General features: G+C 70.0%; 45 protein-coding genes, 2 tRNA genes and 3 pseudogenes (1 of these 50 only partly in view). 25 read left to right on the top strand and 25 right to left on the bottom strand.

From position 1 onward, the window contains the following. Positions 1 to 109: 109 nt before the first annotated feature. Both ABZS97_RS02880 and ABZS97_RS02875 read right to left on the bottom strand, forming a co-directional pair. Positions 110 to 1,798, bottom strand: coding sequence for a carbohydrate binding domain-containing protein (locus tag ABZS97_RS02880; protein WP_356132763.1), 1,689 nt, complete (start codon positions 1,796 to 1,798; stop codon positions 110 to 112). A gap of 134 nt (positions 1,799 to 1,932) precedes the next feature. After that, positions 1,933 to 3,114 carry an ATP-grasp domain-containing protein gene (locus tag ABZS97_RS02875; RefSeq protein WP_356132761.1) on the bottom strand — a complete coding sequence of 394 codons (1,182 nt, stop codon included), beginning with the start codon at positions 3,112 to 3,114 and terminating at the stop codon, positions 1,933 to 1,935. Positions 3,115 to 3,402: 288 nt separating this feature from the next. Here ABZS97_RS02875 and ABZS97_RS02870 point away from each other — a divergent pair, with 288 nt between their 5' ends. Then, positions 3,403 to 4,311, top strand: coding sequence for a metallophosphoesterase (locus tag ABZS97_RS02870; protein ID WP_356132758.1), 909 nt, complete (start codon positions 3,403 to 3,405; stop codon positions 4,309 to 4,311). Beyond that, entirely contained in the window at positions 4,259 to 5,020 is a 762-nt protein-coding gene (locus ABZS97_RS02865; protein ID WP_356132756.1) for a 4'-phosphopantetheinyl transferase superfamily protein, read from the top strand. Before ABZS97_RS02870 ends, ABZS97_RS02865 begins: the two co-directional genes overlap by 53 nt. A 15-nt stretch (positions 5,021 to 5,035) precedes the next feature. Here ABZS97_RS02865 and ABZS97_RS02860 read toward each other — a convergent pair whose 3' ends face one another. Next, on the bottom strand, positions 5,036 to 5,263 hold the full coding sequence (locus ABZS97_RS02860; protein ID WP_356132754.1) for a hypothetical protein: 228 nt from the start codon (positions 5,261 to 5,263) through the stop codon (positions 5,036 to 5,038). A gap of 265 nt (positions 5,264 to 5,528) precedes the next feature. On the opposite strand from ABZS97_RS02860, the gene ABZS97_RS02855 reads away from it, so the two are divergent. Beyond that, the gene (locus ABZS97_RS02855; RefSeq protein ID WP_356132752.1) at positions 5,529 to 6,572 is read left to right on the top strand and encodes an alpha/beta hydrolase; all 1,044 of its coding nucleotides are present in this window, start codon (positions 5,529 to 5,531) and stop codon (positions 6,570 to 6,572) included. A gap of 28 nt (positions 6,573 to 6,600) precedes the next feature. Here ABZS97_RS02855 and ABZS97_RS02850 read toward each other — a convergent pair whose 3' ends face one another. From ABZS97_RS02850 to ABZS97_RS02835, 4 genes are read right to left on the bottom strand one after another with little or no spacing between them, the layout of a single operon-like run. Continuing rightward, positions 6,601 to 8,055, bottom strand: a complete 1,455-nt coding sequence (locus ABZS97_RS02850; RefSeq protein WP_356132750.1) for an FAD-dependent monooxygenase — start codon at positions 8,053 to 8,055, stop codon at positions 6,601 to 6,603. Then, complete coding sequence (locus tag ABZS97_RS02845) at positions 8,039 to 9,247, bottom strand: MAB_1171c family putative transporter (protein ID WP_356132747.1); 1,209 nt, start codon at positions 9,245 to 9,247, stop codon at positions 8,039 to 8,041. The genes ABZS97_RS02850 and ABZS97_RS02845 overlap by 17 nt, the downstream gene beginning before the upstream one ends. A gap of 13 nt (positions 9,248 to 9,260) precedes the next feature. Next, on the bottom strand, positions 9,261 to 9,791 hold the full coding sequence (locus ABZS97_RS02840; RefSeq protein WP_356132773.1) for a toxin-antitoxin system, toxin component: 531 nt from the start codon (positions 9,789 to 9,791) through the stop codon (positions 9,261 to 9,263). Positions 9,792 to 9,823: 32 nt separating this feature from the next. Beyond that, positions 9,824 to 10,480: a helix-turn-helix transcriptional regulator gene (locus ABZS97_RS02835; protein WP_356132745.1), complete on the bottom strand. Its 657-nt coding sequence runs from the start codon at positions 10,478 to 10,480 to the stop codon at positions 9,824 to 9,826. Positions 10,481 to 10,746: 266 nt separating this feature from the next. On the opposite strand from ABZS97_RS02835, the gene ABZS97_RS02830 reads away from it, so the two are divergent. The 14 genes from ABZS97_RS02830 to ABZS97_RS02765 all read left to right on the top strand — a co-directional run bounded on the left by ABZS97_RS02830 (position 10,747) and on the right by ABZS97_RS02765 (position 25,863). Beyond that, a complete protein-coding gene (locus ABZS97_RS02830) occupies positions 10,747 to 11,403 on the top strand; it encodes a hypothetical protein (protein ID WP_356132743.1) in 657 nt (218 codons plus the stop codon). Positions 11,404 to 11,427: 24 nt separating this feature from the next. Then, positions 11,428 to 11,958: an NADPH-dependent FMN reductase gene (locus tag ABZS97_RS02825; protein WP_356132741.1), complete on the top strand. Its 531-nt coding sequence runs from the start codon at positions 11,428 to 11,430 to the stop codon at positions 11,956 to 11,958. Positions 11,959 to 12,073: 115 nt separating this feature from the next. After that, positions 12,074 to 13,240, top strand: coding sequence for an FAD-binding oxidoreductase (locus ABZS97_RS02820; protein ID WP_356132739.1), 1,167 nt, complete (start codon positions 12,074 to 12,076; stop codon positions 13,238 to 13,240). Further along, a complete protein-coding gene (locus tag ABZS97_RS02815; protein ID WP_356132737.1) occupies positions 13,237 to 13,536 on the top strand; it encodes a (2Fe-2S)-binding protein in 300 nt (99 codons plus the stop codon). Before ABZS97_RS02820 ends, ABZS97_RS02815 begins: the two co-directional genes overlap by 4 nt. After that, positions 13,529 to 14,947: an NAD(P)/FAD-dependent oxidoreductase gene (locus ABZS97_RS02810; RefSeq protein ID WP_356132735.1), complete on the top strand. Its 1,419-nt coding sequence runs from the start codon at positions 13,529 to 13,531 to the stop codon at positions 14,945 to 14,947. The genes ABZS97_RS02815 and ABZS97_RS02810 overlap by 8 nt, the downstream gene beginning before the upstream one ends. Then, the gene (locus ABZS97_RS02805) at positions 14,944 to 15,834 is read left to right on the top strand and encodes a dihydrodipicolinate synthase family protein (protein WP_356132733.1); all 891 of its coding nucleotides are present in this window, start codon (positions 14,944 to 14,946) and stop codon (positions 15,832 to 15,834) included. Before ABZS97_RS02810 ends, ABZS97_RS02805 begins: the two co-directional genes overlap by 4 nt. 27 nt (positions 15,835 to 15,861) lie before the next feature. Beyond that, positions 15,862 to 16,863: a proline racemase family protein gene (locus ABZS97_RS02800; RefSeq protein ID WP_356132731.1), complete on the top strand. Its 1,002-nt coding sequence runs from the start codon at positions 15,862 to 15,864 to the stop codon at positions 16,861 to 16,863. Positions 16,864 to 16,883: 20 nt separating this feature from the next. Then, on the top strand, positions 16,884 to 17,561 hold the full coding sequence (locus tag ABZS97_RS02795; protein ID WP_356132729.1) for a GntR family transcriptional regulator: 678 nt from the start codon (positions 16,884 to 16,886) through the stop codon (positions 17,559 to 17,561). A gap of 74 nt (positions 17,562 to 17,635) precedes the next feature. After that, on the top strand, positions 17,636 to 18,634 hold the full coding sequence (locus tag ABZS97_RS02790) for a LacI family DNA-binding transcriptional regulator (protein WP_356132727.1): 999 nt from the start codon (positions 17,636 to 17,638) through the stop codon (positions 18,632 to 18,634). Positions 18,635 to 18,822: 188 nt separating this feature from the next. After that, positions 18,823 to 20,163: a sugar ABC transporter substrate-binding protein gene (locus ABZS97_RS02785; protein ID WP_356132725.1), complete on the top strand. Its 1,341-nt coding sequence runs from the start codon at positions 18,823 to 18,825 to the stop codon at positions 20,161 to 20,163. Positions 20,164 to 20,171: 8 nt separating this feature from the next. Continuing rightward, positions 20,172 to 21,134, top strand: coding sequence for a sugar ABC transporter permease (locus ABZS97_RS02780; protein WP_356132723.1), 963 nt, complete (start codon positions 20,172 to 20,174; stop codon positions 21,132 to 21,134). Then, entirely contained in the window at positions 21,131 to 22,006 is an 876-nt protein-coding gene (locus ABZS97_RS02775) for a carbohydrate ABC transporter permease (protein ID WP_356132721.1), read from the top strand. The genes ABZS97_RS02780 and ABZS97_RS02775 overlap by 4 nt, the downstream gene beginning before the upstream one ends. A gap of 31 nt (positions 22,007 to 22,037) precedes the next feature. Next, a complete protein-coding gene (locus tag ABZS97_RS02770) occupies positions 22,038 to 23,627 on the top strand; it encodes an alpha-amylase family glycosyl hydrolase (protein WP_356132719.1) in 1,590 nt (529 codons plus the stop codon). Positions 23,628 to 23,682: 55 nt separating this feature from the next. Further along, the gene (locus ABZS97_RS02765) at positions 23,683 to 25,863 is read left to right on the top strand and encodes a discoidin domain-containing protein (RefSeq protein ID WP_356132717.1); all 2,181 of its coding nucleotides are present in this window, start codon (positions 23,683 to 23,685) and stop codon (positions 25,861 to 25,863) included. Here ABZS97_RS02765 and ABZS97_RS02760 read toward each other — a convergent pair. The 7 genes from ABZS97_RS02760 to ABZS97_RS02730 all read right to left on the bottom strand — a co-directional run bounded on the left by ABZS97_RS02760 (position 25,835) and on the right by ABZS97_RS02730 (position 31,552). Continuing rightward, positions 25,835 to 26,650 carry an ABC transporter ATP-binding protein gene (locus ABZS97_RS02760; RefSeq protein ID WP_356132715.1) on the bottom strand — a complete coding sequence of 272 codons (816 nt, stop codon included), beginning with the start codon at positions 26,648 to 26,650 and terminating at the stop codon, positions 25,835 to 25,837. The genes ABZS97_RS02765 and ABZS97_RS02760 overlap by 29 nt on opposite strands. A gap of 20 nt (positions 26,651 to 26,670) precedes the next feature. Next, entirely contained in the window at positions 26,671 to 27,450 is a 780-nt protein-coding gene (locus tag ABZS97_RS02755) for an ABC transporter permease (protein ID WP_356132713.1), read from the bottom strand. Continuing rightward, the gene (locus ABZS97_RS02750) at positions 27,447 to 28,220 is read right to left on the bottom strand and encodes an ABC transporter permease (protein ID WP_356132711.1); all 774 of its coding nucleotides are present in this window, start codon (positions 28,218 to 28,220) and stop codon (positions 27,447 to 27,449) included. Before ABZS97_RS02750 ends, ABZS97_RS02755 begins: the two co-directional genes overlap by 4 nt. After that, a complete protein-coding gene (locus ABZS97_RS02745) occupies positions 28,217 to 29,188 on the bottom strand; it encodes an ABC transporter substrate-binding protein (RefSeq protein ID WP_356132709.1) in 972 nt (323 codons plus the stop codon). The genes ABZS97_RS02750 and ABZS97_RS02745 overlap by 4 nt, the downstream gene beginning before the upstream one ends. A gap of 188 nt (positions 29,189 to 29,376) precedes the next feature. After that, complete coding sequence (locus tag ABZS97_RS02740) at positions 29,377 to 30,312, bottom strand: PDR/VanB family oxidoreductase (RefSeq protein WP_356132707.1); 936 nt, start codon at positions 30,310 to 30,312, stop codon at positions 29,377 to 29,379. Continuing rightward, positions 30,309 to 30,491 (bottom strand): hypothetical protein, encoded by a 183-nt coding sequence (locus tag ABZS97_RS02735; protein ID WP_356132705.1) that lies wholly within the window; start codon positions 30,489 to 30,491, stop codon positions 30,309 to 30,311. The genes ABZS97_RS02740 and ABZS97_RS02735 overlap by 4 nt, the downstream gene beginning before the upstream one ends. Beyond that, the gene (locus ABZS97_RS02730; RefSeq protein WP_356132703.1) at positions 30,488 to 31,552 is read right to left on the bottom strand and encodes an aromatic ring-hydroxylating dioxygenase subunit alpha; all 1,065 of its coding nucleotides are present in this window, start codon (positions 31,550 to 31,552) and stop codon (positions 30,488 to 30,490) included. Before ABZS97_RS02730 ends, ABZS97_RS02735 begins: the two co-directional genes overlap by 4 nt. Positions 31,553 to 32,093: 541 nt before the next feature. Between ABZS97_RS02730 and ABZS97_RS02725 the strand changes: the two genes are divergently transcribed. Further along, positions 32,094 to 32,172 (top strand) — tRNA-Ile (locus ABZS97_RS02725). A 660-nt stretch (positions 32,173 to 32,832) separates the two neighbouring features. Further along, entirely contained in the window at positions 32,833 to 33,324 is a 492-nt protein-coding gene (locus ABZS97_RS02720) for a TetR/AcrR family transcriptional regulator C-terminal ligand-binding domain-containing protein (protein WP_356132701.1), read from the top strand. Positions 33,325 to 33,396: 72 nt separating this feature from the next. On the opposite strand, the gene ABZS97_RS02715 is transcribed toward ABZS97_RS02720, so the two are convergent. Further along, positions 33,397 to 34,005, bottom strand: a complete 609-nt coding sequence (locus tag ABZS97_RS02715) for a TetR/AcrR family transcriptional regulator (protein ID WP_356132699.1) — start codon at positions 34,003 to 34,005, stop codon at positions 33,397 to 33,399. Positions 34,006 to 35,055: 1,050 nt separating this feature from the next. On the opposite strand from ABZS97_RS02715, the gene ABZS97_RS02710 reads away from it, so the two are divergent. After that, complete coding sequence (locus ABZS97_RS02710) at positions 35,056 to 35,922, top strand: alpha/beta hydrolase (protein ID WP_356132697.1); 867 nt, start codon at positions 35,056 to 35,058, stop codon at positions 35,920 to 35,922. Positions 35,923 to 36,292: 370 nt separating this feature from the next. Here the strand turns inward: ABZS97_RS02710 and ABZS97_RS02705 are convergent, their stop codons facing one another. The 3 genes from ABZS97_RS02705 to ABZS97_RS02695 all read right to left on the bottom strand — a co-directional run bounded on the left by ABZS97_RS02705 (position 36,293) and on the right by ABZS97_RS02695 (position 38,774). Beyond that, entirely contained in the window at positions 36,293 to 36,886 is a 594-nt protein-coding gene (locus ABZS97_RS02705; RefSeq protein ID WP_356132695.1) for a TetR/AcrR family transcriptional regulator, read from the bottom strand. A 50-nt stretch (positions 36,887 to 36,936) separates the two neighbouring features. Continuing rightward, a complete protein-coding gene (locus ABZS97_RS02700) occupies positions 36,937 to 37,578 on the bottom strand; it encodes a hypothetical protein (RefSeq protein WP_356132693.1) in 642 nt (213 codons plus the stop codon). Between the two features lie 185 nt (positions 37,579 to 37,763). Beyond that, on the bottom strand, positions 37,764 to 38,774 hold the full coding sequence (locus ABZS97_RS02695) for a helix-turn-helix domain-containing protein (RefSeq protein WP_356132691.1): 1,011 nt from the start codon (positions 38,772 to 38,774) through the stop codon (positions 37,764 to 37,766). An 87-nt stretch (positions 38,775 to 38,861) separates the two neighbouring features. Between ABZS97_RS02695 and ABZS97_RS02690 the strand changes: the two are divergent. Then, a pseudogene (locus ABZS97_RS02690) lies at positions 38,862 to 39,797 on the top strand (NADP-dependent oxidoreductase); the annotation flags it as partial. Next, entirely contained in the window at positions 39,789 to 40,589 is an 801-nt protein-coding gene (locus ABZS97_RS02685; protein ID WP_356132771.1) for a nuclear transport factor 2 family protein, read from the top strand. The pseudogene ABZS97_RS02690 and the gene ABZS97_RS02685, both read left to right, overlap by 9 nt. 54 nt (positions 40,590 to 40,643) lie before the next feature. Here ABZS97_RS02685 and ABZS97_RS02680 read toward each other — a convergent pair. Next, positions 40,644 to 40,755, bottom strand: a pseudogene (locus tag ABZS97_RS02680) (TetR/AcrR family transcriptional regulator); the annotation flags it as partial. A gap of 163 nt (positions 40,756 to 40,918) precedes the next feature. On the opposite strand from ABZS97_RS02680, the gene ABZS97_RS02675 reads away from it, so the two are divergent. After that, the gene (locus tag ABZS97_RS02675; protein ID WP_356132689.1) at positions 40,919 to 41,830 is read left to right on the top strand and encodes an alpha/beta hydrolase; all 912 of its coding nucleotides are present in this window, start codon (positions 40,919 to 40,921) and stop codon (positions 41,828 to 41,830) included. Between the two features lie 683 nt (positions 41,831 to 42,513). Here the strand turns inward: ABZS97_RS02675 and ABZS97_RS02670 are convergent. From ABZS97_RS02670 to ABZS97_RS02655, 4 genes are all read right to left on the bottom strand, one after another. Then, positions 42,514 to 42,675, bottom strand: coding sequence for a hypothetical protein (locus tag ABZS97_RS02670; protein ID WP_319204835.1), 162 nt, complete (start codon positions 42,673 to 42,675; stop codon positions 42,514 to 42,516). A gap of 223 nt (positions 42,676 to 42,898) precedes the next feature. Then, positions 42,899 to 43,966 carry an alkene reductase gene (locus tag ABZS97_RS02665; RefSeq protein ID WP_356132687.1) on the bottom strand — a complete coding sequence of 356 codons (1,068 nt, stop codon included), beginning with the start codon at positions 43,964 to 43,966 and terminating at the stop codon, positions 42,899 to 42,901. A 288-nt stretch (positions 43,967 to 44,254) separates the two neighbouring features. Then, positions 44,255 to 44,983: an SDR family oxidoreductase gene (locus ABZS97_RS02660; RefSeq protein ID WP_356132685.1), complete on the bottom strand. Its 729-nt coding sequence runs from the start codon at positions 44,981 to 44,983 to the stop codon at positions 44,255 to 44,257. A gap of 80 nt (positions 44,984 to 45,063) precedes the next feature. Further along, a complete protein-coding gene (locus tag ABZS97_RS02655; protein ID WP_356132683.1) occupies positions 45,064 to 45,903 on the bottom strand; it encodes an alpha/beta hydrolase in 840 nt (279 codons plus the stop codon). Between the two features lie 131 nt (positions 45,904 to 46,034). On the opposite strand from ABZS97_RS02655, the gene ABZS97_RS02650 reads away from it, so the two are divergent. After that, positions 46,035 to 46,643, top strand: coding sequence for a TetR family transcriptional regulator (locus ABZS97_RS02650; protein WP_356132681.1), 609 nt, complete (start codon positions 46,035 to 46,037; stop codon positions 46,641 to 46,643). 355 nt (positions 46,644 to 46,998) lie between these two features. After that, positions 46,999 to 47,088, top strand: a tRNA-Met gene (locus ABZS97_RS02645). Between the two features lie 82 nt (positions 47,089 to 47,170). Here ABZS97_RS02645 and ABZS97_RS02640 read toward each other — a convergent pair. Both ABZS97_RS02640 and ABZS97_RS02635 read right to left on the bottom strand, forming a co-directional pair. Beyond that, positions 47,171 to 47,419: pseudogene (locus ABZS97_RS02640) on the bottom strand (DUF3105 domain-containing protein); the annotation flags it as partial. 476 nt (positions 47,420 to 47,895) lie between these two features. After that, positions 47,896 to 47,931, bottom strand: partial view of a heavy metal translocating P-type ATPase gene (locus ABZS97_RS02635; RefSeq protein WP_356132679.1) — the 3' portion only. 2,256 nt of this gene lie beyond the right edge of the window; 36 of the gene's 2,292 nt are visible here — the last part of the coding sequence; the start codon falls outside the window, past its right edge; it ends in the stop codon at positions 47,896 to 47,898.

The following is a 47,931-nucleotide window of genomic DNA, read 5'->3' as shown; positions in this document are numbered from 1 at the left end:
GGGCGTGGTTGGGGGGGGGGGGGGGGGGGGGGGGGGGGGGGCGGGGGGGGGGGGCGGGGGGGGGGCCCGCGCCCCCCCCCCCCCCCCCCCCCCCGGCCGGCCTCCGATCTCAGCCCGTGAACCCGGCCGTGGTGGAGGTGAACTGCCAGTTGCTCTGGCTGATGCCGGAGCAGTTGCTCACCACGCCGCCGCCCGGGCAGGGCCGGTCGCGGTTGACGGACCAGAAGGCCAGCCGGGCGATGTGGTGGGAGTTGGACCAGTCGCGGATCTGCGTCCAGATCGCCGGAGTGGTGTTCTCCTGCTGGTCGGACAGTCCGTTCATGCCGGAGATGCCGATGTGGGAGTACGCGGTGGCGTCGTCCCAGCCGAACGTCGACTTCAGCTTGGTCTTCAGGCCCTCGGCGGCGTTCACCGTGTTGCCGTACATGTCGGAGCCGCCGCCGAAGTCGAACGGCATGATGGTGAAGACGTCGATGTTGGCGTTGAGCGAGTTCGCCTGCTCGATGAGCCGGTTGCCGTAGTACGTCGGGCCGGTGGTCGACGTACCGAAGGTGACGATCGTCTTCAGGCCGGGGTTGTTGGCCTTGACCGTCTTCAGCGCGGTGAGGATCTTCGCCTGGACGGCCTCGTTCTCGAACTCGTCGCTGTTCTCGATGTCCATGTCGATCGCCTTGAGACCGTAGGCGTCGATCACCTTCTGCAGCGCACCGGACAGCGCGCTCGCCGAGGAGCAGTTGGCGCCGAGCTTGCTGCCCTGCCAGCCGCCGAACGACGGGACGATGTCACCGCCCGCGGAACGGATCTGGTTGATGGCAGTCTGGTCGACGCCGCCGGTCAGCGGCCGGCTGCCGTCCCAGGACGGGGTGCAGCCGCCGGAGTCCAGTACGAACGCCATCGTGAACCATTTGATCCCGGTCGCGTTCATCACCGTGGTCGGGTTCGGGGGGTCGCCCCAGCCCTCGTACAGATACGGCGCGGCCTGCTTGAAGCCGGTGCCGCCGCCACCGCCCGCGTTGGTCGTGACGGTCACGGAGTTGGAGGCGGGCGAGGTGTTCCCGGCCGCGTCCCGCGCCTTCACGGTGAACGTGTAGCTCGTGCTCGCCGACAGCCCGCTGACCGTGGCGCTCGTGCCCGAGACGCTGAGCAGCTGGTTGGAGCCGCTGTAGATGTCGTACGCCGTGACGCCGACGTTGTCGCTCGACGCGCCCCAAGACAGGGACACGCTGGACGAGGTCTTGCCCGTGGAGGTCAGGTTCGTCGGCGCGGTAGGCGCCTGGGTGTCCGAGCCGCCGCCACCGCCCGGACCGTCCAGGCTGATGTCGTCGGCGTAGTAGGTGCCCTGCGCGTACCAGCCGTGCACATAGATCTTGGCGCTGGTCTGCGAGGCACCGGTGGTGAAGGACACCTTGAGCTGGCTGTACGCCGACGGGGACGTGGTCCATGTCGAGGCGCCGCCGTCCACGCCCAGGTAGACGTAGCTGCCGCGCACCCACCCGGAGAGGCTGTAGGTGGTGTTCGGCTGGACCGAGACGGTCTGGCTGCACTGGGCGTTGTCACTCGAACTCACGGCGCCCGCAAGGGCTTTGGAGCCGGAGTGCACCGGGCTTGAGGTGACCGAGCCCAGGTTGCCCGTGCAGGTCCAGGGGGACAGACCGCCCGACTCGAGGCCGGGGTTGGACAGGATGTTGGCCGCCTGGGCCGTACCGGGGAGGGCGACCGCCCCGGCGAGGGCCAGCGCGGCGGTGCCGAGCAGAGCGAGGAAGCGATGTCTGGAACGTCTGAGATGTGTGATGCGCACGCGATCTCCCTGGGAAATGGGGGTGTTCGGGAGTGCCGAAGGGTGCGCAACCAAGTTGGTATGGACCAATCGCGCTGTCAAGATGCTGTGCGTCGATTGGTCCAGACCGGTGTGAAGTTGTGGGGTGGGCCGGGTCAGGCCGTAGCGCCCGCCTCCGCGGTGGACGCGCTGACAGAGTCCGCGGTCGGGAGGCCGACCGGCGCGCTGGCCTGCGCCGGCAGCGCGGGCAGTGGCACGGCGGACGCTTCCTGCACGGTGTCGGCGGTCTCCTCCGCGCGCTGGCGGGGAAGCGACACGGCGCGCAGCGGACGCAGGCCCGACACCACCGTGTAGTCCGTACCGAGGAACCGTGGGACCACCTCGCCCGGGTCCTCGCCGAGCGCCGACTGCACGGCCGCCCAGGGGGCGTTGACGCCGCACAGGGACAACTGGTGCAGCCCGCCCGCCGGGCGGGTGTTGACATCCATGAGCACCGGTTCGTCGCCCAGCATCCGGAACTGGATGTTGGACAGGTAGTGCAGCCGGAACGACTCCGCGAGCTGCCGTGCCGGCTCGATCCACTGCTCGTGGAGCGTGAAGCCGCGACGGCGGCCGTTCTTGGTGCGGCCGATCGCCATCCGGATCCGGTCGTCGGGCCCGGTCAGACAGTCGACCGACACCTCCGGCTGCTCCAGGCGCGGCATCACCAGCCAGTCGACGGGCTCCTCGGCGTCCCGCACGGCCTGCGCGACGAGGTCCAACGGCACGTACGGGCTGGGGAATCCGTTGAGGTGCGACAGCGAGAAGGGGTCGCGCGTGATGATGCGGAAGCCCACCCCGCCCGCGCCCGCCGCCGGCTTGAAGCACGCCTTGTACCCGGCCGACTCCAACTCCTCGACCGCGGCGAGCAGTTCGGCCTCGGTCGTCACCCGCCACCACGGCGGCACCGGAATGCCGAGTCCCTGCACGGCCTCGTACGCCGTCACCTTGTCCTCGAACACGTCGATCGCCTCGGCGGGCGGCGCCAGCAGCGCCGTACCGACCGCCTCGAAGTCGGCGCGGTGCGCGGCGATCGCCGCCTGCTGCAGCCGGGGCACGAACACGTCGATGCCGCGGCGGGCGCACTGGTCGAGCGCGAACTCGACGTAGGCGGCCGGGGACAGCCCCTCGGGCTCCAGGTCGGCGGTGTCCGCGGCGGCCAGGACGGGGGAGTCGGCGTCACCGTGCGTGGCATGGATCTCGACCGCGCGGTCGTGCGGATTTCTGCGCAGTTGATCCATGAAGAACACGTTCTCCGCGTACGTGCGGTTGAGCCAGACGCGTACGCGAGAGCCCATGCAAGCCACCTTTCACGGTTCGCGGGCACGGCGAAGCAGGCCGTGCCCGGCCAGGGGAGAGGGAGGTACACATGACCGCCGTACGCGGCAAGCGTCCGTGGCGGTTGTGTTGGGGCCGATCATAGGCCCTCCGCGACCCCCGGACGGCTACGCGCGTGTTACGGATTCCCCGGCCGTTTGTTCCAAGGGTGCGCGGACCTTGTGTTCATCTGCCCGAGATCGCTCTTGTCGCTCAGCGGGACTGTGTGTTCTTGTTGATTTCAATTCGGGTTCGCGGAGGTGGCGAGAGTGCAGTCGACGGCCGGCGGCCACGGAAACCTGCTGTCGATCAGCGATCTGCACATCGGATACAAGGAAAACCGCGCTGTCGTCGAGAAGATGCGCCCAGGGTCGGACGAGGACTGGCTCCTGGTGGCCGGTGACGTCGCGGAGACCGTCGCCGACATCCGCTGGGCCCTCCAGACGCTCGCCGAACGCTTCCGCAAGGTGGTCTGGACGCCCGGCAACCACGAGCTGTGGACCCACCCGCGCGACGAGGTGCAGCTGCGCGGCGTCGAGCGCTACGAGCATCTCGTCGGCGTCTGCCGGGAGTTGGGCGTGACCACTCCCGAGGACCCCTATCCGCTCTGGGAAGGTCCGGGCGGCCCCGCCGTCGTCGCCCCGCTCTTCCTGCTCTACGACTACTCCTTCCTGCCGCAGGGCTGCACGACCAAGGAGGAGGGGTTGGCGTACGCCCGCTCGACCGGAGTCGTCTGCACCGACGAGCTGATGCTGCACCCCGACCCCTACCCGAGCAGGGACGCCTGGTGCCGGGCCCGGGTCGCCGAGACCGAACGCAGACTCGCCGAACTGCCGGACGACCTGCCCACGGTCCTGATCAGCCACTATCCACTGCACCGGCACCCGACGGACATCCTGCGCTACCCCGAGTTCGCGATGTGGTGCGGGACCCGGCTGACCACGGACTGGCACCGCCGCTTCCGTGCCGAGGTCATGGTCTACGGTCATCTGCATATCCCGCGGACCACCCACCACGAGGGCGTCCGCTTCGAAGAGGTCTCGGTGGGCTACCCCCGTGAATGGCGGGTCCGCCCGGAACCGCCGGGGGTGCTGCGCCGCATACTGCCGATGGAGGTCGGAACCGTTGATGGAGGAGCTGCTCCCGGATTCGGTCGTGACCGTGGAGGCTTTCGGTGACTCCCGGCCCGAGGGCGCGACGCTGTATCCCGAGGAGGAGGCGCTCGTGGCGCGGGCCGTGGAGAAGCGGCGCCGCGAGTTCACCACGGTGCGTGCTTGTGCCCGCGTCGCCATGGAGAAGCTCGGGGTGGCCCCGCAGCCGGTCCTGCGCGGCGCTTTCGGGGCGCCGCGCTGGCCCGACGGGCTGATCGGCAGCATGACGCACTGTCTCGGATACGGCGCCGCCGCGCTGGCCCGCGTCGGCGACCTCGCGTCGATCGGCATCGACGCCGAACCGCACGAGAAGCTCCCGGACGACGACCTCGGTGCCGTCATCCTCGCCACGGAGGCCGACCGGCTGGCCGGCCTGGCCGCCGAGCACCCCTCCGTGTACTGGGAGAGGGTGCTGTTCAGCGCCAAGGAGTCCGTCTACAAGGCGTGGTTCCCCCTCACCGGGCAGTGGCTGGACTTCTCCGAGGCGGACATCGAGCTTTTCGTCGACACGGACACGGACACGGACACGGACACTGACGCGGATACGGACCGTGACGCGGAGGCCGATGCCGATGCCGATCCCGCGGCCAAGGGCGAGGTCCGGTCCGGGCGCTTCCGCGCCGAACTCCTCGTCCCCGGGCCGCTGGTGGGCGGAGCGCGCGTCGGCTTCTTCGACGGCCGCTGGACCGTACAGGGCAGCCTGCTCGCCACGGTCGTCACCGTGCCCCACGCCTGACGGCGCCGAGGTGCCTCAGGGCGCCGGGCACCAGGTGTGCAGCAGGCGGAAGAACGCCTCCTCGTTGCCCGTGAGACCGGCTGCCGCGAGGGCCTGCTCCGCCTCGGCCAGGGCGCCGGGCGGCACCACCGGTGGTCGGCGGCCGTCCGGCGGGCCGTCGAAGGCGGCGCGGACAGTCCCCAGGAGGCGCAGATAGGCCTGCACGGCGGCGCGCTCGTGGTCGGTCAGTACGGCGGTCTGCATCGGACGGCTCTCCCCTGGTCGGCTTCGTACTGCGCTTCATGCGATACGCAAGGCGTCTGCGGTACCCATGACGGATGCGCCCCCGCGCAGCGGTGACACACACCCAGCTTGCCTGCCGGCACTGACAATCCCGTTCCGTGCAGCGGAGGTTCGCTCGCTTAGCGGAGGCGAAACCTCACGGAAATCCCGTGTGGAACAGGGGCCCTAGGCTGGACAAGGGAGTTGGCGGCCGCCCCCGGCGGCCCCGGAAACGGGAGGTGGGGCCATGGACGACGCATCGCACCGGCGTTCGGGACGCATCCTGCGGCTGCGCCCGGTGGGCGACGGAGAACTGAGCCTGCGCTACCGCGTCGTGCACGGATATCGCAGGGCCTACCGGATGGCGGGGGAGGGGCCGGCCCTGGTTCTCATCCATGGCATCGGGGACTCCTCGGCGACCTGGGCGGAGCTGATCCCCGACCTCGCGCGCACCCACACCGTGATCGCCCCCGACCTCCTCGGCCACGGGGCCTCCGACAAACCGCGGGCCGACTACTCCGTGGCCGCGTACGCGAACGGGGTGCGCGATCTGCTCACCACGCTCGGCATCGAGTCCGCGACGCTGGTGGGGCACTCGCTCGGCGGCGGCGTCGCGATGCAGTTCGCCTACCAGTTCCCCGAGCGCACCGAGCGGCTGATCCTGGTCAGCGCGGGGGGCGTGGGGGGAGAGGTGAACCCCGTTCTGCGGGCGGTGTCGCTGCCCGGCGCCCATCTGATGCTCTCCACCCTGCGGTTGCCGGGCATGCGGACCCAAGTGGGCCTGTTCCTGCGGCTGATGAGGATCCTCGACACCGATCTCGGCCAGGACGCGCCGGAACTCCTGAACCTGGTGGACGCCCTGCCCGACGCCACCTCGCGCAGCGCCTTCATCCGTACGCTGCGCGCCGTGGTCGACTGGCGCGGCCAGGCGGTGACCATGCTCGACCGCTGCTACCTCACCGAGGGCATGCCCACGATGCTCCTGTGGGGCGACCGGGACAGCGTGGTGCCGGTGCGGCACGCCTACGGGGCGCACGAGGCGATGCCGGGCAGCCGCCTGGAGATCTTCGAGGGCGCCGGCCACTTCCCCTTCCACAGCGACCCCGCTCGCTTCCTCGCCCTCGTCGAGGAGTTCACCCGCACCACCGCCCCCGCCGACTGGAGCCGCGAGCACTGGCGAGACCTCCTGCGCGAGGGCCGCCCCGGTACCTCCGTCGGCCAACCCGACACCGCCAGGAACCGCGCCGTGGAACGGGACCTGCGGGAGGCCAGCGAACGCAGCGCGACCTGACCCCACCCGCCCGTACACCGGACCGCCCCTACGGAGAAGGGCACCCCCGTGCTTCCGTGCCCGAGATCTCCGGGGCGTCCAGGACCGATGCGCGCTCCTGCCCTGTCAGCGGAGGCTCGGTCAGCAGCGGGCGGCGGGGGCCGCGCAGGACCGCGATCACGATGGCGGGTTTCGCGAGGGTGGCCACCGGTTTCGACAGCGTGACCACGTCGAAGAACGCCTTGGCGACGAGCGGGCGGCCGGTGGCGGCGAGCATCAGGCGGTTGACGTAGTGGCCCAGGAGCTTGCTCGCGAGGCCCGGGGGCTTGCCGATGGCGCCGGGGTAGAGGATGTCCGTGCTGGTGGCGAACTGCCAGGCCGTCGCCACGGGCCGGGCCACCGCCCGCTGGATCCGCCGCGCGAGCCCGGGCGCCGCCGCCCCGTACTCCGCGACGTGCTCGCGCAGCGCCACCGCCCCCTGCGCGGCCACCGTGAGCCCGTGTCCGTAGACCGGGTTGTAGGTGGCGACCGAGTCGCCGATCGCGACGAAGCCCTCGGGCCAGGCGTCGACCTTCTCGAAGAAGCGCCGCCGGTTGACGGTGCTGCGGGTGACGACCGGGTCCGAGAGGGGCTCCGCGTGGGCGATCAGCTCGCCGACGACCGGGTGGCGGACACTGCCGCGGGCGAACGCCTCGAAGTCGTCGACGGAGCCGGTCGGTTCACCGCCGCGTGTGCCGGACAGCGTCACCAGCCAGCGCCCGCCCTCGATGGGCTCGATCGTCGTCGTGCACCCCGGCACCGGCACCGAGGCGTCCGACTGCACGTTGACCAGCGGGAAGTCCTCCGTGCCCGCGGGCGCGCGGAAGATCCGGCTGGAGTACGTCAGCCCCGAGTCCACCTCGTCCAGCGGCGCCCGCGGTACGCCGAGCGCCTCCAGCCAGGCCGAGGCGCGAGAGCCGCGCCCCGAGGCGTCCACCACCAGGTCGGCCTCCAGCAGGCGCTCCTCGCCTTCGGGGGTCCGCACCCGGACCCCCGTCACGCGCGCGTGATCGCCCTCCAGGGCGAGCAGTTCGGTCCGCTGCAGGACGGTGACCCGAGGGTCCTTGACGACCCGCTCGCGCACGACCCAGTCGAGCAGGTCGCGGCTGCAGGCGATCATGAACTGCATCTCGGGCCAGCGGCGGAACCAGCCCCGCGGCTGCATGGAGACCAGCCCCGTGGGCAGTGGGATGCGGCGGGCCCCGGCGGCCAGCCAGCCGTCGATCAGTCCGGGCAGCAGGTCCTCCATCGCGAGGGCGCCCCCGGACCACACGACATGGACGTGCCGGGCCTGCGGGAGGCCCTTGCGCGGTTCGGGACCGGCGGGCAGCACATCGCGCTCGACGACGGTGACGTCGGCGTACGCGCTCAGTGCCGCGGTGGCCAGCATGCCGGCCATCCCGCCGCCGACGACGACCGCCCGACGGGGTGCCGCACCCGAGGGGGTGCTAGCGGGTCTGCTCATGAAAGTCGCTCTCTGACCTGGTCCCGGCCCGCCCCCGGGCGGCCGCGACGACGGATGACTGACGCAGGGCGATGGACATCCGTACGAGGTCGCGGGGCCCCTCGGTGGACGAGGGCGGGGCGGCGTTCGCCTCCGCCGAGCTGATGACCCGGCCCTCCGGGTCGGCGGCCCGGGCCCGTACTGCCGCCGTCACCATCACCGCGTCGGCCTCGGCCTGCGCCTGGACGGGATCGGAGCCGGCCGCGACGGCCGCGTCGTAGGCGCCCGAGCGCACCGCGGAGTCGAAGTAGGGGTACAGGTTGAGCATGCCGTCGTGGATGTCGGACTCCCGCTGGGTCACCTGCAGTTCGGCCGGTGACCACCAGGAGATGCGCACGGCGCGGTCCGCGTGCATCGACACGGGCCGCAGCTCGCGCCAGAGCGGCCCGAGCCGGCGATAGGTCGACCAGGTGTTCCAACTGTCCCCGACGCGCTGCCCGGCCAGCGGGAGGCAGAAGCCGACGGCGCTGATCTGCACGCCGATGGAGGCGAGCACCGGCGCGGCGTCGCTGCTCAGGTAGTCGAGGTTCACACCGTTCCAGCGGGCGATGACGGCGGTGAACTTGGTCATGAGATAGGCCAGGTTGAAGAGATAGCCGATCACGATGATCAGCAGCCCGGCGCGCAGCCAGCCGCGTACCTGCAGGGCCCACCGTCCGCACATGAAGTTCATCGCGCCGCCCGCGACGGTGAGCCCCGTCAGGTACAGCACGATCAGTTCGCGGATGTACGGCGTGTTGGCGTAGTACGTGTCGAAGTCCACCAGCCGTTCCACCGGTGTGTCCCCGAGCACGAACAGGATCGCGATGGTGGCGATCACCAGGGTGTAGCCGGCGATGATGCGCCGCTTGATGCGCCGGGTCAGTGCGGGCGGGCCGCCGCGCCAGTTGACGACGAGCACCAGACAGGACGAGCTGAAGGCGCTGAGCAGGCAGTAGACCAGGGGCGCCGAGACGTTGGTGACCCCGATGACGTCGTTGACCTCTTCGATCGACGGCGGCGCCGCGAAGAAGAACACCAGCCCGACGAGTGTGAGCAGTGCGCACACGGACCGCAGCAGCGGATCGCGCCAGGAGCGGATCAGCGACGGCGCCTTGACCGAGAGGGCGACCCCCATCGCGACCGCGGGGATGTAGTAGCTGGAACCGTCCATGATGTGAGTGTGGTCAGCCCTGCGGCCCGCGGTAGCCCAGCGACGCCTCGATGCGGCCGGCGAGGTCGTCGCGCTGCACGGGACCGCGCAGCGATGAACCGGCAAGCCATGTACGGCACTTGCTGGCGAGCAGCAGGCCGAAGCTCTCGGCGTCCTTCTCGTCGGTGAGGTCGAAGCGGGTGCGGGCGGCCACCTTCAGGACGGTCGCCTGCAGGTCCGCGTGGTCGCTGAGCAACCGGGCCGCCACGGCCGCGCCCTCGACGTGGTGGCTGCAGTGCCCGGCCTTCATGTGCCACAGCTCGTGGCCGAGGATCACCAACTGGTGGTCGGGGGCGGTGCGTTCCTCGATGACGACGAGGTCCTGGTCGGCCATGTCGAGCCACAGTCCGCTGGCCGTGCCGGGCGGGAAGGCCGCCGTACGGTACTGGACGGGACGGCCGCGGCGTCTGCTCATGGCGTCGCACAGTGCGGCGTACAGATCGCCCGGCTCCGCCGGCACGGGGAGCGACAGCTCCGCGACCAACTCGCCGCACAGGCGGCGCATTTCCCTTCCGATGCCCACAGTTCTCCCCCGGATCACGACTCGGGCCGCTTGACGCTTTCCAAGAGCATGTCCAGCCACTCGGCGACCTTGTCGCGGTGCTGGTCGGTGGGCAGCTGGGCGGCCCGCCACGCGATGCCGCGCACGCCGTGGTCCTGCAGTAGCCGCTCCAGCGGGTCGTCCGCGGCCACGGCCGCCGCGCGCTCACGGTCGGCGAGCTGCTGGAGGAGTTCCTGCTCGCTGCGCTGGAGGGCGTCCACCAGCGCCTCGGAGTCCTCGGCCGTGAGGAAGCCCGCGTGCACTCTGAAGAAGCGCTGGATGGCGTCGCAGTGCTCCATGGTGGGGCGCCGGTCGCCGTTGATGAGGGCGCCCGCCTGCTGGCGCGACATCGCGGCGCCGTCGGCGATCTCCTGCTGGGTGTACTTGCGTCCGTTCGGCTTGAGGCGGGTGCGGCGCAGCAGATCCAGGCGTTGCAGGAAGCGGGCCTGCAGATCGGGTTCTCCGGCGGGGCGGCCGCCGAGCAGCGCCTTCACCACCGGTTCGGGCACGCCGGAGGCGGCGGAGAGCCGCTGGACGTCGAAGACCACCGCGTGCTCCACACCCAGCCGGTCGGCGAGTGCGGTGACACGGGCCACGACGGTCGGCAGCAGACCCGTCGCCGTGGCGCCCGGAACCTCGAAGCCATCCGTCACCGACAGATCTCCTACATCTCTTCTCAGGTCGTTCTCATGATGACCCGGAACCATGGGAAGGAACACCCCGGGGCAGCGCGGAGTGCACCGTGAACTGACCGGAGACTAACCGCTTGTTCGAACTCACATCCAGGTCTCGCCACAACTGTGGCCAGATTCAGCCGTCAACAAGCGCCAAATGCCACGATAGTTGACACACCTCGACCCGGGGCCCCAGGATCAAGGCGCCGCGTGAAGGCCGCAGAGGCAAGAGGGGTGACCTCCCGATGGCGTATCAGGCAGGTGGGCAGCGGTCCGAGCCGCGACCCGCCCCCGCAAGTCTCGAGGCCCAGGCGTATCTGCAGGACTACGCGGCACTCCTTGAGTCCGTCCCCTTTCCCTCCGTCGTCTTCGACCACCGCTGGGACGTGGTGCTCTCCAACACCGCGTTCGAGACACTTTTCCGCGGGGTCGGCCCCCATCCCACGGCCATGCCGAGCGACAACTTCCTCCGGTTCGTCCTGTTCCACCCCGACGCCGGCACGGTCCTCGGCGAGCACGAGTCGAGCTGGTGCCTGCCGATGCTGGCCCACTTCGCGGCCGCGGTGGAGCGGCACGGCCAGGATCACGGTCTGCAGTCGGTCCTCCGGGACATCGCCCAGGACCCGATCATGGACGCCGCCTACCGGCACGGGCTGCCGCACTGGATCCGCGCGGTCGGCCCGGAGGCCGTCGAGCACGACGGCGCCGTACGCCCGCTGCTGCACCCCGATCCGCGGTGGGGCCGTACGGACTGCCGGATCGTGGACGAGACCCCCAAATCCCTTCGGGACATGGGCTATTCGCGGATGACGTTGGTGCTGCGCGAGGCGCGCCGGGCCGCCGCCACCCCGCGCCGGGCGCGCGCGGCGCGGTCCGGAGGCGCCCACCTCAGGGTCGTCTGAGCCCGCCCTGGGTAGGTTGGGCGCATGTCCGATCTCCCCGTGATCCTGCTGCTGTCCGGAAGCCTGCGGGCCGGCTCCTCCAACGAGTCCGTGCTGCGTACGGCGCAGGAGGTGGCGCCCGCGTCGGTGCGCACCGTCCGTTACGACGGCCTGGCGGCGCTGCCGCACTTCAACCCCGACGACGACACCGAGCCGCTGCCGGCCGCGGTGGCCGAGCTGCGGGCGGCGATCGCCGGGGCGAGCGCGCTCCTCGTCTGCACTCCGGAGTACGCGGGCACCCTGCCCGGCTCCTTCAAGAACCTGCTGGACTGGACGGTCGGCGGCACCGAGATCTGCGACAAGCCGACCGCCTGGGTGAACGCGGCGGCTCCCGGCCGTGGTGAGGGCGCGGAGGCCACCTTGCGCACCGTGCTCGGCTACACCGGCGCCGCGATCGTGGACAAGGCGTGCCGGCGGATCCCGGTGGACCGGCGGATGATCGGCGCGGACGGCGTCATCACCGACACCGAGGCACGTGAACAGCTGCGCGAACTGCTCGGCGTGCTGGTGGGGTGAGCCCTACGGCGTCCAGGGCCGGCCGACGGCCCGACTGACGAGTTCAGGTAGCCGCCGCGGGAACAGAGGTTGCGGCCCTCTTGGCCGCGCCTGTGGTGTGTGACATAGTACTGACGTGACTTCGCCTCTGACCTGCGATGTTGTCGTTGTCGGGGCCGGTATGGTGGGCGCGGCCTGCGCCTTCTACGCCGCCCGGGCAGGCCTTGCCGTCGCCGTGGTGGACCGCGGCCCGGTGTCCGGCGGGACCACCGGCGCCGGCGAGGGAAACCTGCTCGTCTCGGACAAGGCGCCGGGCCCGGAACTCGAACTCGCCCTGCTGTCGCAGCGGTTGTGGGCAGACCTCGCCGAACAGACCCTGCTGGGCCAGGCGATCGAATACGAGCCCAAGGGCGGCGTGGTCGTGGCCTCGACACCGGAGGGGCTGACCGCCCTGGAGGCCTTCGCGGCCGGTCAGCGCGCCGCAGGGGTGGTGGCCCTGCCCGTCGCGGGGGGCCAACTCCACGACGTGGAACCGTACTTGGCGCCCGGGCTCGCCGGCGCCGTGCACTACCCGCAGGACGCCCAGGTGATGCCCGCCCTGGCCGCGGCCCATCTCGTACGCGCGTCGGGGGCGCGGCTGCTCACCGGCCGCACCGTCACCGAGGTGCTGCTGCGCACGGCGGACGGCGCGGTCCGCGGGGTGCGCACCGACCGGGGTGAGATCCACGCCCCGGCGGTCGTGAACGCGGCGGGCACCTGGGGCGGTGAGGTGGCCGCGCTCGCGGGCGTCCGGCTGCCCGTCCTGCCCCGGCGCGGCTTCGTCCTCGTCACCGAGCCGCTGCCCCGCCGTATCCGGCACAAGGTGTACGCGGCCGACTACGTCGCCGACGTGGCCAGCGACTCGGCCGCCCTGCAGACCTCGCCGGTCGTCGAGGGCACGGCTGCGGGGCCGGTCCTGATCGGCGCGAGTCGTGAACGGGTCGGCTTCGACCGCTCGCTCTCGCTGCCCGCCCTGCGGGCCCTGGCGGCGGGCGCGACCCGGCTGTTCCCGTTCCTGACGGACGTGCGCGCGATGCGCTCGTACCTCGGCTTCCGCCCGTACCTGCCCGACCATCTGCCCGCCGTCGGGCCGGACCCGCGCGTGCCGGGCCTCTTCCATGCCTGCGGGCACGAGGGCGCGGGCATCGGGCTGTCCACCGGCACCGGGCACCTGATCGCCCAGGTTCTCGCCGGAAAGACCCCGGAGCTGGACCTCGCACCGTTCCGGCCTGACCGATTCACCGCCGAGGAGGACGCGTCGTGAACCCGCTGGACCTCGCCGGGGCCCGGCCGGGCCCCGAGTTCACCGTCACCCTGGACGGGCGGCAGATCCAGGCGCTGCCCGGACAGACGGTCGCCGCCGCGCTGTGGGCGGCCGGGATCACGTCCTGGCGCACCACGCGCGGCGAGGGCCGAGCGCGCGGGATCTTCTGCGGTATCGGCGTCTGCTTCGACTGCCTGGTGACCGTCAACGACCGCCCGGGTCAACGGGCTTGTCTCGTCGCGCTGCGCCCGGGAGACGCGATCCGTACCCAGGAAGGGACGGGCCACGATGACTGAACGACCGCACCTCGCGGTGATCGGCGCGGGTCCGGCCGGCCTCGCCGGGGCCCTCGCGGCGGCCGCCCGGGGTATCCGCGTCACGCTGATCGACGCGGCCCCGGACGCGGGCGGCCAGTTCTACCGGCAACCGGCGGCCGCACTCGGGGCGCGCCGCCCGCAGGCACTGCACCACCAGTGGCGAACCTGGCAGCGGCTGCGCGACGGACTCGCCGCACAGACCGAAGTCCTGCATCTGACGAACCATCATGTCTGGTGTGTGGAAAGGGAGTCCGGGGCGCCGAGTGTCTTTGGTGGCTTCGCCGTGCACGCCCTCCGCGGACGCCTCCAGGAGGACCCGGTCACCGTCCACGCCGACGCCGTCCTCCTGGCCACCGGCGGCTACGAGAAGGTGCTGCCGTTTCCCGGCTGGACCCTGCCCGGCGTGGTGAGCGCCGGGGGAGCGCAGGCCATGCTCAAGGGCGGCCTCGTGGTGGCCGGCCGCAGTGCTGTCGTGGCCGGGACAGGGCCCCTGCTGCTGCCGGTGGCGACCGGGCTCGCGGCGGCGGGCGTCCGGGTCGAGGCGCTCGTCGAGTCGGCCGACCCGAAGGCCTTCGTGCCGCACACCCGCGCGCTGGCCGCCAAGCTTCCCGAGGCGGCCGGGTACGCGGCCCGGCTCCTGCGCCACCGGGTGCGGTTCCTGCCACGCCACACCGTCGTCGAGGCGCACGGCGACGAACGAGGTGAGCGGGTCGAGTCCGTGACCGTCGCCGCCCTCGACGCCGACGGCCGGGTGCGGCCCGGCACCGCCCGGCGCATTGCTTGCGACACCCTCGCCGTCGGCCATGGCCTGCTGCCGCACACCGACCTCGCCGAGGCACTCGGCTGCCGCCTCGACGGGGTGCGGGTGTCCGCCGACGAGGAGCAGCGCACCGACGTCCCGGGCGTGTGGGCCGCCGGCGAGGCCACCGGCATCGGCGGCGCGGCCCTCTCGCTCGCCGAGGGACACATCGCGGGACGATCGGCCGCGGCCCGGCTCGCGGGACGCACCCCCGACCCGCGCGGCTGGGCCGCGGCAGCCGAGTCCCGTACGAAAATGCGGGAGTTCGCGGCAGCCCTCGACGCCGTCTATGCGCCGCCCGCGCACTGGACCGAGCAGATCACCGACGACACCGTCGTGTGCCGCTGCGAGGAGGTCGCCGGCAGCGCGATCCGTGAGGCCGTCGACGGGCTGGGTGCAGGAGACGTACGCACCGTGAAACTGCTGACCCGCGCCGGGATGGGCTGGTGCCAGGGCCGGGTGTGCGGGCCCGCTGTCGCCGGACTCACCGGATGTGAACTCACCCCCTCGCGGCGGCCGTTCGCCCGTCCCGTACCGCTCGGCGTGCTCGCCCAGGACCACACCCACCCCATCGAGAAGGAGCCCTCGTGACCGACCACCGCCCCTGGCGCGGCGTCCTCGTCGCCACCGCACTGCCCCTGACCGCCGAACTCCACGTCGACTACGACAGGTTCGCCGAGCACTGCACGTGGCTCGTCGAGCAGGGCTGCGACGGCGTCGTCCCCAACGGCTCGCTCGGCGAGTACCAGGTGCTCACCCCCGAGGAGCGAGCCAAGGTCGTCGAGACGGCCGTCGCCGCGATCGGCGGCTCCCGCGTGATGCCCGGCGTCGCCGCCTACGGCTCCGCGGAGGCCCGCCGCTGGGCCGAGCAGGCGCGCGACGCCGGCTGCCACGCGGTGATGCTGCTGCCGTCCAACGCCTACCGCGCCGACGAGCGCTCCGTCCTCGCCCACTACGCGGAGGTCGCCGAGGCGGGCGTGCCGATCGTCGCGTACAACAACCCCATCGACACCAAAGTCGACCTGGTGCCCGAACTGCTCGCCAAACTGCACGGCGAGGGGTACATCCACGCCGTCAAGGAGTTCTCCGGGGACGTCCGCCGCGCCTACCGGATCGCCGAACTCGCCCCGGAACTCGACCTGTTGATCGGCGCCGACGACGTCCTGCTGGAACTCGCCGTCGCGGGCGCCAAGGGCTGGGTGGCGGGCTACCCCAACGCCCTGCCCGCCGCGAGCGTCGAGCTGTACCACGCGGCCGTCGACGGTGACCTCGCCACGGCGGGCGCCCTCTACCGGCAGCTGCACCCACTGCTGCGCTGGGACTCCCAGGTCGAGTTCGTGCAGGCCATCAAGCTGTCCATGGATGTCGTGGGCCGCTACGGCGGTCCGGTGCGCCCGCCGCGCGTCCCGCTCCTGCCCGAGCAGGAGGCCACCGTCCGCGCCGCCACCGAAAAGGCTGTCGCCGCCGGACTCGCCTAAGAGCCGTACCAGACAAGGGAGTTGGTCATGCGCAGCAAACTCGTCCTGCACGCCGTCGACTCGCACACCGAGGGCATGCCCACCCGGGTGATCACCGGCGGCGTCGGGGTGATCCCCGGCGCCACCATGGCACAGCGCCGCACCCACTTCCTGGAGCACATGGACGAGCTGCGCACGCTGCTGATGTACGAGCCGCGCGGCCACGCCTCCATGAGCGGCGCGATCCTCCAGCCGCCCACCCGGCCCGACGCGGACTACGGAGTGCTCTTCATCGAGGTCTCCGGGTGTCTGCCGATGTGCGGGCACGGCACGATCGGTGTCGCGACCGTCCTCGTCGAGACGGGCATGGTCGAGGTCGTCGAGCCGGTCACGACCATCCGGCTCGACACCCCGGCGGGCCTGGTCGTCGCGGAAGTCGCTGTCGAGGGCGGCGCCGCCACGGCGGTGACCCTGCGCAACGTCCCGTCGTTCGCGGTCGGGCTCGACCGCAAGAGCACGCTGTCGGACGGCCGGACGGTGACCTACGACCTGGCGTACGGCGGGAACTTCTACGCGATCCTGCCGCTCGACCAGTTCGGCATCCCCTTCGCCCGCGAGCGCAAGGACGAGATCCTCGCCGCGGGGCTCTCCCTCATGGCCGCGATCAACGCCGAGGGCGGGCCCGTGCATCCCGAGGACCCCTCCATCCACGGCGTCCACCATGTCTACCTCGCCGCCCCCGGCTCCGACGCCCACCGCTCACGGCATGCCATGGCCATCCACCCGGGCTGGTTCGACCGGTCCCCGTGCGGCACCGGCACCAGTGCCCGCATGGCCCAGCTGCACGCGCGCGGGGAACTCCCGCTCGGACAGGACTTCGTGAACGAGTCCTTCATCGGTACGGAGTTCACCGGGCGGCTCGTCGGGACCGCCGAGGTGGGCGGCGCCGCGGCGGTACTGCCCGAGATCACGGGTCGCGCCTGGGTGACGGGCACGGCACAGTATCTCCTCGACCCCACCGACCCGTTCCCCGCCGGCTTCCTGCTCTGAACGACCTCAAGGACCCCTCCATGGCCGCCCGACCGACCTCCGCGCCCGCCCTTCCCCCGCTGGGCGGCAAGAAGCCCAGCTACCGCGAGCGGGTCGCCGACGCGCTGCGCGCCGCGCTGATCGCAGGGGAGCTGCGGCCGGGCGAGATCCACTCGGCGCCCGGCCTGGCGGCGCGCTTCGGTGTGTCGGCGACCCCCGTGCGGGAGGCCATGCTCGACCTCGCCAAGGAGGGCCTGGTCGACACCGTCCCCAACAAGGGCTTTCGCGTGACCGCGGTCTCCGAGCAGCAGCTCGACGAGTACACGCACATCAGGTCGCTGATCGAGATCCCCACCACGGTGGGCCTGGCGGCAACCGCCGACCCGGACGCGCTGGAGGCGCTGCGCCCGGTCGCCGAGGAGATCGTCACCTCCGCCGCGGCCGGCGACCTCATCGCGTACGTCGAGGCCGACCTGCGCTTCCATCTCGGACTGCTGGCGCTCGCCGGCAACGCCCATCTGGTCGACGTCGTACGGGACTTGCGGCGCCGCTCACGGCTGTACGGGCTGACCGCGCTCGTGGCGCAGGGGCGTCTGGAGGCGTCGGCCCAGGAGCACCTGGAGCTCCTCGACGCGCTGCTCGCGCGCGACGAGGACGCCGTACGGGAGGTGATGGCCCGCCATCTGGGGCATGTCCGGGGGCTGTGGGCCAAGCCGTAGTCAGCGGTGGGGGCTGCTGCGGAGAAGTCGCGATTACGCAAACGGCTTGCATTCCTTGCGCTATTCTTGCGCACATGACGCGACGACTTGCGCAGGTGGCAAAGAAGGTCGGGGTCAGTGAGGCCACGGTCAGCCGGGTGCTCAACGGCAAGCCCGGTGTCTCCGACTCCACCCGGGAGGCGGTGCTCTCCGCGCTCGACGTCCTCGGCTACGAGCGGCCGACGCAACTGCGCGGGGAGCGGGCGCGGCTGGTCGGGCTCGTCCTTCCGGAACTGCAGAACCCGATCTTCCCGGCCTTCGCGGAGGTCATCGGCGGGGCGCTCGCCCAGCTCGGCCTCACGCCGGTGCTGTGCACGCAGACCAAGGGCGGTGTCTCGGAGGCCGACTACGTGGCGCTGCTGCTCCAACAGCAGGTCTCCGGCGTGGTGTTCGCGGGCGGGCTGTACGCGCAGGCCGACGCGCCGCACGACCACTACCGCCGGCTCGCCGACCGCAACATCCCGGTCGTGCTGGTCAACGCCGCAATCGAGGACCTCGGTTTCCCCCGGGTCTCCTGCGACGACGCGGTCGCCGTCGAGCAGGCCTGGCGCCACCTGGCCTCCCTCGGCCACGAGCGCATCGGGCTGGTCCTCGGGCCCGGCGACCACGTGCCGTCGGCGCGGAAGCTGGCGGCGGCCCGGGCGCTGGGCGTGGAGCTGCCGGACGAGCACGTCGCCCGGGCCATGTTCTCGATCGAGGGCGGCCACGCGGCGGCCGCCCGGCTCATCGACCGCGGGGTGAGCGGCATCATCTGCGCCAGCGACCCGCTCGCCCTGGGCGCGGTAAGGGCCGCCCGCCGCAAGGGACTTGGTGTCCCCACCGAGGTGTCCGTGGTCGGCTACGACGACTCCGCGTTCATGAACTGCACCGAGCCGCCGCTCACCACCGTCCGTCAGCCCATCGAGGCCATGGGCCGGGCGGCGGTGGAGCTGCTGAACGCCCAGATCGGCGGTAGCTCCGTACCCGCCGACGAACTGCTCTTCGAGCCGGAGCTGGTCGTGCGGGGGTCAACCGCGCAAGCGCCCCGCCGCTGAGATCCGGGGCAATCGCGGGGATCCAGCTGGCTGTCAAATAATTACAGACTATGCGCGACATCTTGCGGACAGATGTCGGCGGTGCTTGAGTGTGCGGCGCCAGCCAGGCCGACAGGCCTCGGCCCGGCGGCGCGCACCCCCGCGTGCTGCCGTGGGCCTTCCACGCTCCTGCCCAGAGGGGTCCACCGATGAGAAGCACCGGGTTCCGCCGCACCTTCCTGACGCTCATGGCCTGTTCGCTGACCCTCACCGCCTGCGGGTCGAGCGACGACACGGCCGACGGGAAGACCCGTATCACCGTCAACTGCATGCCGCCCAAGAGCGCGAAGGTCGACCGGAAGTTCTTCGAGGCGGACGTCGCCGCCTTCGAGAAGCAGAACCCGGACATCGACGTCGTCGCGCACGACGCGTTCCCCTGCCAGGACCCCAAGACCTTCGACGCCAAGCTCGCCGGCGGCCAGATGGAGGACGTCTTCTACACGTACTTCACCGACGCGGGGCACGTCGCCGACATCCACCAGGCCGCCGACATCACGCGCTACGTCAAGGACCTCAAGAGCTACGGCACCCTCCAGCAGCAACTGCGTGACATCTACACCGTCGACGGCAGGATCTACGGCATCCCGCGCACCGGCTACTCGATGGGCCTGATCTACAACAGGAAGCTCTTCGCGAAGGCGGGCCTCGACCCCGACAAGCCCCCGGCCACCTGGGAGGAGCTGCGCGCCGACGCCAAGAGGATCGCCGCACTGGGCGGCGGCACGATCGGCTACGCCGACTACAGCGCCCAGAACCAGGGCGGTTGGCACTTCACCGCCGAGCTCTACGCGCAGGGCGGCGACGTCGTCAGCGCCGACGGCAAGAAGGCCACCGTCGACACCCCCGAAGGCAAGGCGGTGCTGCAGAACCTCAAGGACATGCGCTGGAGCGACAACTCCATGGGCAGCAAACAGCTGTTGGTCATCAACGACGTCCAGCAGCTGATGGGCTCCGGCAGGCTCGGCATGTACCTCTCCGCCCCCGACAACATCCCGATCCTCGTCAAGGAGAAGGGCGGCAACTACCAGGACCTCGCGATCGCGCCCATGCCGGGCGGCCAGGGCACGCTCATCGGCGGCGACGGCTACATGTTCAACAAGAAGGACAGCCCGGAGCAGATCAAGGCCGGCCTGAAGTGGCTCGACCACATGTTCCTCACGCCCGGCAAGGGCTTCCTCGGCGACTACGCCCGGGCGAAGAAGGCCGACGCCCCGGTGGGCCTGCCCGAGCCGCGCCTGTTCACCGGCGCCGCCGACGCCAAGGACCAGCAGGTCAAGAAGGCCAACGCCAACGTGCCCGTGAAGAACTACCAGGCCTTCCTGGACGGCAACCAGAACCTGGACATGAAGATCGAACCGCCGCACGCCCAGCAGATCTACTCGGTCCTCGACAGTGCCGTCTCCGCCGTCCTCACCAAGAAGGACGCCGACATCGACCAGCTCCTCAAGGACGCCTCCGGCAAGATCGATTCGATCCTGGCCCGGGGCTGACCCCGCCGATGAAGACCGCATCGCCGCCCGCGGCGCCGCCCCGCACAGCCGTGCCCCGGGTGGCGGCCCCAGGACCGGGCCCTCGCACCCGCCCGCTGCGCCGCCGACTCGCCGACCAGTCCCGCGCATACGCCTTCCTGCTCGGCGGCCTCCTGTGCTTCGCGCTGTTCTCCTGGTACCCGGCGATCCGTGCGGTCGTGATCGCGTTCCAGAAGTACACACCCGGATCGCCGCCCGAGTGGGTCGGCACCGCCAACTTCACCCGCGTCCTGCACGACCCGGAGTTCACCGCCGCATGGCGCAACACCCTCACCTTCACGGTGCTGGCCCTGCTGATCGGCTTCGCCGTCCCCTTCGTGATGGCGCTCGTCCTCAACGAACTCCGGCACGCCAAGGCCTTCTTCAGAGTCGTGGTGTACCTGCCGGTGATGATCCCGCCGGTGGTCAGCGCCCTGCTGTGGAAGTGGTTCTACGACCCGGGGGCCGGCCTCGCCAACGAAGCGCTGCGCTTCCTGCACCTGCCCACCTCGAACTGGTCCAACGGCGCCGACACCGCCCTCGTCTCGCTCGTCATCGTCGCCACCTGGGCGAACCTCGGCGGCACCGTCCTCATCTACCTGGCCGCGCTGCAGAGCATCCCCGGCGAGCTGTACGAGGCGGCCGAACTCGACGGCGCGAGCCTTCTGCAGCGCATCCGCCATGTGACGATCTCTCAGACCCGGTTCGTCATCCTCATGCTGATGCTCCTTCAGATCATCGCCACCATGCAGGTCTTCACCGAGCCCTTCGTCATCACCGGCGGCGGCCCCGAGAACGCCACCGTCACCGTCCTCTACCTGATCTACAAATACGCCTTCCTCTACAACGACTTCGGCGGGGCCTGCGCACTGAGCGTCATGCTTCTCCTCCTGCTCGGCGCCTTCTCCGCCCTCTATCTCCGGCTGACCCGTTCCGTGGGGGAGGACTCGTGAGCACCCGCACACTTCTCTCGCCGCTCGCCCTCGCCCGCCCGCGGGGCAAGGTCCTCTACTGGACCGTGTTCACCGGCGTCGTCCTGCTCTTCGCGCTCGCCTTCCTCTTCCCCGTCTACTGGATGGTGACCGGCGCCATGAAGTCGCCGGACGAGGTCGTGCGCACACCGCCCTCCCTGGTGCCGCAGCGGTGGCACCTGTCCGGCTACACGGACGCCTGGGACCTGATGCAGCTCCCCACCCACCTATGGAACACGGTGGTACAGGCCACCGGTGCCTGGCTGCTGCAACTGGTGTTCTGCACGGCCGCCGCGTACGCCCTGTCCAAGCTCAAGCCCGCGTTCGGCAGGCTGATCCTCGGCGGCATCCTCGCGACCCTGATGGTCCCGGCCCAGGCGCTGGTCGTCCCGAAGTACCTGACCGTCGCCGACCTCCCGCTCCTGCACACCAGCCTGCTCAACGACCCGCTCGGCATCTGGCTGCCCGCCGTCGCCAACGCCTTCAACCTCTACCTGCTCAAGCGCTTCTTCGACCAGATCCCGCGCGACGTCCTGGAGGCCGCCGAGATCGACGGCGCCGGACCCCTGCGCACCCTGTGGTCGATCGTGCTGCCCATGTCCCGGCCGGTCCTCGGCGTCGTGTCGATCTTCGCGCTCGTCGCCGTCTGGCAGGACTTCCTCTGGCCGCTGATGGTCTTCTCCGACACCGACAAACAGCCCATCAGCGTGGCACTCGTCCAGCTGTCGCAGAACATCCCGCTGACCGTCCTCATCGCCGCCATGGTCATCGCCAGCATCCCCATGGTCGCCATGTTCCTGGTGTTCCAGCGCCACATCATCGCCGGGATCAGCGCGGGCAGCACCAAGGGCTGACGCCGCCTCCACCTACCGAAAGGCACGCATCGTGGGACAGCCCACCCCTGCCCGCACCCAGGCCGACTGGTGGCGCTCCGCCGTCATCCACCAGGTGTACGTCCGCAGCTTCGCGGACGGCGACGGCGACGGCACCGGCGACCTCGCGGGCGTCCGCGCCAAGCTCCCCTACCTCGCCGAACTCGGCGTGGACGCCCTGTGGTTCAACCCCTGGTACCTGTCACCGATGAAGGACGGCGGCTACGACGTCGCCGACTACCGCGCCGTCGACCCGGCCTTCGGCACCCTCGCCGAGGCGGAGAAGCTCATCGCCGAGGCACGGGAGTCGGGCATCCGCACCATCGTCGACATCGTGCCGAACCATGTCTCCGACCAGCACCCCTGGTTCCGCGCCGCCCTCGCCGGCGGCCCCGAGCGCGAGCTGTTCCACTTCCGCCCCGGACGCGGCCCGGGCGCCGAACTCCCGCCCAATGACTGGGAGTCCCAGTTCGGCGGCCCCGCCTGGACCCGTGTGGCCGACGGCGCCTGGTACCTCCACCTCTTCGCGCCCGAGCAGCCCGACCTCAACTGGGCGCACCCCGCCGTCCGCCAGGAACACGAGGACGTGCTGCGCTTCTGGTTCGAGCGGGGCGTGGCCGGGGTCCGCATCGACTCGGCCGCCCTGCTCGTCAAGGACCCGGACCTGCCCGACTTCGTCGAGGGCCGCGACCCGCACCCCTACGTCGACCGCGACGAACTCCATGCCGTGTACCGCTCCTGGCGGGCGATCGCCGACACCTACGACGGCATCTTCGTCGGCGAGGTCTGGCTCCCCGACACCGAACGCTTCGCCCGCTACCTGCGCCCCGACGAACTGCACACCGCCTTCAACTTCTCCTTCCTGTCGTGCCCTTGGGACGCGGGAAGGCTGCGGACGTCGATCGATGACACCCTCGCCGAACACGCCCCGGTCGGCGCGCCCGCCACCTGGGTGCTGTGCAACCACGACGTGACGCGCACCGTCACCCGCTACGGCCGCGCGGACACCGGCTTCGACTTCGCCGCGAAGTCCTTCGGCACACCGACCGACCTCGCCCTCGGCACCCGACGTGCCCGCGCGGCCGCCCTGCTCTCGCTCGCCCTGCCCGGCGCCGTCTACCTCTACCAGGGCGAGGAACTCGGCCTGCCCGAGGCGGAGATACCCCTCGACCGCATCCAGGACCCGATGCACTTCCGGTCGGGCGGCACCGATCCGGGCCGGGACGGCTGCCGGGTCCCGCTGCCCTGGGTCGCAGACGCCCCCTACGCCGGTTTCGGCTCGCGGGAGGAACCCTGGCTCCCGCAGCCGGAGGGCTGGGCCGCGTACGCCGCCGACCGCCAGGCCGCGGACCCCGGCTCGATGCTCTCCCTCTACCGGGAGGCGCTGCGCATCCGGCCCGTCTTCGGCGAGGGCCCCCTGACCTGGCTGCCCGCCTCCGAGGGCGTCCTCGCGTTCGCCCGCGCGGCAGGCCCGGTGTGCGTCGTGAACCTCGCGCACACCCCGGCCGATCTCCCCGCGCACTCCCGACTCCTGCTCTCCAGCGGCCCCTTGACGGCCGACGGACGGCTCCCCCAGGACACGGCGGCCTGGATTCGCGTCTGAGCCGCCCCTGTCGCACCTCGCTATCCCCGCACCCCCACCATGAAGGGATCAGCACATGCACACCTCAAGAACTGTCAGGCCCATGCCAACCACGGCGGCCGCCGCCGTGGCCGTCGTCCTCGCCGCCGGCATGCTCGGCGCCGGCCCGGCGCACTCCGCGGTGGCCGCCGCCGGCGCCGATCTCCCCTTCACCTCGGTCGAGGCCGAAGCCGCCACGACCACGGGCACGAAGATCGGCCCCGACTACACCCAGGGCACCCTCGCCTCGGAGGCCTCCGGACGCCAGGCCGTACGACTGGGCAGTGGGCAGCGCGTCGAGTTCACCGTGCCAGGCGCGGCCAACGCGGTGAACGTCGCCTACAGCGTCCCCGACGGCCAGTCCGGCACGCTCGACGTGTACGTCAACGGCACCAGGCTCGCCAGAACCCTCGCCGTCACCGCCAAGTACTCCTACGTCGACACCAGTTGGATCCCGGGCGCCAGGACCCACCACTTCTTCGACAACGCCCGGCTGCTGCTCGGCCGGGACGTACACGCGGGCGACAAGGTGGCCTTCGAGGCGACGGGCACCCAGGTGAGCGTGGACGTCGCCGACTTCGAGCAGGTCGCGGCGGCGGCCGGGAAACCCGTGGGTGCGGTCTCCGTCACCGACAAGGGTGCCGACCCCAGCGGCCAGGGCGACTCCACGCAGGCATTCCGGGACGCCATCGCTGCCGCCCAAGGGGGAGTGGTGTGGATCCCGCCGGGCGACTACCGCCTCACCTCCTCGCTCGGCGGCGTCGCGAACGTCACCCTCCAAGGCGCGGGCAACTGGCACTCCGTCGTGCACACCTCGCGCTTCATCGACCAGAGCAACTCGGCCGGAGGCGTCCACATCAAGGACTTCGCCGTGCTCGGCGAGGTCACCGAACGCGTCGACTCCAATCCGGACAACTTCGTCAACGGAGCGCTGGGGCCGGGCAGTTCGGTCTCCGGAATGTGGCTTCAGCACCTCAAGGTCGGCCTCTGGCTGACGGGCGACAACGACAACCTCGTCGTGGAGAACAACCGCATCCTCGACACCACCGCCGACGGCCTCAACCTCAACGGCAACGCACGAGGCGTCCGGGTCCGCGGCAACTTCCTGCGCAACAACGGCGACGACGCCCTCGCCATGTGGTCGCTGTACTCACCCGACACGAACAGCAGCTTCGAGAACAACACCATCACGCAGCCCAACCTCGCCAACGGCATCGCGATCTACGGCGGCACCGATCTCACGGTCAAGAACAACCTGGTCTCCGACACCAACGCCCTCGGCAGCGGCATCGCCATCTCCAACCAGAAGTTCCTGGACCCCTTCTCCCCGCTCGCGGGCACCATCACCGTCTCCGGCAACACCCTCGTCCGCACCGGCGCGATGAACCCCAACTGGAACCACCCGATGGGCGCGCTGCGCGTCGACTCGTACGACAGCGCCATCGAGGCGAACGTCGCCATCACCGGCACCACGATCACCGACAGCCCCTACAGCGCCTTCGAGTTCGTGTCCGGCGGCGGCCACGGCTACGCGACCAGGAACATCACGGTCGACGGCGCGACCGTCCAGAACACCGGCACAGTCGTCGTCCAGGCAGAGTCGCAGGGCGCCGCCAGGATCAGCAACGTCCGGGCCACGGCAGTGGGCTCGGCCGGCATCTACAACTGCCCCTACCCGACCGGCTCCGGCACCTTCACGCTCGCCGACGGCGGCGGCAACTCCGGCTGGAACAGCACCTGGTCCGACTGCTCCACCTGGCCCCGGCCCGGTGCCGGAAACCCCGACCCCGACCCGGCCCGCAACCTCGCCAAAGGCCGCCCGGCCACGGCCACCGGCTCGCAGGACGTCTACACACCCGGCAAGGCGGTCGACTGTGACGCCAACACGTACTGGGAGTCGACGAACAACGCCTTCCCGCAGGCCTGGACCGTCGACCTCGGCTCAACTCAGCCCGCCCGCCGTCTTGTTCTGAAGCTGCCGCCCGCCGCGGCCTGGCAGACACGCACGCAGACCCTGTCCGTGCAGGGCAGCACGGACGGCTCGGCGTACACGACGGTCGTCGCCTCGCACGACTACCGCTTCGACCCGGCCACCGGCAACACCGTGACAGTGACCCTCCCCGGCAGCTCGAACCTGCGCTACCTGAGGCTGAACGTCACCGCCAACACTGGCTGGCCCGCTGCCCAGTTCAGCGAGGTGGAGGCGTATCTGTCCTGAGGTCCGAGGGTGTTCCGCGCTTCGCCGCCTGGATCTGCTCGTACACGTGGGTCCGCAGTTCGGTGAAGCGCGGGGCGACCCGGGTGTGCAACTGGTCGCGCTCGTCCGGGAGATCGACCTTCAGCTGCTCCTGCACGACGGTGGGGGAGGCGGACAGGACGATGACCCGCTCGCCGAGGTAGACGGCCTCGTCGATGTCGTGGGTCACGAACAGGATCGTGATGCCGCGCTCCCGCCACAGGCCGCGCACCAGATCCTCCAGGTCGGCGCGTGTCTGCGCGTCCACTGCGGCGAACGGCTCGTCCATCAGGAGCACACGGGGTTCGTACGCCAGGGCGCGGGCGATGGCCACCCGCTGCTGCATACCGCCCGACAGCTGCCACGGGTAGGCCCCGGCTGCATCGGCCAGGCCGACCGAGTGCAGCGCGTCCGCGACCAGCTCGCGGCGCCGCGCCTTGCTGAACTGCTTCTGTCGCAGCGGGAGTTCGACGTTCGCGCCGACCCGCATCCAGGGGAACAGGCTGCGCCCGTACTCCTGGAACACGAACGCCATCCCGGGCGGCGGACCGCTCACCGGCCGGCCCTCCAGGACGACATCACCCGCGGTCGGTGCCAACAGGCCGCCCACGCACTTCAGCAGGGTCGTCTTGCCACAGCCCGACGGGCCCACGAGACAGACCAGTTCGCCCGCCTCCACGGTGAAGGTGAGGTCCCGCAGCGCCTCCACACGGCGCCCGGAGCCCTCGTAGACCTTCCGCAGACCGGCCACGGAGAGGAGCGAGTGCATCGGCTGCCCTTTCGAGAGCTTCACGGGGACCGCCGGGACGCCGCGCGCAGGCCGTGGTACCAGCCGAGCACGCGCCGCTCGACCAGGCGGAAGACGACCGAGAGGAGAAACCCGAGCAGGCCGAGCACGAGGATCCCGGTCCACATGTCGGGGATCGCGAAGCCGCGCTGGAACTGGACGATCGTGAAGCCGAGCCCGTCGCTGGCCGCGAACATCTCGCTGATGACCATCAGGATGATGCCGAGCGACAGGGCCTGCCGCAGGCCGGCGAAGATCTGCGGGCTCGCCGCGCGCAGCACCACGTGCCGCAGCCGTGCGACGCCGGTGATGCCGTACAAGCGCGCTGTCTCGGACATCACGGCGTCGACCGCGCGTACGCCCTCCACGGTGTTGAGCAGGATCGGCCAGACGCAGCCGCTCGCGATCACGAGGACCTTCATCGTGTCGCCGATGCCCGCGAACAGCATGATGACCGGGACGAGCACGGGCGGCGGGATGGCCCGCAGGAACTCCAGGACCGGCTCGCACACCGCCCGTACCCGGCGGTAGGAGCCGATCACGGTGCCCAGCGCCACCCCGGCGACGGTCGCGACGGCGTACCCGCCGAGCAGGCGTTCCATGCTGGGCAGCAGGTCGTGGCTCACCCGCTCGCCCGTCCAGACGTCCGGGAACGTGGTGAGGATCGTGCGCAGCGGGGGCCAGTACACGTTCGTGCTGCCGTCGGACGTCAGCCACCAGCCCGCGACGAACAGCGCCGGCAGCGCGACGACGAAGAGGACGCGCGCGAGCACGCGCTTCACACCGCCACCTCCCCGCGCACCGACTGGTGCCAGGCCAGCGCCCGCCGCTCCACCGTGCGGGCGCCCATGTTGATCAGCAGCCCGAGCACGCCGGTGACGACCACCAGCGCGTACATGTCCGGCACGGCCTGTGAGGCCTCCGCGACCGCGAGGCGCGCACCCAACCCCGGTGCGCCGATGACGAGTTCGGCGGTCACGGCGAGGATGAGCGCGACCGAGGCGGCCAGCCGCACTCCCGTCATGACGTACGGCAGAGCCGTCGGCCACAGCACATGACGGATCCGCGCCCAGGTGCCGAGGCCGTATGAGCGGGCCGTCTCGTCCGCGACCGGGTCGACGTCCTGGACGCCGTACAGGACCTGGATGAGGACCTGCCAGAAGGAGGCGTACACGACGAGCAGGAGGACCGAGCGCAGTTCGCTGCCGTAGAGCAGGACCGCGAGCGGGATCAGCGCCACCGACGGGATCGGGCGCAGGAACTCGATGGTGGACGCGGTCGCCTCGCGCAGATGGGGGACCACCGAGACGAGCACGCCCACGACGATGCCCGCACCGACCGCGATCGCGAGGCCGAGCCCCCAGCCGGCGAGGGTGTCGCCGAGCGCGCTCCAGAACGTGCGGTCGCCGAACTCGTCGGCGAGTGCGCCGGCGATACGGCTGGTCGGTGGGAAGTAGTCGTCGTCGACGAGACCGAGACGTGGCACCGCCTCGCCCAGGGCGAGGAAGACCGCGAGTCCGGCCGTGCCCAGTGCGGCGTTCTCACCCCTCACGGCAGCAGCTTGTCCAGGTCGGGTGTCTTCTTGAACAGCCCGTCCTGCTCGCCCAGTTTCTCCAGCGACTCGATCGAGGCGCGGTCCGGCTCGGCCGGCCACTTCGGCAGGGTCACCTTCGCCAGCACGGCCGCGGGGATCTTCGTGTACGTGGTGACGATCGCGCGGACCTCATCGGGGTGGGCGTCGGCGTAGGCGAGGGACTCCGCGGTGGCCTCCTGGAACTTCTTCACCAGGTCCGGGTGCTGCTGCGCGTACTGCGTGGAGGTGAAGTACATGGCGACGGTGAGGTTCTTCGCGATGTCGACCAGCGAGGACGCGATCTCCGTGCCGCCCTGGCTCTTGATGGTGGCGAGGGCCGGCTCGACGACCATCGCGGCGTCGATCCGGCCCTTGTCGAGGGCGGCGGGCATCTGGTCGAAGGCCAGCTCGACGAACGTGACCTTGTCCGGGTCGGCGCCCGCCTTGCGCATCGACGCGCGCACCGCGGTCTCGTTGATGTTCTTCAGGGTGTTGACGGCGACCTTCTTGCCCTCCAGGTCCTTCGCCGACTTGAGCGAGCTGCCCTTCTTCACGACCATGGCGCCGAAGTCCTTGCCCGCCACCCCTGTTGAGGCCACTCCGTTGGCGACCGCCTTCACCGGAACGCCGTTGCTCTGGGCGATCATCAGCGAGGTCATGTTGGAGAACCCGAACTGGAACTGGCCGCTGACGACGCCCGGCACGATCGCCGCGCCGCCCTGCGCCATCGTCATCGACAGCTTCAGGCCGCGTTTGCTGTAGAAGCCCTTCTGCCGGCCCAGGTAGAGGGGTGCGACATCGACGATGGGGATGAGCCCCATCTTGAGGGTCGTGGTCCCGCCGGACGACGCGTTCTTCCCCGAGCTCCCTGAGGAGTCGGACGAACCGCAGGCCGTGGCGGCGACCAGCACGGTGGCGGCCGCCAGGCCGACGAGCAGACGACGCATTTCTCCCCCTGTTGGGACCCGAGGTGCTCCGACAGGTTGTGCGCGGACAACACAGATGTGTTCAAGCGCGAACGTAGAGTGCGCCTGATGAGGGGTCAATGCCTGTGTCACAGTGGATTGTTGACAATTCCTGTGACTCTCTCACAGCATGCGCACAGCCTGCCCCCGAGGCACCCGGGCGGCCCAGGTCAGAGGTCCAGCACCAGCCGTTTCCCGCGACACCGGGACACACAGATCATCATCGTCTCCCCGGCCTCCCGCTCCTCGTCGCTCAGCACCGAGTCCCGGTGCTCCGGCGTGCCGTCGAGGACGTCGGTCTCGCAGGTGCCACAGGTGCCCTCGGTGCAGGAGTAGAGCACCTCGACGCCGGCGGACTTCACCGTGTCGAGGACGGAGACGTTCGGCGGCACGGTCAACGTCCGCCCCGAGCGCGACAGTACGATCTCGAACTCGCTGTCCGGTCCCGTCTGTTGGGCCTTCGGCGTGAAGCGCTCCACGTGCAGCTGTCCGGCGGGGCAGCGTTCCTCCACGGCGTCCAGCAGCGGCCCGGGACCGCAGCAGTAGACGAGGGTGTCGGCCGGAAGCCCGGCGAACTCGGCGTCGAGGTCGAGCAGTCCGGTCTCGTCCTGTGGCGCGATCCGCACCCGGTCGCCGTAACGGGCCAACTCCCGGGCGAAGGCGATCGATTGACGGCTGCGGCCGCCGTACAGCAGCGTCCACTCCGCGCCCGCCGCCTCGGCCGCGGCGAGCATCGGCAGGATGGGGGTGATGCCGATGCCGCCCGCGACGAAGCGGTAGCGGGAGGCGGGCTTGAGCGCGAAGTGGTTGCGTGGACCGCGGACGCGGACCTTGTCACCCTCGCCCAACTGCCCGTGCACATACGCCGATCCGCCGCGCCCCTCCGGTTCCCTGAGCACCGCGACGCGCCAGCCGGACCGGTCGGCCGGATCACCGCACAGCGAGTACTGCCGTTCCAGGTCCGGCCCGAGCAGGACGTCGATGTGGGCGCCCGGCTCCCAGGCCGGGAGCTCCTCGCCCAGCGGATGACGGAGGGTCAGGGCGAGCACGCCGTCGGCCACCGCCTCCCGGCGGTCGACGACGAGTTCGGCTTCGTAGGAGATCATGAGCGGGGTCCTTGCGGCTCGTGGCCCTCGGGGTGGGCGAGCATCCACTCCCACATCTCGATCGGGTCCTGGGCGGTGTGCTCGGCGCCGCAGTGGCAGGTGCCGTGCAGGACGTCGGTGCCCGGGAGCCAGTCGACGCGGTAGATCTCGCGCGGCGTCTGGGGAATCAGCCTGGTCACTGGACCTTCTCCACGGGCTTCTCGCCCTCCTCGACGAGCCGGGCGAGGATACGGCGGGCGGCGAGACCGCCCGTGTCGATGTTGATGCTCAGCTCCTGGTACCCGGACCGCTCCGAACCCAGCGTCCGCTGCAGCAGGTTGAGCGCGTCGACGTCCTGCATCACGACCGTGTGGTTGAAGTCCCGCAGGAACGTGGTGACTTCCTCGTCGTCCCGCGCGAAGTCCCTTGAGACGGCCCAGAAGTCGTACACCTTGCCGTCGCCGGACGGCGTGATCGCGTACGTGATCTCGGTGTGGAAGGCGTTCGGGTCGCTGCCGTCCGCCTCGGGCAGCACACCGACCGGCGCGATGCGGCTGTGCAGCAGATACAGACAGGGCGCGAAGTACTCGATGTCCTGCCAGCGCGTGATCCGACCCTCGATACCGGTCGAACGGGCGTAGAAGGGCGGGCACTCGGCGTCGTCCATGTGCCGGCTGACCCGCACGATGCCCGCGCCCTCGTCGACCTCGGTGGTGATCGGCGTCTCGGCGACCTCGGGCGTACCGATGTACCCGCCGTGGAGGTACGTCTCGTGGGACAGGTCGAGGAGGTTGTCGACGAGAAGCCCGTAGTCGGCGTCGATGGGCTCCATGCCGCACACCGTGGTCCACTCCGGCGAGTCCATGTGCCGGGCCCGCGGAATCGCCGCCGGGTCGGCGAGATCGGGGTCGCCGATCCAGACCCAGACGAACAGGTCCTGCTCGACGACCGGGTACGCGGCGACGCGCGCGGTACGCGGTATGCGCTTCTGACCGGGCACGTACACACAGGTGCCCGTCGTGTCGTACGTGAACCCGTGGTAGCCGCACACGATCCGGTCCCCGTCGAGCCGGCTCTCCGACAGCGGGAAGCGCCGGTGCACACATCGATCCGACAGGGCGACGACCGCCCCGTCGTCCTCGGTCCGGTAGAAGACGAGCGGCTCACCGAGGACGGTCCGTCCGAGCAGCTCACGACCGACCTCGTGCGTGTAGGCGGCTACGTACCACTGGTTCCTGGCGAAGGCGGTGGTGTGAGGCATTGTGGCTGATTCCCGTCTCTGTGGCGTGGAGACATCGTCCGCAGAGGCTTCGCGAAGCCGCAATACTGCTTCCGTCTCACGGAAGCGGATTTCGAAGTCCCCTGCTCACACGGTCTGTTGGCGTGCAGGGGCAGGTTTCGAGCAACGGTGAAGGCATCGGCCCCGATCAATGTCGTCGATCGCGCCATGTGCCGCTCCGTGCATGGACTGTGTACCGATATGTTCGAGTGTGAAGTTTTGCACCTATTTTTCTTCTTGTATTTGGCTGGTACAGCGGCACTTTTTGCATCGTTGCAGTTCATAGGTGTTCGGTCTCGGGATAGATGGGCCTCGGGTCGAATCCGGGTCGAATGGGCCCGTTTTCCGTCCCGAGGAGGTGTTGATGCAGATCAGCGCTGTAGTGAGACCTGTCGGCGGGCGCCCTGCGATGGCTTGGTGGCGTTGGCCGATGACTCACTCACCGCTTTCGGACAATGCTTGCGTCCCGGGTGGTGTTTCCGTTCTCCTGCCTTGAGATGGCCGGGCGGGAGATTGGGACGGCTGGGCGGACGAACGTCATCGTGAAGCGGCGCAGCGGACTCATAATCCGTCGGCCGTGGGTTCGAGTCCCACCCGCCCCACCTTTGCAGGGCGCTGACCTGCGGAAACGTTCATTTTGTCCTGTCGGATCGTCAACTTCGCCTGAACGGACTGAATCCGCTGCTCGCGGGTTTGGAGTCGGGCGGCGCCCGGGGGAGCTCCAACCCCTCTGGCCTGCGGTGGAGTAGGTGTTCAAGGTTGCTACTCTCGGTCCGGGCGGCTGCGCTGCGGGTCGTCCCCAAGACCCAGGGGCCGTACAGGGGCCGGGAGGGCGCGGCCGGGGTCAGGCCGAGAGTGTTTCCGGGCTGATTTCGTTGTCCCGTTTGCTGGTTCTGCGGCATGGGGCTGCCGTCCACCGCGCGGACGGTCGAGTGCCGGGCCGGCTCTGGAGGCGGCGCGGATGCCGGTGCGTCTGGCAGACAGGCCCGAGGCCAGTGAAACGGCCCGAAGAGGAAACGGTCCCATGGACGGCGCACCGAGTTCGTCAAGGCTGAGCCATGTGCGGTCAGCGCACCATCTGGTGCCGTTGAGGAAGATCGCGGCCGAGCTGGAGCGCAGCCCCTCGACGCCATCGCCGCCGAACTCACGGCCGACCACGCAAGACGTTCGGCTGGGAAACCCCAGCCGAGCGCCTGCATACAGCCCTCACGAGCGCCTCACACTGGCCACGTGTTGCAACGACCGCTGGAATCCCTCCGGGCGTGGCACGGCCGGACCACATCACGGTCCGCGATGCGAACGTGTACCGGCGCTGGAAGTCCCGGGCGGAGCTCGCCGCGGAGGCGCTGGACCACGGCGGTCTCACCGACGACCTTGGGCCGGTCATCATCGGTCCGGGCCGACTCCGCGAGGAACTCGTTGCGACGATGGCCCGCGCCCTTGGGAGCCAGAACCCTTCCCGCGTCGACCTGCACACTGCCCTGCATGACACGGCTCGCCAGGAGCCGGAACTGTGCGGTCTCATCAGGCAGCGATATGTCGACTCCCCGCACCAGGCCATCGAGGGCGTGCTGGCGCACGCGGTGGAGCGCGGCGATCTGCCCCCGCGCCAGGCCGATCCATCAGGAGGTCACTCGATGGCGGTCGCCGTCGCCGTCGCTCTGCTGCTCCACTGGGGGCTTGTCCGCGACCGGCGGGTCAGCGGCGACGACATCGCGGCGATCGTCGACGGCGTCCTCATGCCCCTGCTCTGACGGCCATTCGTGCGTCGTCACCGGCAGGCGGAGGGCGCTGTGCGCGCTCCGCAGCGTCCGTGTGTACGGCTGTCAGTGCGCCCTCCTGGTGTTCCCTTCGTGCTCGATGCCCAGGAGGGCGAGGGTGTTGTGCATGCCCTGTTCGAGGACTTGATCGGCGAGCCGCGGATCGGCGAGGGCGCGTGAGAGCTGGAGTGTGCCGGCCATCATGGCGTACGAGCTGAGTGCCATGGGGCGCACCGAGAGCGGGTCGTCCGGCGCCAGGCGGGCGGCGATGCCGTCGGCGACCACCAGCACGCCCTCGGTGTAGGCCTGTCTGGTCGGGTGTGTGCAGCGCCCTATCTCGTCGAGCAGGGCGGCGGAGGGGCAGCCGACGTCACGGCTGTCACGGTGCCACGGGGACAGGTACCAGCGCACGATCTGTTCGAGGCCGGCGCGGCCCGGTTCCGCGTGCGCGACGATCGTCGCGTTCTGGGCCTCCAACTGGTCGGCGATCGTGGTGGCCACGAGGTCGTCCTTGGACGTGAAGTGGGTGTAGAAGGCGCCGTTGGTCAGCCCGGCGTCCCTCATGAGCGCCGCGATACCCGAGCCGTCGATGCCGTCCTCCTTGAAGCGGCGGCCTGCCGTCTCGATGATCCTCTGCCTGGTCGCCTGCTTGTGCTCTTTCCTGTATCGCACCACACACTCCTCTACGCGCCGGGCGGGCCACTCGCCGTCCAGCGGCTCCTCCAATGTATTGTATTGCGAACGTAATTCAATGACTTCGGGTTCCGGCACCCTCACAGCCGGGGCAGGAGTACCGCGCCTCCGCCCCGCCGCGCTGGACTGCCTGCGTAGCTGGCCCGCATGCGGTTCCGTGGCCGATCACGGGCTCCGCTTGGCGCAGGAACTGCTTGTGCGCCCGGGTCGCCCAGCAGGTCATGTGGGTCGTCAGCGAGCGGGTCGAGGGCGGCGATCGTGCATGTCCTCACCAAAGAGGCTGGCACGTTGCCGCTGTGGGCTGCCCCCTCGTCCGGCGGCAGCACTCCGGTGTTGCCCGGGAGTAGGAGTGAGCGCGATGAGGGCGGGTCGACGGCCACAGGGGCCTGATCGTGGAAACGGATGCCCGGCGTGAGCACGAGGCCAGGCTGCACCCCGGATTCCACGGGCGAGAACTGAGCCGGAGTCCGCATGTCGACTACGACAACACCCGCCTCGACTCCGCCCCCGCACCACCGGTACGGCGCAACTCCCACCCGTGCCTGCAGCGAACCCGGCGCAGCCCTGGCAGCACCCTCCTCGTCGACTTCGAACGGGACATCGTGGGCCGGCACGAGCTCCGCGCGCGTAGTGGCCGGGACTGCGGCGGTCGCGGGCGGAGCTCGCCGAGCTCGCCGGCCAGCCGGTGACGCGGTGAACGCCGCCGTTATCAACGTCCGACGTAGGTGAACCGCCCCTGCCCTGGTGGTGCGCTGTGCTACACGCCCCGGGCGCTTGCCGGAACTCGTGATTCCGCCGCCGTGCATCTCGTGCCGCTCATCACTTGCGCCACGATGAAAGTATGGTCATACTTCAATGGTCGACGGGTTGCTCAGGGGCCCGATTCAGGGAGTTCTCCCACGCCCTCCTCTGGCCGTCGAATCCGGACTGCAGTCGCGGCCGGGAGACACATGGGAACCGCTCGACGCCCACCTGCGAGGAGGCAGGAGTCGGAGCGTACTGGCGGTAACCCTCACATTGAAGGGCACGACCGTGAACGCACACGAAACACGAGGTGACGTGGTGACGTCGTACAAGAACGCGCAGAACCGCACCGTCACCGCCGACGGAGTGACCTACGCCTACCGCGACCTCGGCCCCCGGACCGGCATGCCGGTCATCTTCATCACCCACCTCGCCGCGGTCCTGGACAACTGGGACCCGAGGGTCGTCGACGGCATCGCCGCCAAGCACCGGGTGATCACCTTCGACAACAGGGGCGTGGGCGCCTCCACCGGCAAGACGCCCAAGACTATCGAGGAGATGGCCAGGGACGCCGTCACCTTCATCCGGGCCCTGGGCTTCGAGCAGGTCGACGTCCTCAGCTTCTCGATGGGCGGCATGATCGCCCAGGTGATCGCCCAGACCGATCCGCAGCTCATCCGCAGGCTGATCCTCGCCGGCACCGGTCCGGCCGGAGGTGAGGGCATCAAGAACGTCACCCGGCTGTCCGACTACGACACCCTCCGGGCGCTGCTCACCCTGCAGGACCCCAAGCAGTTCCTCTTCTTCACCCGTACCCCGAACGGGATCCGGGCCGGCAAGGAGTTCCTGGCCCGCCTGAAGGAGCGCACCAAGGACCGAGACAAGGTCATCTCCCTCATCGCGTACCGCTCCCAGCTCAAGGCCATCCACCGCTGGGGACTGGCACAGCCGCAGGACCTGTCCGTCATCAAGATCCCCGTGCTCGTCGCCAACGGCGACAACGACAGAATGGTTCCGACGCCCAACTCGTACGACATGGACAGGCGGCTGCCGAACTCCGAGCTGGTGATCTACCCCGACGGCGGCCACGGCGGCATCTTCCAGTACCACGAGCAGTTCGTGCCGACGGCGCTCGAGTTCTTCGGTCGGCCGTAGGGCCGCGGTGTGATCGGCGCTCGGGCCGAGGATGTTGACTTAGAGCCGTGACGCCCGCCAGGCGTCACGGCTCTCGTCGCTTGTTCCACGTCACTGACCTGTTCGCTTCTCGGTCATGCGGCGCCGCGGCGGTTGTCGTGCGGGATGGCGATGCGGAGACTGGTGTGGTCGACGTGCCGTCCGGGCGGCAGGCCCGGGACCTGCGCTGCCGCCACGGCGTGCCGAATGCGCGCAGCGCCGTCGGCGGTACGAGCGGAGGGCCGCCGCGTCCGTGTCGCTTCCGAGATGGCAATTGCCCCGGGGCCACCCGCTCTCGCTGGCGGCGGAAGCGCGGGTGTACGGCACCGGCGTCGTGGCCCTTGTCAGGTGGTCACCCAGCCGGTGTTGACGGGCACCGCGCCAAGGCGAGGGCGTTCTCGATTCCCTGCTCGAGGACCTCGTCGGAGAACTTCCGGTCGCAGAGCGCGCGGGACAGCTGCAGCGTTCCCACCATCATCGTGAAGAGCCCGATCGCCTGGCCGCGGGCGGACTGCGGATCCTCGGGTGCCAGGCGGGCGGCGAACTCGTCCAGGATGGCCCTGGCGCCGTCGGTGTAGGCAGCCTTGGCTCCGTCACCGCAGCGGCCGATCTCGTCGAGCAGGGCTGCGTTCGGGCAGCCGTCGCCGGGGTTGTCCCGGTGTCCGGGCGACAGATACTCGCGGATGAGATCCTCGAGTCCCGCGCGGCCGGGCCGCAGCCCGCCGAACTGCTTCACCAGTGTGCGCAGTTGCTCTGCGATGACGTGGGTGACGAGGTCGTCCTTGGACTCGAAGTGGGCGTAGAAGGCTCCGTTGGTGAGCCCGGCGTCGGACATCAGTGTGGAGATGCCGGACCCGTCGATGCCGTCCTGCTTGAACCGGTGGCCGGCCCGCTCGATGATCCGCTGCCGCGTGACCTGCTTGTGCTCCTTGGTGTAGCGCGCCACAAGGTCCCTCCCCCACTTTGCCCGGCCATTGCCCTGTATCCCATCGTAATCTATGGTCTGTCGTATGTAATATTACGGTCGACAGCTAATGCTGGTGTTCGACCGCTTTGCTGCCCCTCGGACGGCAAGTCACGGGTCGTTGTGGCGACATGACGGACACCGCTTCTCGATGTCCCGAGCGCACCGCGATCGTCTTCGGTGACGACCACATCACGTACGCCGGCCTCGACGCCTCCGCCGGCCGTGTCTCGAACCTGCTCGTCCTTGCCCGTGGTGCGGTCGCACCCCGAGGGCGTGGTGCCTTGGCGGCCGCGGTGAGAAGGCAGACCGCTTCGACATGGGTACGCATGGCGCCGGCTTCGACCGACGACGGCCCTCCTGCCGGCGTGGTCGGCTTCGGTCAGGATGCATTCGCCGGGGATGCCCTGGTCATGGGAAGTGGGCCGAACCGGATCGGAGCCGCGCGGCGCGACCTCGAGGTCATCGCCGGAACACCGGTGCCGACTGTGTCGTACGTACGCCGAAGCGCCCGAGGAAGGCGACTTCCTCGCGCAAGGCGTTCCGGTCAGGCGGTAGGTCGGGTAGTCGGTGTAGCCGGCCACGCCGCCGCCGTAGAAGGTGGCGGGGTTGGGGGTGCTCAGGGGTGCGCCGGCGCGGATGCGCTCGACCAGGTCGGGGTCGGCGAGGGCCATCGAGCCCACGGTGGCGACGTCGGCGATGCCGTTGTCGATGTCCTTGGCCTGGAAGGCGATGTCGGCGCCGGCCCGGGGTGAGGATCAGCGTGTCAGGACACAGCTCGACTCACGGGTGCGTTTGCTGTCATACCCGCGACCGATACCTGTCCCCGGCGCAGCCGATGGTATGGCGTACATACTTTTTACGATCCAGGGCGACATACTTGACCGTCCCGCCGAGCATCCGCCGCGGCGGCACGGCTCGTTGCCAGTGGGCCTCGGAAGGTACGCCGGTAGGCCAGTGGTGTGACGCCGATAGCGGCGTGCAGGTGTTCGCGCAGCGAGGTGCCGCTGGCGAAGCCGACCTGGCCGGCGATGTCGTCGACCGGCAGGTCGGTGGATTCCAGCAACTGCCGGGCCCGGTCGACGCGTTGCTGGATGAGCCAGCGTACGGGGCTCAAGCCGACTTCTTCCTTGAAGCGGCGGGCGAAGGTGCGCTGGCTCATGTTCGACTGCTCGGCAAGGTCGCTCAGGGTCAGCGGCTTGTGCAGGTTCTGCAGCGCCCACTGCCGGGCGGCGGACGTGTCGTTCGCCGTTGCGTCGGGGACCGGGTGTTCGATGAACTGCGCCTGGCCTCCGTCGCGCCACGGGGGGACGACGCAGGTGCGGGCCACACGGTTGGCGATCTCGCTGCCGTGGTCCTTGCGGACAAGGTGCAGGCAGACATCGATGCCGGCAGCGGCACCGGCCGAGGTCAGCACGTCGCCTTCGTCGACGAACAGGACGTTCGGGTCGAGTTCCACCTGCGGGTACCACTCCCGGAAGAGGCCCGTGGCGTGCCAGTGGGTGGTGGCCCGGTGCCCGTCGAGCAGCCCCGCCGCGGCCAGCACGAAGGCGCCGGTGCAGGTGGACACGATCCGGGTGCCGGGGGCCACGTACGCGAGGACTTGCGCCAGGTCGACCGGCGTTTGACGGCGGGGGTTGCCGGTGTGGAACGGCGGGATGATGACGGTGTCGGCGGTGCGCAACGCCTCCGGGCCGTGCTCGACGGTGATGGAGTAGTCCGCGTTGGTGCGCACCGGGTGACCGTCGATGGTGCAGGTCACGACCTCGTAGCGGCCGTCCGCGGCGCCGAAGACGCGGTGGGGAATGCCCAGGTCGAACGGGTACACCCCGTGTGAGGCGAGGACAACGACGCGGTGCACCTTGATCACGGCAGGATCCCGTCGAAAATTGGCGATCACGCCATTGTAGGGGCCTGTGACGGCGGCCAGGCTGGGCCCATGACGGACACCGAGACCATGCGAGCCATCAGCCAGGACACCTACGGTACCCCCGACGTGCTGCAGGAGACCCTGCTGCCCAAACCGGCGCCAGGGGTGAGCGAGATCCTGGTCGCCGTCCACGCGGCCGGGGTCAACCCGACCGACTGGGGGAACCGTGCCCGGTCCGCGACCATCGCCCGGATGCCGCTGGTGCTCGGCTGGGACGTCTCCGGCGTCGTCGAGGCCGTCGGCGTGGGCGTCACCCTGTTCAAGCCCGGCGACGAGGTCTTCGGCATGCTGCCCTACCCGGGCGGAGTCGGCTCGCACGCCGAGTACGTGACCGGGCCGGCCCGCGTCTTCACGCACAAGCCCGCCGGCATCGACCACGTCCAAGCCGGTGCGCTGCCGCTGGCCGCGCTGACCGCCTACCAGGCACTGGTCGACACCGCCGACGTCCGGGCCGGGCAGCGAGTCCTGATCCACGCGGCGGCCGGCGGCGTCGGTCACCTCGCCGTGCAGATCGCCAAGGCCCGCGGCGCGTACGTGATCGGCACCGCCAGCGCCGCCAAACACGACTTCCTGCGATCCCTCGGTGCCGACGAGGTCATCGACTACCACAGCGTCGACTTCACCGAGGTGCTCAGCGACATCGACGTGGTCCTCGACCCGATCTCCCGTGACTCCGCCGCCCGCGCCCGATCCGTGGCCGTGCTGCGCCCGGGCGGCACCCTCGTCTCGATCCTTCCGGTACCCGTCGACGCCGGCGAACTGGCGGCGATCGCCGAGCGGGGGATCCGCTACGAGTCGCTGCTGGTCGAGGCCGACCAGGGCGGCATGCAGGCCATCGCCGCCCTCGTCGAGACCGGCGCGCTGCGCGCCCACATCGAGGCCACCTTCCCGCTCGCCGAGGCCGCGAAGGCGCACACGCTCGGCGAAACCGGCCGCACCACCGGCAAGATCGTGATGACCGTACGAGACAGCAAGGCACAAATTGCCAGCCAACTGCTGCATGACGTGTTCGTCCTCGGCGACACGGCCATCGTCGATCGGGTCGTGCGGCCCGATTCCTACATCCAGCACAACCCCCTGGCGCCCGACGGAGCCGACGCCCTCAAATACTTCAGCGGCGCCATGCGACAGCAGTACCCGCAGGCCGCCTTCGAGCCCCGCCGGATCATCACCGACGGTGATCTGGTGCTGCTGCACTCCCGCTACGTCATGGTGCCGGGCACCGAGGGTCTGGCCGTGTTCGACCTGTTCCGCTTCCAGGACGGCAAGATCGCCGAGCACTGGGACATCATTCAGGAAGTGCCCGCCACCACGGCCAGCGGCAACGACATGTTCGCCACGCTCAGCGAGCCGCGGACCGACGCGGTCGGGCAGCGGTGGTTCACCGCGTACCACAAGGAACTGGTCACCGCGTTCGTCGACCAACTGCTGGTCCGCAAGGACCTGACCGCCATCGACGCCTACGTGGGCGCCGACTACCACGAACACAGCCCGAACATCTCCGACGGCGCGGCCGGCCTCAAGGCCGACCTGGGCAGCTACTTCGACAAGTTCCCGCAGTCGAGTGTCACACCGAAACGCGTCATCGCCGAAGGCGACCTGGTCGCCGTGCACAGCCACTACGTCGACACTCCGAGCGAGCGTGGCCGGTCGGTCATCGACCTCTTCCGGGTCCGCGATGCCCGGATCGTCGAGCACTGGAGCTCCGAACAGGCCATGCCCGAGACCGCCGCCAACGACAACACGATGTTCTGACAGCCGCGGGGGCGGGGCGAATCTCGTCCGGCCCCGTGAGAGCGACCGGCATCAGGCCGTCAGCGCGGCGATCCCCGAACCGTCGATCCCGTCGTTCTTGAACCGACGCCCAGCCGTCTCGATGATCCGCCGCCGCGTCTCCTTGCTTGCGCTCTCGCCCGTATCGGGCCCCGCACCCTCCTTCACTCGTCCAGCCGGCCGCTGACCGCCACCCCGGGCCGCATTTAGCGTACGATCATAATTTAATTTTCGGGCAGCACGCCAGCACCTTGCCGCATCACCGAACCGGCTGGGCACCACGAGTGCCCAGCACAGACAGGAGTGTCATCATGGGAATCAGTCCGCAGGCGCAGCAGTTCGCGAAGTTCCTGGACAGCGTGCGCGCCAAGTGGATGACGCCGGGCCTGGACCTGGGCGTCGTGCGCGACGTCGCCGAGACGCACCACCTGGCGACCGCCGAACCGGAAGACGTCACCTACGCCGAGGTCGACGCCGACGGCGTCCCCGCGCTCTGGGCCATCCCCGCCGGCGCCGCCCCTGACCGGGCGCTGCTGCACTTCCACTTCGGTGGCTCAGTCACCGCCTCCATGCATTCGGACCGCAAGGCCGCCGGCCACATCGCGAAAGCCGCCGGGATCCGCTCGCTCGTCGTGGACTTCCGCCACGCCCCCGAACACCCCTACCCGGCACAGCTCGACGACGTCGAGACCGCCTACCGATGGCTGCTCGCACAGGGCTACGAGCCGCAGAACATCGGCAGCACCGGCCACTCCATCGGCGGCACCCTCGCCGTCATGCTGCCCCTGCGGCTGCTCGCCAAGGGCGAGCCCACCCCCGGTGCGATCGTCAGCATCTCGCCATGGGCCGACGTCACCCTCACCAACCCCAAGGTGGATGAGAACGAGGAACACGACAAGATGCTCAGCCGCAACATCCTCGAGCAGATGCGGGCAGCGTTTGTGCAGGACCCGGACCTGGACTTCGCCGACCCGCGGCTCAGCCTCGTCAACGCCGACCTGACCGGCCTCCCGCCCACCGTCGTGCACTACGGCGCGTACGAGACCCTCGCCGGCGACGGCGCCGCACTCGCACAACGGCTCACCGAATTCAAGGTCACCTCCGAGGTGCACCCGATGCCCGAGGGGCAACACTCCTTCATCCTCGGCGCCGGACGCGTACCCGAGGTCGACCAGGCGATCGAGCAGATGGGCCAGTGGCTGCGCCGGCATCTCGGCGCCTGAGTACCACTTAGCTCGTCACCGTCCGGCGATCTTCCGGATTCCACGCCCAGCCGGCCGTATCCGACGTCACGCTCCCACCAACCGCAGGTGGATCGTGGCGCCGGATACCGCCCCACAACCCTCACGGAGAAGGTCTCGTGACTCGGCTCGGCGGCCAGATCGCCCTGGTCACCGGCGCGAACCGGGCCTCGGCCGCGAATTCGTCCGGCAACTGCTCGACCGCGGTACCGCGAAGGTCTACGCCGCCGCCCGCGACCCTCGCACGATCGTCGCCGACGCCCCCCGGCTGATCCCGCTCCACCTCGACGTGACGGGCCCCGCCTAGGTAACCCGCGCCGCCGGGATCGCGCAGGACGTGAGCGTCGTGGTGACAACACCGGGATCGCCCGCGTCGGTTCCGTGCTCGACACCGACACCTCCGGTGTCCGTCTCCAACTGGAGGTCAACCTGTTCGGCCCGCTCGCCGTGACCTCAGGCCACTGACCGGTGGATCTGGCTCACCCTTGCGACGGCCGTGGTCGCCGCCGCACGGGGCCTTGGTGATCGCGCCGTCGGCGCTGACGTCGGCCAGATCGGGGCCGATCGTCCGGTGAGACCGCTGGGCGTCGGTTCAAGAGCGACGGGATCGACGGTTCGGGGATCGTTGCGCTGATGGCCGCTGCGGGGTTGACCAAGGGTGCGTTCTACGCCCATTTCGACTCCAGGACGATCTGGTCGCGACGGCGGTCGCCGACCAGCTGCGCGCGCAGTGCGAGGCTGTGGGTGCGGCGGTGCCCGGCCAGGCCGGGATGGAGCAGATCCTGCGGGCCTGTCTCTCGGTGCAGCACCGTGACAGTTCTGAGCACGGCTGCCCGTCGGCCGCCCTGCTCGACGAGATCGCTCGCGGCGCGGACGCGACCCGACGCGCGTACACCGACGGGGTGCTCACCGTGATCGACGACGCTGCCGCTCGGGTCGCACCCCAGGACCCGCGCTCGTCACGCGCGCGGACGTTCAGCATCTATGCCCTGGCGTGCGTACGCCGAAGCGCCCGAGGAAGGCGACTCCCTCCGGCGCTGGGGGCTGTGGTCAGGCGGCGTGGGTGGGGTAGTCGGTGTAGCCAGCCGCGCCGCCGCCGTAGAAGGTGGCGGGGTCGGGGTCGTTCAGGGGAGCGCCGACGCGTACGCGCTCCACGAGGTCAGGGTTGGCGAGGGCCATCGAGCCCACGGTGATGACGTCGGCGACGCCGTTGTCGATGTCCTTGGCGCGGGTGGCGATGTCGGTGCCGGCGCGGTTGAGGATCAGTGTGTTCGGCCACAGCTCGCGCAGCGTGCCCAGGAGTTCGTCGTCGCCGCCGTGGGCGAGGTGCAGGTAGGCGAGGTCGAGGGGGGCGAGGGCGCGTACGAGGTGCGGGTAGAGCTCGTGGGTGTCGTCCTCGGTGAGGTCGCCGAGCTGGAAGGGGTTGCCGGGGGAGAAGCGGATGCCGGTGCGGTCGGCTCCGATCTCGTCGGCCACGGCGGTGGCGACCTCGACCGCGAAGCGGATGCGGTTGTCGAGGGAGCCGCCGTACTGGTCGGTGCGCTGGTTGGTGGTGGGGAAGAGGAACTGGTGGATGAGGTAGCCGTTGGCGCCGTGGATCTCGACGCCGTCGGCGCCTGCGGCGATGGCTGCCGCGGCGGCGCGCCGGAAGTCCTCGACCGTCGCGGCGACCTCCTCGGTGGTCAGCTCGCGCGGCTCCGGCATCTCCTGCATCCCGGAGGCGGTGAACATCTGGCCTGCCGGCTTGATCGCGGAGGGGGCCACGGGCTGGCGGTGGTGGGGGGTGTTGTCGGGGTGGGAGATCCGTCCGACGTGCATGAGCTGGATGACGATGCGTCCGTCGGCCTTGTGGACGGCGTCGGTGACCTTGCGCCAGCCGGCGATGTGCTCGTCGGTGTAGATGCCCGGGGTCACCACATAGCCCTGGCCGTCCGCGGAGGGCTGGGTGCCCTCAGTGATGATGAGGGCGTGCGAGGCGCGCTGGGCGTAGTACTCGGCGTTCAGCTCGGTCGGCACGCCTTCCGGAGTGGCCCGGCTGCGGGTCAGGGGGGACATCGCCAGACGGTGCGGCAGGGAGATCTTCCCGGCGACGGTCGGGGTCCACAGACTGTCGAGCATGCGTGATTCCTCGGGTTGTCGGCATCCGCCATGAGCATCGGCGGATTACATTACGAACATGATGTTTTGGTGGGTGGTGGCCAGCGCAGCAAGGGTTCCGGGGCGTGCGGGGGGGCTTCCGGAGTTCTTGAGCAGTCGTACGCGGCGATGCTGGAGGTCGGCCGCGCGCAGAAGTCCGACTTCGTGGCCCGCTGCCCGCGGCGGTACCGGACACCCGCCTCGACCACACCGCGGTGACCGTTGCGGGGCCCGAACCGCGGACTCGACCTCGCGCGGCACTCCCGTGGGTCAGTCGCCCAGCTGCCCGGCAAACTGCGCCTCGATGGCCGGGTACAGCAGGGCCTGGTCGTCGTGCAGCGTGGACTTCACGTTGCGGCTCATCTCGTCGACGACGGCCTCGGGCCGGCCTGCCTCCAGCGCGTCCAGGGCGCTGCGGGCCACGTCGGTCGGCGGGGTCTTGGGGACGTCGAAGCCGGCCTGCATGTCGGTGTCGACCGGTCCGACGTGGACGGCGACGACTTCGGTCCCCTGTGTCTTGAGCTGCTGCCTGGCGGCGTTGGTGTAGCTCCACGCGGCTGCCTTCGACGCCCCGTACGTCGCGGCTACCGGGTAGGCCGCCCATGAGGCGACCGAGAGCATGTTGACGAAAGCACCGCCGCCGTTGGCCGCCACGACCGGGGCGAACGCCCGCGTCATGGAGATGAGCCCGAAGTAGTTCACCTCAAGCTCGCTACGCGCCACGTCGAGCGACGCGGAGAGGGGGAAGTTGGCGCCGGCGACACCGGCGTTGTTCACGACGATCGAGACGTCGGCGAACTCGGCAGCGGCCGCGGCGACAGCTGCCGGGTCCGTGACGTCCAGCGCGACGGGCGTGAGCCGCGGGTCCGTGATGGTGGCGACATCGCGGACAGCCGCGTACACCTTGGTCGCACCGCGGGCGAGGAGCTCGTCCGCGAAGGCCTTGCCGATGCCACGGTTGGCGCCGGTCACCAGAGCTACCGAACCTTCGATCTTCATGTCTGTCTCTTCTCGTCAGGTGGTTCTTCGGGCGTGGGGGCACACCCAGGACGTGCCGTTCGCCTTTCGGGCGCGGCTGCTTACTCGTCGAGGAACTGAAGGGCGTGCTTCAGGAACCGCTCGGGGTACTGGAACTGCGCTGCGTGCCCGGCGTCGGGGTAGATCAGCAGTTGGGCGTTCGGGATGTTCTGCGCGAGGTGCCAGGAGTTGATCGAGGCGATCATCACGTCGTTCGTGCCGTTGAGGACCAGCGTCGGCTGGGTGATCGCGTTCAGGAAGGCGTAGGGGTTCTCGCCGGGCAGCGGTTCCCCGTAGGCGGTGGCCGCTTCGAACTGTGCCTGCCCGACCGCGGGCGAGCTCGGCGGGTCCTGGTCGGCCCGCTGGTGGCGGCGCTCCCAGAAGGCCCGGCCCGCTTCGACCGCGGCCTCGGAACGGCCGAAGAACAGGAAGAGGAAGTCCTCCAGGCCGGGGACCGGATTCAGCGCCACCTCGGGCACCTTGGGGTCCATCGTCGGGTCCCCGCCGCGCAGGCCGGTGCCGAGCAGGAGGAGCTTGCGCACCAGCTGGGGGTGGCGCAGCGCGACCTCCTGCACCTGCCAGCCGCCGATCGAGAACCCGAGCAGATCGACCTGCTCCAGCCCAAGAGCCCGGATGACCGCGGCGATGTCGTCGGCCATGTCCTCCATCCGGTTGCGCGGCGTGCCGGATGACGAGGCGATGCCGCGCCCGTTGAAGAGGATGACCTCTCGGCCTTCGGCCAGGCCGTCGGTGAGCAGGGGGTCCCAGTGGTCCATTCCCCCGCGGAAGTGCTGGACCAGGAAGATCGGGACGCCGGAGGGCTTGCCCCAGCGTCGGTAGGCGAACCGGTCGCCGTCGACCTCGACGTACTGCGTCGGGGCGGTCACATGCGTATCGCTCATGGCCTGAGCCTTTCTGGCGGGGATGAGCAATACGATGACGGTCGTAATATAAAAAGTCAAGCCCTTAGATGCCGATCGACATCTATGTATGCTTGACCGTCGAGTGTCGACCGTGGATGGGGAGGCCAACCATGCGAGTGACCAAGGCGCAGGCGGAGCAGAACCGTGCGCACATCGTCGCGACAGCCGCCGGACTCTTCCGCGACCGCGGCTATGACGGCGTCGGCGTGGTGGAACTGATGGCGGCCGCTGGCTTCACCCATGGCGGGTTCTACAAGCACTTCCGCTCCAAGGCCGATCTGATGGCCGAAGCGTCCGCGAGCGGGCTCTCGCAGATCGCGGCACGGACAGAAGGCCTGGGGCCGGCCGAGTTCGTCGAGAGCTACGTCTCCCGGGAGCATCGCGACGGGCGCGGCGACGGGTGCACCATCGCGGCCCTCGGCGGCGATGCCGCACGTCAGCCGGCGGGCATCAAAGCGGAGTTCGCCGCCGGGATCGAGCAGTTGCTGACGGTCCTTCAGGCCCCAGGCGACACGCCGGGGGATGCGGACCCGCGCGTGGACCGCACCACGCTGATCGACATGCTCGCCCATTCGGTCGGCGCGGTCATGTTGTCGCGGGCATGCCCCGACGATTCTCCGCTGGCGGACGAAATCCTCGACGTCTGCCGCCAGGGGATTCGCGCCTCGCTGGCGCACGGCAGCAGCGATCAGCCGGCGACACGGCGCCCGGAAGCCTGACCACAGCCGACCGACACAGGGCCGACCACCCGAGGGTCAGACGTCCGCCCGATCCCGTCAGCTCGCTCTGGGAGAAGTCGACTGAGCTGGATAGGGGGACGAGACAGCGTTTGGCCTGCGGAACTGGCCGCAGAGGCTCCGCCCGGAGTAGAGGGTCGGGGCCTTTGCACGTTGGAAGGGAAATCCGCTGTGCGAAGGTTCTAGCCCCGTGGTTGAACTGTGCGGACATGGCTGCTTCCGTGACGACCGTCGAACTCATCGACCTCCACGGGCCGTTGAGGGGCCACAAGGACAGGAACAGACCAACAGGCACTGCCAAGGGCTGACATAGATCAGCATGTCTGACCTGCAAGAACGGCGTGAATCGGCACTGATCGGCAAGGACCGCCAAGATCCCCAATGGACTCATAATCCGTCGGCCCTGGGTTCGAGTCCCGGCCGCCCACCTGTACAGGCTTCCGACCTGCGGAAACGTCTCATCGGGTCTGTGGGTTCAGGATTCTGGCCCAACGGACGAAATCCGCTGCCTTCACGTTCAGTTGGTGTCCCCAGGCGGACAGCGTGATCGGCGACGACTCGCTCTTGTAGGGGCTCATTAGGGTGTACGGCGTCTTCTGCACCTTCGCCGCGAGCAACTGCACGTCCGCCTGCGCGGCCTTGTCGCTGTAGGTGACCCAGACGGCGCCGTGCTCCAGGGAGTGCACCGCGTTCTCGTTCTGGAGGTAGTGGGTATAGACGTTGCCGTTGCAGTCCTGCCAGACCGGGGCGTGGTTGCCATCCGAAACGGCGGCCGAAGATCCTGGCGCCGCCGACCGGGCCCAGGTAGTTGACGACGTCGAACGGCTTGGTGGAACTGCCGTTGCAGGCCGCACCTCACCAGTTCCCGGTCAGTGTGAATCGTTGACGGTGGAAGTCGAAGTGCTGGGTCGGGTACCGGTAGAGGTCCGCAACCGTCATGACGTAACAGCCGCAACAGCACGAGCAGGAAACATGTCAGGATGTAGCCGAAGAGCATGCGGAACAGCAGGTGCCCGTTGCTCCACCGGGTGCCATCGGTGCCCCGGCGCAGGTCGGCGCCGGTGGCGCCGTCGAGCCGCCGGTGGAACGCCATGCGGGCCCGCTCCAGTTCCTCGTGGATCGCCTGCCGATCCGCCGACGCCGCGTCCTGCACGAGTCCCACCTGCCCTCCGGCTGCCGCCGCCTTGATGGTGTCGGCCGTCCGCGGTCATCGTTGCTGCTCAGCTGGGCGGGCCTATCGGAAGGACCTCAGGCGCAGGCTGTTGGTGAC

The sequence above is a fragment of the Streptomyces sp. NPDC005485 genome (assembly GCF_040606085.1).
Classification (GTDB): Bacteria; Actinomycetota; Actinomycetes; order Streptomycetales; family Streptomycetaceae; genus Streptomyces.
Note: the sequence above shows the minus strand (reverse complement) of the source record. Positions and strands in the feature narration are given on the sequence as shown.

Coding starts and splice junctions, on each gene's coding strand:
- ABZS97_RS02875 (WP_356132761.1), bottom strand. CDS start 3,114: ATGGGCTCTCGCGTACGCGTCTGGCTCAACCGCACGTACGCGGAGAAC.
- ABZS97_RS02860 (WP_356132754.1), bottom strand. CDS start 5,263: ATGCAGACCGCCGTACTGACCGACCACGAGCGCGCCGCCGTGCAGGCC.
- ABZS97_RS02855 (WP_356132752.1), top strand. CDS start 5,529: ATGGACGACGCATCGCACCGGCGTTCGGGACGCATCCTGCGGCTGCGC.
- ABZS97_RS02850 (WP_356132750.1), bottom strand. CDS start 8,055: ATGAGCAGACCCGCTAGCACCCCCTCGGGTGCGGCACCCCGTCGGGCG.
- ABZS97_RS02845 (WP_356132747.1), bottom strand. CDS start 9,247: ATGGACGGTTCCAGCTACTACATCCCCGCGGTCGCGATGGGGGTCGCC.
- ABZS97_RS02840 (WP_356132773.1), bottom strand. CDS start 9,791: ATGCGCCGCCTGTGCGGCGAGTTGGTCGCGGAGCTGTCGCTCCCCGTG.
- ABZS97_RS02830 (WP_356132743.1), top strand. CDS start 10,747: ATGGCGTATCAGGCAGGTGGGCAGCGGTCCGAGCCGCGACCCGCCCCC.
- ABZS97_RS02825 (WP_356132741.1), top strand. CDS start 11,428: ATGTCCGATCTCCCCGTGATCCTGCTGCTGTCCGGAAGCCTGCGGGCC.
- ABZS97_RS02810 (WP_356132735.1), top strand. CDS start 13,529: ATGACTGAACGACCGCACCTCGCGGTGATCGGCGCGGGTCCGGCCGGC.
- ABZS97_RS02800 (WP_356132731.1), top strand. CDS start 15,862: ATGCGCAGCAAACTCGTCCTGCACGCCGTCGACTCGCACACCGAGGGC.
- ABZS97_RS02795 (WP_356132729.1), top strand. CDS start 16,884: ATGGCCGCCCGACCGACCTCCGCGCCCGCCCTTCCCCCGCTGGGCGGC.
- ABZS97_RS02790 (WP_356132727.1), top strand. CDS start 17,636: ATGACGCGACGACTTGCGCAGGTGGCAAAGAAGGTCGGGGTCAGTGAG.
- ABZS97_RS02785 (WP_356132725.1), top strand. CDS start 18,823: ATGAGAAGCACCGGGTTCCGCCGCACCTTCCTGACGCTCATGGCCTGT.
- ABZS97_RS02780 (WP_356132723.1), top strand. CDS start 20,172: ATGAAGACCGCATCGCCGCCCGCGGCGCCGCCCCGCACAGCCGTGCCC.
- ABZS97_RS02765 (WP_356132717.1), top strand. CDS start 23,683: ATGCACACCTCAAGAACTGTCAGGCCCATGCCAACCACGGCGGCCGCC.
- ABZS97_RS02760 (WP_356132715.1), bottom strand. CDS start 26,650: ATGCACTCGCTCCTCTCCGTGGCCGGTCTGCGGAAGGTCTACGAGGGC.
- ABZS97_RS02745 (WP_356132709.1), bottom strand. CDS start 29,188: ATGCGTCGTCTGCTCGTCGGCCTGGCGGCCGCCACCGTGCTGGTCGCC.
- ABZS97_RS02740 (WP_356132707.1), bottom strand. CDS start 30,312: ATGATCTCCTACGAAGCCGAACTCGTCGTCGACCGCCGGGAGGCGGTG.
- ABZS97_RS02730 (WP_356132703.1), bottom strand. CDS start 31,552: ATGCCTCACACCACCGCCTTCGCCAGGAACCAGTGGTACGTAGCCGCC.
- ABZS97_RS02700 (WP_356132693.1), bottom strand. CDS start 37,578: ATGGCCCTCGCCGACCCCGACCTGGTCGAGCGCATCCGCGCCGGCGCA.
- ABZS97_RS02685 (WP_356132771.1), top strand. CDS start 39,789: ATGACCGTACGAGACAGCAAGGCACAAATTGCCAGCCAACTGCTGCAT.
- ABZS97_RS02675 (WP_356132689.1), top strand. CDS start 40,919: ATGGGAATCAGTCCGCAGGCGCAGCAGTTCGCGAAGTTCCTGGACAGC.
- ABZS97_RS02665 (WP_356132687.1), bottom strand. CDS start 43,966: ATGCTCGACAGTCTGTGGACCCCGACCGTCGCCGGGAAGATCTCCCTG.
- ABZS97_RS02660 (WP_356132685.1), bottom strand. CDS start 44,983: ATGAAGATCGAAGGTTCGGTAGCTCTGGTGACCGGCGCCAACCGTGGC.
- ABZS97_RS02655 (WP_356132683.1), bottom strand. CDS start 45,903: ATGAGCGATACGCATGTGACCGCCCCGACGCAGTACGTCGAGGTCGAC.
- ABZS97_RS02650 (WP_356132681.1), top strand. CDS start 46,035: ATGCGAGTGACCAAGGCGCAGGCGGAGCAGAACCGTGCGCACATCGTC.